Source organism: Klebsiella sp. RC2 (assembly GCF_014192815.1).
Taxonomy (GTDB): Bacteria; Pseudomonadota; Gammaproteobacteria; order Enterobacterales; family Enterobacteriaceae; genus Klebsiella; species Klebsiella variicola.
Genome location: NZ_JACHYL010000003.1, coordinates 1 through 56,871, shown reverse-complemented (window position 1 = coordinate 56,871; position 56,871 = coordinate 1). Strand labels below are relative to the sequence as shown.

54 protein-coding genes, 1 pseudogene and 1 riboswitch (1 of these 56 only partly in view) are annotated in these 56,871 nt (G+C 57.1%); of the genes and pseudogenes, 24 read left to right on the top strand and 31 right to left on the bottom strand.

The genetic code is table 11. The features are described 5' to 3' along the window. On the bottom strand, positions 1-270 hold the 5' portion of the coding sequence (locus FHW76_RS09840) for a LysR family transcriptional regulator (protein WP_082228231.1). The gene continues 651 nt to the left of window position 1, outside the view; 270 of the gene's 921 nt are visible here — the first part of the coding sequence; the start codon lies at positions 268-270; its stop codon lies off the left edge, out of view. A gap of 104 nt (positions 271-374) precedes the next feature. On the opposite strand from FHW76_RS09840, the gene FHW76_RS09835 reads away from it, so the two are divergent. Both FHW76_RS09835 and FHW76_RS09830 read left to right on the top strand, forming a co-directional pair. After that, positions 375-1,040, top strand: coding sequence for an SDR family oxidoreductase (locus FHW76_RS09835; protein WP_183476617.1), 666 nt, complete (start codon positions 375-377; stop codon positions 1,038-1,040). A 124-nt stretch (positions 1,041-1,164) separates the two neighbouring features. Beyond that, entirely contained in the window at positions 1,165-1,803 is a 639-nt protein-coding gene (locus FHW76_RS09830; protein ID WP_042947720.1) for a hypothetical protein, read from the top strand. Between the two features lie 42 nt (positions 1,804-1,845). Here FHW76_RS09830 and atzF read toward each other — a convergent pair whose 3' ends face one another. The 7 genes from atzF to FHW76_RS09795 form a co-directional block, all read right to left on the bottom strand. Next, positions 1,846-3,642, bottom strand: coding sequence for an allophanate hydrolase (gene atzF, locus FHW76_RS09825; RefSeq protein WP_183476615.1), 1,797 nt, complete (start codon positions 3,640-3,642; stop codon positions 1,846-1,848). Then, positions 3,639-7,244 (bottom strand): urea carboxylase, encoded by a 3,606-nt coding sequence (gene uca, locus FHW76_RS09820; RefSeq protein ID WP_183476613.1) that lies wholly within the window; start codon positions 7,242-7,244, stop codon positions 3,639-3,641. The genes atzF and uca overlap by 4 nt, the downstream gene beginning before the upstream one ends. 166 nt (positions 7,245-7,410) lie before the next feature. Continuing rightward, positions 7,411-8,046: an urea amidolyase associated protein UAAP2 gene (locus tag FHW76_RS09815; RefSeq protein ID WP_008804848.1), complete on the bottom strand. Its 636-nt coding sequence runs from the start codon at positions 8,044-8,046 to the stop codon at positions 7,411-7,413. Positions 8,047-8,056: 10 nt separating this feature from the next. Further along, on the bottom strand, positions 8,057-8,785 hold the full coding sequence (locus FHW76_RS09810) for an urea amidolyase associated protein UAAP1 (protein WP_008804847.1): 729 nt from the start codon (positions 8,783-8,785) through the stop codon (positions 8,057-8,059). Between the two features lie 4 nt (positions 8,786-8,789). Further along, on the bottom strand, positions 8,790-9,566 hold the full coding sequence (locus FHW76_RS09805; protein WP_183476611.1) for an ABC transporter ATP-binding protein: 777 nt from the start codon (positions 9,564-9,566) through the stop codon (positions 8,790-8,792). Continuing rightward, positions 9,563-10,378: an ABC transporter permease gene (locus FHW76_RS09800; protein WP_023297641.1), complete on the bottom strand. Its 816-nt coding sequence runs from the start codon at positions 10,376-10,378 to the stop codon at positions 9,563-9,565. Before FHW76_RS09800 ends, FHW76_RS09805 begins: the two co-directional genes overlap by 4 nt. A 24-nt stretch (positions 10,379-10,402) precedes the next feature. Beyond that, complete coding sequence (locus FHW76_RS09795) at positions 10,403-11,461, bottom strand: putative urea ABC transporter substrate-binding protein (RefSeq protein WP_044649752.1); 1,059 nt, start codon at positions 11,459-11,461, stop codon at positions 10,403-10,405. A 56-nt stretch (positions 11,462-11,517) separates the two neighbouring features. Next, positions 11,518-11,616: riboswitch (guanidine-I (ykkC/yxkD leader) on the bottom strand. Positions 11,617-12,062: 446 nt separating this feature from the next. Between FHW76_RS09795 and oxlT the strand changes: the two genes are divergently transcribed. Continuing rightward, the gene (gene oxlT / locus FHW76_RS09790; RefSeq protein WP_023297642.1) at positions 12,063-13,361 is read left to right on the top strand and encodes an oxalate/formate MFS antiporter; all 1,299 of its coding nucleotides are present in this window, start codon (positions 12,063-12,065) and stop codon (positions 13,359-13,361) included. Between the two features lie 37 nt (positions 13,362-13,398). On the opposite strand, the gene FHW76_RS09785 is transcribed toward oxlT, so the two are convergent. Beyond that, on the bottom strand, positions 13,399-13,977 hold the full coding sequence (locus tag FHW76_RS09785; RefSeq protein WP_183476609.1) for a GNAT family N-acetyltransferase: 579 nt from the start codon (positions 13,975-13,977) through the stop codon (positions 13,399-13,401). A 69-nt stretch (positions 13,978-14,046) separates the two neighbouring features. Further along, complete coding sequence (locus tag FHW76_RS09780) at positions 14,047-14,235, bottom strand: hypothetical protein (protein ID WP_004891873.1); 189 nt, start codon at positions 14,233-14,235, stop codon at positions 14,047-14,049. A gap of 337 nt (positions 14,236-14,572) precedes the next feature. Between FHW76_RS09780 and FHW76_RS09775 the strand changes: the two genes are divergently transcribed. Further along, a complete protein-coding gene (locus FHW76_RS09775) occupies positions 14,573-15,151 on the top strand; it encodes a TetR/AcrR family transcriptional regulator (RefSeq protein ID WP_032754419.1) in 579 nt (192 codons plus the stop codon). On the opposite strand, the gene FHW76_RS09770 is transcribed toward FHW76_RS09775, so the two are convergent. Next, positions 15,127-16,227, bottom strand: coding sequence for an iron-containing redox enzyme family protein (locus FHW76_RS09770; protein WP_012541692.1), 1,101 nt, complete (start codon positions 16,225-16,227; stop codon positions 15,127-15,129). The two genes, FHW76_RS09775 and FHW76_RS09770, sit on opposite strands and share 25 nt — an antisense overlap. Positions 16,228-16,430: 203 nt before the next feature. Here FHW76_RS09770 and FHW76_RS09765 point away from each other — a divergent pair, with 203 nt between their 5' ends. After that, positions 16,431-17,345 carry a DMT family transporter gene (locus FHW76_RS09765; protein WP_012968187.1) on the top strand — a complete coding sequence of 305 codons (915 nt, stop codon included), beginning with the start codon at positions 16,431-16,433 and terminating at the stop codon, positions 17,343-17,345. A gap of 40 nt (positions 17,346-17,385) precedes the next feature. On the opposite strand, the gene FHW76_RS09760 is transcribed toward FHW76_RS09765, so the two are convergent. Further along, a complete protein-coding gene (locus FHW76_RS09760; protein WP_022065587.1) occupies positions 17,386-18,618 on the bottom strand; it encodes an MFS transporter in 1,233 nt (410 codons plus the stop codon). Positions 18,619-18,894: 276 nt separating this feature from the next. On the opposite strand from FHW76_RS09760, the gene FHW76_RS09755 reads away from it, so the two are divergent. Together FHW76_RS09755 and FHW76_RS09750 are read left to right on the top strand one after the other, a co-directional pair. After that, entirely contained in the window at positions 18,895-20,502 is a 1,608-nt protein-coding gene (locus tag FHW76_RS09755; RefSeq protein WP_012968186.1) for an FAD-NAD(P)-binding protein, read from the top strand. Between the two features lie 107 nt (positions 20,503-20,609). Continuing rightward, the gene (locus FHW76_RS09750; protein ID WP_012541688.1) at positions 20,610-21,710 is read left to right on the top strand and encodes an NADH:flavin oxidoreductase/NADH oxidase; all 1,101 of its coding nucleotides are present in this window, start codon (positions 20,610-20,612) and stop codon (positions 21,708-21,710) included. 232 nt (positions 21,711-21,942) lie between these two features. On the opposite strand, the gene FHW76_RS09745 is transcribed toward FHW76_RS09750, so the two are convergent. Next, positions 21,943-22,431, bottom strand: coding sequence for a hypothetical protein (locus tag FHW76_RS09745; protein ID WP_064166513.1), 489 nt, complete (start codon positions 22,429-22,431; stop codon positions 21,943-21,945). Positions 22,432-22,518: 87 nt separating this feature from the next. Further along, complete coding sequence (locus tag FHW76_RS09740; protein WP_162493318.1) at positions 22,519-23,424, bottom strand: LysR family transcriptional regulator; 906 nt, start codon at positions 23,422-23,424, stop codon at positions 22,519-22,521. 174 nt (positions 23,425-23,598) lie between these two features. On the opposite strand from FHW76_RS09740, the gene FHW76_RS09735 reads away from it, so the two are divergent. Beyond that, entirely contained in the window at positions 23,599-24,576 is a 978-nt protein-coding gene (locus tag FHW76_RS09735) for a nitronate monooxygenase family protein (RefSeq protein ID WP_008804833.1), read from the top strand. Between the two features lie 32 nt (positions 24,577-24,608). Here the strand turns inward: FHW76_RS09735 and hpxK are convergent, their stop codons facing one another. From hpxK to hpxU, 7 genes are all read right to left on the bottom strand, one after another. Then, on the bottom strand, positions 24,609-25,868 hold the full coding sequence (gene hpxK, locus FHW76_RS09730; RefSeq protein ID WP_023297648.1) for an allantoate amidohydrolase: 1,260 nt from the start codon (positions 25,866-25,868) through the stop codon (positions 24,609-24,611). Next, complete coding sequence (locus FHW76_RS09725) at positions 25,865-27,106, bottom strand: alanine--glyoxylate aminotransferase family protein (protein ID WP_032740606.1); 1,242 nt, start codon at positions 27,104-27,106, stop codon at positions 25,865-25,867. Before FHW76_RS09725 ends, hpxK begins: the two co-directional genes overlap by 4 nt. 15 nt (positions 27,107-27,121) lie before the next feature. After that, complete coding sequence (locus FHW76_RS09720) at positions 27,122-27,859, bottom strand: amino acid ABC transporter ATP-binding protein (protein WP_004179947.1); 738 nt, start codon at positions 27,857-27,859, stop codon at positions 27,122-27,124. Then, positions 27,840-28,496: an amino acid ABC transporter permease gene (locus FHW76_RS09715; RefSeq protein ID WP_004179948.1), complete on the bottom strand. Its 657-nt coding sequence runs from the start codon at positions 28,494-28,496 to the stop codon at positions 27,840-27,842. The genes FHW76_RS09720 and FHW76_RS09715 overlap by 20 nt, the downstream gene beginning before the upstream one ends. Next, a complete protein-coding gene (locus FHW76_RS09710; protein ID WP_004176117.1) occupies positions 28,496-29,161 on the bottom strand; it encodes an amino acid ABC transporter permease in 666 nt (221 codons plus the stop codon). The genes FHW76_RS09715 and FHW76_RS09710 overlap by 1 nt, the downstream gene beginning before the upstream one ends. A 9-nt stretch (positions 29,162-29,170) precedes the next feature. Beyond that, a complete protein-coding gene (locus tag FHW76_RS09705; protein ID WP_183476607.1) occupies positions 29,171-29,956 on the bottom strand; it encodes a transporter substrate-binding domain-containing protein in 786 nt (261 codons plus the stop codon). Between the two features lie 214 nt (positions 29,957-30,170). Further along, entirely contained in the window at positions 30,171-31,010 is an 840-nt protein-coding gene (hpxU, locus tag FHW76_RS09700; RefSeq protein ID WP_012968180.1) for a MurR/RpiR family transcriptional regulator HpxU, read from the bottom strand. A gap of 179 nt (positions 31,011-31,189) precedes the next feature. Here hpxU and hpxW point away from each other — a divergent pair, with 179 nt between their 5' ends. The 5 genes from hpxW (at position 31,190) to FHW76_RS09675 (ending at position 35,257) form a co-directional block, all read left to right on the top strand. Then, positions 31,190-32,776: an oxamate amidohydrolase gene (gene hpxW, locus FHW76_RS09695; RefSeq protein ID WP_183476605.1), complete on the top strand. Its 1,587-nt coding sequence runs from the start codon at positions 31,190-31,192 to the stop codon at positions 32,774-32,776. 10 nt (positions 32,777-32,786) lie between these two features. Further along, complete coding sequence (gene hpxX, locus FHW76_RS09690; protein ID WP_012541681.1) at positions 32,787-32,972, top strand: oxalurate catabolism protein HpxX; 186 nt, start codon at positions 32,787-32,789, stop codon at positions 32,970-32,972. Next, entirely contained in the window at positions 32,969-34,366 is a 1,398-nt protein-coding gene (locus FHW76_RS09685) for an AtzE family amidohydrolase (RefSeq protein WP_183476603.1), read from the top strand. Before hpxX ends, FHW76_RS09685 begins: the two co-directional genes overlap by 4 nt. Beyond that, complete coding sequence (gene hpxZ, locus FHW76_RS09680; protein WP_002905421.1) at positions 34,363-34,749, top strand: oxalurate catabolism protein HpxZ; 387 nt, start codon at positions 34,363-34,365, stop codon at positions 34,747-34,749. The genes FHW76_RS09685 and hpxZ overlap by 4 nt, the downstream gene beginning before the upstream one ends. 85 nt (positions 34,750-34,834) lie before the next feature. Then, entirely contained in the window at positions 34,835-35,257 is a 423-nt protein-coding gene (locus FHW76_RS09675; protein ID WP_008804826.1) for a GNAT family N-acetyltransferase, read from the top strand. Positions 35,258-35,294: 37 nt separating this feature from the next. Here FHW76_RS09675 and asd read toward each other — a convergent pair whose 3' ends face one another. Continuing rightward, positions 35,295-36,413 (bottom strand): aspartate-semialdehyde dehydrogenase, encoded by a 1,119-nt coding sequence (gene asd, locus FHW76_RS09670; protein ID WP_046619881.1) that lies wholly within the window; start codon positions 36,411-36,413, stop codon positions 35,295-35,297. A gap of 205 nt (positions 36,414-36,618) precedes the next feature. On the opposite strand from asd, the pseudogene FHW76_RS09665 reads away from it, so the two are divergent. The 6 genes and pseudogenes from FHW76_RS09665 to FHW76_RS09640 form a co-directional block, all read left to right on the top strand. Then, positions 36,619-36,738: pseudogene (locus tag FHW76_RS09665) on the top strand (hypothetical protein); the annotation flags it as partial. Next, positions 36,735-37,292, top strand: coding sequence for a helix-turn-helix domain-containing protein (locus FHW76_RS09660; RefSeq protein ID WP_012541677.1), 558 nt, complete (start codon positions 36,735-36,737; stop codon positions 37,290-37,292). The pseudogene FHW76_RS09665 and the gene FHW76_RS09660, both read left to right, overlap by 4 nt. Beyond that, positions 37,276-38,319 carry an HlyD family secretion protein gene (locus FHW76_RS09655; RefSeq protein ID WP_012541676.1) on the top strand — a complete coding sequence of 348 codons (1,044 nt, stop codon included), beginning with the start codon at positions 37,276-37,278 and terminating at the stop codon, positions 38,317-38,319. The genes FHW76_RS09660 and FHW76_RS09655 overlap by 17 nt, the downstream gene beginning before the upstream one ends. Beyond that, complete coding sequence (locus FHW76_RS09650) at positions 38,316-39,878, top strand: DHA2 family efflux MFS transporter permease subunit (protein WP_183476601.1); 1,563 nt, start codon at positions 38,316-38,318, stop codon at positions 39,876-39,878. The genes FHW76_RS09655 and FHW76_RS09650 overlap by 4 nt, the downstream gene beginning before the upstream one ends. 19 nt (positions 39,879-39,897) lie before the next feature. After that, the gene (gene fabF / locus FHW76_RS09645) at positions 39,898-41,172 is read left to right on the top strand and encodes a beta-ketoacyl-ACP synthase II (RefSeq protein WP_183476599.1); all 1,275 of its coding nucleotides are present in this window, start codon (positions 39,898-39,900) and stop codon (positions 41,170-41,172) included. Between the two features lie 265 nt (positions 41,173-41,437). Next, positions 41,438-41,752: a PTS sugar transporter subunit IIB gene (locus FHW76_RS09640; protein WP_012968173.1), complete on the top strand. Its 315-nt coding sequence runs from the start codon at positions 41,438-41,440 to the stop codon at positions 41,750-41,752. Positions 41,753-41,800: 48 nt separating this feature from the next. Here the strand turns inward: FHW76_RS09640 and gstA are convergent, their stop codons facing one another. Next, positions 41,801-42,415, bottom strand: a complete 615-nt coding sequence (gene gstA / locus FHW76_RS09635) for a glutathione transferase GstA (RefSeq protein ID WP_155869226.1) — start codon at positions 42,413-42,415, stop codon at positions 41,801-41,803. A gap of 129 nt (positions 42,416-42,544) precedes the next feature. On the opposite strand from gstA, the gene FHW76_RS09630 reads away from it, so the two are divergent. Then, complete coding sequence (locus tag FHW76_RS09630; RefSeq protein ID WP_183476597.1) at positions 42,545-43,420, top strand: LysR family transcriptional regulator; 876 nt, start codon at positions 42,545-42,547, stop codon at positions 43,418-43,420. Positions 43,421-43,492: 72 nt separating this feature from the next. On the opposite strand, the gene FHW76_RS09625 is transcribed toward FHW76_RS09630, so the two are convergent. From FHW76_RS09625 to FHW76_RS09600, 6 genes are all read right to left on the bottom strand, one after another. Further along, entirely contained in the window at positions 43,493-44,326 is an 834-nt protein-coding gene (locus tag FHW76_RS09625) for a PRD domain-containing protein (RefSeq protein ID WP_183476595.1), read from the bottom strand. Between the two features lie 23 nt (positions 44,327-44,349). Then, a complete protein-coding gene (locus FHW76_RS09620) occupies positions 44,350-45,810 on the bottom strand; it encodes a glycoside hydrolase family 1 protein (RefSeq protein ID WP_012541669.1) in 1,461 nt (486 codons plus the stop codon). Positions 45,811-45,814: 4 nt separating this feature from the next. After that, on the bottom strand, positions 45,815-47,683 hold the full coding sequence (locus FHW76_RS09615; protein ID WP_183476593.1) for a beta-glucoside-specific PTS transporter subunit IIABC: 1,869 nt from the start codon (positions 47,681-47,683) through the stop codon (positions 45,815-45,817). A gap of 270 nt (positions 47,684-47,953) precedes the next feature. Beyond that, on the bottom strand, positions 47,954-49,549 hold the full coding sequence (locus tag FHW76_RS09610; protein ID WP_183476591.1) for a carbohydrate porin: 1,596 nt from the start codon (positions 49,547-49,549) through the stop codon (positions 47,954-47,956). 843 nt (positions 49,550-50,392) lie between these two features. Next, positions 50,393-50,884, bottom strand: a complete 492-nt coding sequence (locus FHW76_RS09605; protein WP_183476589.1) for a DMT family transporter — start codon at positions 50,882-50,884, stop codon at positions 50,393-50,395. A 9-nt stretch (positions 50,885-50,893) separates the two neighbouring features. Next, positions 50,894-51,328, bottom strand: coding sequence for a DMT family transporter (locus tag FHW76_RS09600; protein ID WP_004151877.1), 435 nt, complete (start codon positions 51,326-51,328; stop codon positions 50,894-50,896). A 99-nt stretch (positions 51,329-51,427) separates the two neighbouring features. Here FHW76_RS09600 and FHW76_RS09595 point away from each other — a divergent pair, with 99 nt between their 5' ends. The 3 genes from FHW76_RS09595 (at position 51,428) to FHW76_RS09585 (ending at position 54,073) form a co-directional block, all read left to right on the top strand. Next, a complete protein-coding gene (locus FHW76_RS09595; protein WP_038422584.1) occupies positions 51,428-52,363 on the top strand; it encodes a LysR family transcriptional regulator in 936 nt (311 codons plus the stop codon). 252 nt (positions 52,364-52,615) lie between these two features. Further along, complete coding sequence (locus FHW76_RS09590; protein WP_165787458.1) at positions 52,616-52,972, top strand: ASCH domain-containing protein; 357 nt, start codon at positions 52,616-52,618, stop codon at positions 52,970-52,972. A gap of 201 nt (positions 52,973-53,173) precedes the next feature. Next, on the top strand, positions 53,174-54,073 hold the full coding sequence (locus FHW76_RS09585) for a hypothetical protein (RefSeq protein WP_077270165.1): 900 nt from the start codon (positions 53,174-53,176) through the stop codon (positions 54,071-54,073). Between the two features lie 461 nt (positions 54,074-54,534). Here the strand turns inward: FHW76_RS09585 and FHW76_RS09580 are convergent, their stop codons facing one another. Continuing rightward, positions 54,535-55,335: a helix-turn-helix domain-containing protein gene (locus tag FHW76_RS09580; RefSeq protein ID WP_171831340.1), complete on the bottom strand. Its 801-nt coding sequence runs from the start codon at positions 55,333-55,335 to the stop codon at positions 54,535-54,537. A 92-nt stretch (positions 55,336-55,427) separates the two neighbouring features. On the opposite strand from FHW76_RS09580, the gene FHW76_RS09575 reads away from it, so the two are divergent. Then, positions 55,428-56,153 carry a type 1 glutamine amidotransferase gene (locus FHW76_RS09575; RefSeq protein WP_038422586.1) on the top strand — a complete coding sequence of 242 codons (726 nt, stop codon included), beginning with the start codon at positions 55,428-55,430 and terminating at the stop codon, positions 56,151-56,153. Between the two features lie 232 nt (positions 56,154-56,385). Here the strand turns inward: FHW76_RS09575 and FHW76_RS09570 are convergent. Further along, positions 56,386-56,871: NAD(P)-dependent alcohol dehydrogenase (locus tag FHW76_RS09570; RefSeq protein ID WP_183476587.1), on the bottom strand; the 486-nt coding region annotated here is incomplete at its 5' end.

Here is a 56,871-nt window from a genome sequence, read left to right as displayed (position 1 = left end):
GGTGGCAGCAAAGTCGCCTACTTCCCGGCTGGCGGCGCTGAGCTCATCCAGCGCCGTGCTGGCGCGCTGCAAAAACCAGGTTCCGGCTTCAGTCAGCGTTACGCTACGGGTGGTACGCACCAGCAACCGGACACCCAGTTTTTTCTCAAGGTGGCTGACCCGGCGGGAAATCACCGATGCATCCCGCTCCAGCCTGAGGCTGGCCCCGATAAAACTCCCTGCCTCAGCCACACAGACAAACGCCATCAGCTCATCAAAATCATCGAACATGATTCCTGCACCCTGCACATTAATCATTTGCAAATAAGGCTGATTATCAGCGATCTGTTGGTCTATTAACATAGCGGCTCTTCAACCTACAGTGAGAGCAGCCTATGAAAACGTTTTTGAGTATTGGGTCCGGTCCTGGGATGGGAATGGCGACGGCCTCACGATTTGCCGGTGAGGGATTCCGGGTAATACTGTCTTCTCGCAATAAAAGCAATGTGGCGGCGCAGGCCGACCAGTTGAGAGCGGCTGGAATTGCCGCGGAAGGCCGCGTGGCGGACGCCAGCGATATCACCAGTATCGCGGAACTCATTCGTGAGGTAGAGGTGGAAACCGGCGGTGTGGATGTGCTGCATTTCAACGCCGCGGCCATGCATGACGGTAATCTTGATACCCAGTCGGTGGCAGGCTTCATTCAGGATCTCAGCACCAATATTGGCGCGGTATATGCCGCCATCAAAGCGGTCACTCCGCGGATGGCCGCGCGTGGAGAAGGTGCGATCCTGCTGACTGGCGGGATGTTTGCCACTCAGCCCCACCCGGAGTATCTGACGCTGAGCGTCGGCAAAGCCGGGCTGCTTAACCTGACGCATGGCCTTTTCCCGGTATTGAAAGCGCAAAATATTCATCTTTCCATCGTGACGGTGGGGGCCTACGTCACGCCGGGTTCCGCCGAAGCCCGGGAGATTGCCGATCTGTTCTGGCAGCAATACCGCCAGCCATCCGCGCAATGGACAGCGGAAGCGTTTTATCCCGTCCCACACCATCAGTAACCTTCCCCGGCCGTCGCCTGGCGTCCGGGAGCCATCGCCCGGACGTGCGGAAGAAACGTCATCCATCGCTTGCTTTCCCTGTCACCTCGGATCAGGATACGACGATATTCATGGAGGCTATGTGATGAAATATTCTATCGGTATGGCGGTGACGTTATTGTTGAGCACGCCGGTGCTGGCGGCGGGCGAGCTTGAGATTAACCAGTCTCCCCTGACGCTGGTGTTGAGCGATCAGAATCAGGCACGGGTCTCTTCCTGTGCCGATTTCATTGCGCTGCGTAAAGCGGGAGAGACCGTCGATGCGCTGCCCGGGCTTTCCGACCCGGATGGCCGTGCGGCGGAAGCGGCGTTATTCTCCTGCTGGCTACAGGCCTACACCATCGATCATACGTTATTCCCCTCTGCCGCGCCGAAACCAACCCTGGCTGAGGTGGTTCAGCACTTTCCTGCCAGCGCGGCGTTTATCGTCAGCGATGACGAAAAGCAGGACGTCGCCAAAAACTATGTGGGGAAAACCATCGCCGACTATACCCCGGACCTGAAAGCCAGGGACGATCGTCTGGAATCAGCGGCCAGCGCCAGCGGTTATGTGCTGGATGAGTATTATGCGTTTACCGATAAGCAAGGGCATCAGCTCAACATTGTCGCTCTGGTGGGCTACGCCATCGGCGGCACGGCAAGCGTGAAAAGCTACTATCGCATCGATGACACGCACGCCCGCGTCTGGAGCATCACCCTGCTCGATGAGAACAGCCCGCTATAAGCGAGGGTTCCCTCTGCGGCGCTACCGCAGAGGATGTTCCGTTTACCTGGTAAGCCACTGACGCCAGCCGCCCCAGGCAGTGATTTCCGTGGCCTCCCCCAGCCCGGCGGCTTCGCAAATAAAGCCCGTCACCCATCGGCCGTCGGCCAGCTCAACCTGTCCCAGCCCCAGCGGCGCGGGAATAGCGGCCAGCAGCGACCCCACCTCGGCGCTGGGTATCTCCCAGACTTCCACCGCTATCGCCGCGCCGTCGCGCTCGTCACGCACCATCGCCGGGCGCTTGCCATCCGCGAGCGCGTACAAACGATAGCGTGGCGCGCTGTGGGTCGCCTGCAGCAACCGACCGCCCCGCGCCAGCAATTGACCGTTTAAGGGCAGACCGGCCAGATGCGCACCGCATACCGCCAGTGCCATCCGGTCATGGCCTGCGGAATGCGCAGGCGGCGGGCTCTCCAGCCGCGCGCCGCCTGCCAGCGGCAGCCGCTCCGCGCGCTGGAAGGCGTCGGCCAGGCTCAGCAAATACTGATCGGTAAACGCCCGGCCAAACAGCGTGACGCCGGAGGGCAATCCGTCAGGCATAAACCCGCACGGCACACTCACCGCCGCATAGTCCAGCAGGTTCATAAAGTTGGTGTAGTAGCCCAGATCGGCGTTGCGGGCGATCGGCTCCGCCGCCAGCTCGTCGAGCGTCACCGGGCGCGGAAAGGTTGGCGTCAGCACGCAGTCCAGCGTATCAAGGATGGCATCGCACTGCGCTTTATACCCCTGCAGCTGATACATCGCCTTAAAGGTCGCCGTCGCGTCGATAGCAGGCGCTTTCGCCAGCACGTCGCGAATCACCGGCAGCACGGCATCCGGCTGCTGCTCAATCAGCGGCCCGGCCACCGCATAGCGTTCAGCAACCCACGGTCCGTCATACAGCAGGCGGGCGGCGGCCAGAAATGGCGCGAAATCGATCGCTACCGGCACGCCGCCGAGCGCCGTCAGCCGCTGCACGGCCTGGGCGAACAGCGCTTCGCTGGCGCGGCAACCGAGGAAGTTCAGCGTCTGCGGAACGCCAAAGCGAAACCCGGCGGACGGCCTGCCAAAGGCCTGCCGGCTGTTCCACTGGGGATTGCGGCGGCTGTAGCTATCCTGCGGATCGGTCCGGGCAACCAGCGCCAGCAGTTGGCTGGCCTCGTCGGCGGTAGCGCTGAAAAAGGTCACACAGTCCAGCGTGCGACAGGCAGGGACGACCCCGGCGGTGGAGATCACCCCTTTCGTCGCTTTCAGCCCCACCAGGTTATTCAGCCCGGCCGGAACGCGACCGCTGCCGGCGGTGTCGGTCCCCAGCGCGAAGCTGGCGACACCCAGGGCTACCGCCAGCGCGGAGCCGGCGCTGGAGCCACCGGAGGGGTAAGCCGGGTGGTACGCGTTGCGGCAACGTCCGTACGGCGAACGGGTTCCGTTCAGGCCGGTGGCAAACTGGTCGAGATTGGTTTTGCCCACCGGCACGGCTCCCAGCGCAATCAGCTGCGCGACAATGGTCGCGTTTTGCGTCGGCCGGTATGCAAACGCCGGGCAGGCAGCGGTCGTGACGATCTCCGCAAGGTCAATATTGTCTTTGATCGCGAACGGCACGCCGTACAGCGGAAGCGTCTCTGGCGAATGGCCTTCCAGCGCCGCGAGAAACGGCGCCTGCTCCGCTTCGCTCAGGAGATGGATAAACAGATTAAATTCGGGATTCAGCGTTTCCGCCCGCTGGCGGATCGCCGCCAACAGCGCCCGCGGGGTGGTGTTGCCGTTACGATAGTTCGCCGCCAGGGTCGCCAGGCGTAAATCAAACGTCTGCTGCATCATGCCTTCTCCTCAATAATCACTGCCACCCGTTGCCCGGCACGCACCGCGCTGCCTGGCTGCACATTGACCTGCTGAACCCTGCCATCGCACGGCGCCAGCAGCGGGATCTCCATTTTCATCGACTCAAGCACCACCAGCACATCACCGGCGCGCACCAGACGACCGGCCTCGGTCTGTACCTGCCACAAATTACCGGATACCGGGCTTTCCACCCCCTGCTCGCCCGGTTGCAGCGGCGCATCGCCCGCTTCTTCTGCGGCGCTCTCCTGACTGTCGAAATGGGCCTGGCCGCTGGCGATCCAGCGATCGCGTTCGGCGTTAAACGCCCGCTGCTGATGGTCGCGAAACGCGTCAATGCTCTGCGCCTCGCGAGCGAGAAATTGCTGGTATTCCGCCAGCCGCAGCGTGCTGTGTTCGATGCGCAGCGGATAGCGACCGAGCGGGAAATCGCGGCGAATCTCCAGCAGTTCATCGGCCGAAACCGGATAGAAACGCAGCTGATCGAAAAAGCGCAGCAGCCACGGCTTGCCGGCAAAATCGGCCACCTCGTGATAGCGATTCCACATCTGCAGAGTGCGGCCGACAAACTGATAGCCGCCCGGGCCTTCCATACCGTAGACGCACAGATACGCCCCGCCGATGCCCACCGAGTTTTCCGCCGTCCAGGTTCGCGCCGGGTTGTACTTGGTGGTGACCAGCCGATGGCGCGGATCAAGGGGCGTGGCCACCGGCGCGCCGAGATAGACATCGCCGAGGCCCATCACCAGATAGCTGGCGTCAAACACCGTGTTCCATACGGCCTGCTCATCCGGCAGATCGTTTATCCGGCGAATAAACTCGAGGTTGCTTGGGCACCACGGGGCGTCCGGGCGGACGGTGGTCATATATTTGTCGATCGCCTTGCGGCAGGCCGGATCGTCCCAGGAGAGCGGGAGATGCACGACCCGCGTTGGAACCTGCAGATCATCGCTCATGCAGACCGTGGCCCACTCCCCGCTGACCCACGCCAGCAGGGTCTCCAGCGCCAGCGTTTCCGGCTGGAAATGCAGCTGCAGCGAGCGGATCCCCGGCGTGATATCGATGATCCCTTCCCGGGCTTGCCCTTCAAGGGCCTGCATCAGGGCATGGATGCGAAAGCGCAGCACCAGATCCAGCTCCGCCTCACCGGCCTCCAGCAGCAGATGGGTATCACCGGAGAGGCGCGCCACCAGGCGTTTGTCGGCGTCACCGCAGGTCATCACCACCGGCGAGGTGAGCGGCGCAGGCTGCCAGGCAACGTCCTGCGCCTGCAGGGTCGCCAGCTCCGCGCGACGACCTGCCGCCAGCCGCCGGGCGGTGGGGACGTCCACCGCCACAAAGCGCACTTTATCCCCCGCCTTAAGCTGGCCCAGTTGCCAGAGATCGGCTTCGATAACCGTGACCGGGCAGACGAAGCCTCCGAGGCTTGGGCCGTCCGGCCCGAGGATCACCGGCATATCGCCGGTAAAATCCACGGCCCCCACGGCATAGGGGTTGTCATGAATATTCGACGGATGCAGCCCGGCTTCGCCGCCGCTGTCACGGGTCCAGACCGGCTTAGGCCCGATCAGGCGCACGCCGGTGCGGCTGGAGTTAAAATGCACTTCCCAGTCGGTGGCAAAAAAGGTCGCCATATACGCCGGGGCAAAGAACTCCGGCGCGCCGTGGGGACCATAAATCACCCGCAGCGTACGGACGTCCGTCAGCGCGGTGCGCAGCCCTGCGGGAAGCGCCGCGCCTTCCCCTGTCTCAGCCAAAGGCGCAAGATGCAGCACGTCGCCAGCGCGTAGCGCCCGTCCGCCGTGGCCGCCAAACTGGCCGAGGGTAAAGGTGCTTTTACTGCCCAAATAATCCGGTACCTGAATACCGCCGCGCAGGCAGAGATAGCTTCTGACGCCTGGTCCGTTTATTGCCCCCAGCCTGAGGGTCGCCCCCGCCGGAATAGTGAATACGCAGTTCATGTCCTGCCCGGCGCCATCGAGCGTGACGGCGAGCGGCGCGCCGCAGACCACCGCCTGTACGGCGGTATTAAATTTCAGGGTGGGTCCGCTAAGGGTGATCTCCAGCGCGGCGTCACCCTCGGCATTGCCCAGCAGACGGTTGCCCAGGCGCAGCGCCCGGTCATCCATCGGGCCCGAAGGCGGTACGCCCACCGCCCAGTACCCCAGACGTCCCGGATAGTCCTGGACGCTGGTCTGGGTGCCAGCGCTCAGAACCTCCACGGTATCGGCCCGGTAGCGCAACTGATCCAGGCAGCGGGTCCAGGGTTCTCCGGCGGTAAACGGCGCAAAGCCGAGGATCTGCTGCAGGTATAAGCGGTTGGTTTCGACGCCATACAGGCGGGTCTCCGCCAGGGCCTGCGCCAGGCCGGCGATTGCCTCATCGCGGCTGGGGCGCCAGACGATAGCTTTCGCCAGCAGTGGGTCGAAAAACGGCGGCACCTCACACCCGGCCTCCACCCAGCGGTCGATGCGCAGCGTGGCGCCGTCCGCCGGTGGAAACCAGACGTCGGTTAACAGTCCAGGCGAAGGCTGAAACTGGCGGCCAGGATCTTCGGCGTAAATTCGCGCCTGAATGGCATGGCCCCGGGGCTGTAGCCCGGCGGCCAGCTCGCTCAGCGGCGGTAAATCCCCTGCGGCCAGGGCGATCATCCAGCGTACCAGATCCACGCCCCACACCTGCTCCGTCACGCCGTGCTCCACCTGCAGGCGGGTATTGACCTCAAGGAAATAGAAGCGCTGCGCCGCACTGTCGTAGACAAACTCCACCGTCCCGGCGCTGCGGTAGTTCACCGCTTTCCCGAGAGCAATGGCCGCGCTACACAGCGCCTGCGCCATCCCATCCGGCAGATTCGGCGCCGGGGTCTCTTCAATCACTTTCTGGTTACGCCGCTGCAGCGAGCAGTCGCGCACGCCGAGGGCGATAACCTCCCCCTCACCGTCGCCGAAGATCTGCACCTCCAGGTGACGGGCGCGTTCGATATATTTTTCGAGAAACACCCCGGCGTCGCTGAAGTTGTTTTGCCCCAGCCGCTGCACCGTGGCAAAGGCCTCGCTCAGTTCGCGGGCGTCGCGGCAGACGCGCATGCCAATCCCCCCGCCGCCAGCCGTGCTCTTGAGCATCACCGGGTAGCCCACCGCCTCGGCCGCCCGGCAGGCTTCCTCGCTGTCGGCCAGCAGTTCACTGCCTTCCAGCAGCGGCACGCCCTCCGCTTTCGCCAGCGCGCGAGCGGTATGTTTCAGGCCAAAGGTACGCAGCTGTTGCGGGGTCGGGCCAACAAACGCCAGTCCCGCCGCCTCACAGGCTTCGGCGAAGGTGGCGTTTTCCGACAGAAAGCCGTAGCCGGGATGGATGGCGCGGGCGCCGCTCTGCAGCGCGGCGGCAATGATCTTCTCTACCACCAGATAAGTTTGCGCTGCCGGGCCCTCGCCAAGGCTGAGCGCTTCATCCGCTTCGCGGACGTGCAGACTGCTCAGGTCGGCTTCGGCGTAAACGGCAACCCCCTTCACCTGCATGGCGCGCAGGGTACGTAAAATGCGGCAGGCTATCGCCCCACGGTTGGCAATCAGTAAGGTATCAAACATAAGCGGAACTCACAGCGTAGCGGGTCGTCCCGCAACAATTCGTCTTTCCCTGAGGTCGTCCCCGGGGGAACCGGCGCTTAAACGTGGCGCGTCGGCGTGTGATTCAGGCGGTCGGCGCGAACGGCGAACAGCCGAAAGGCCAGCAAACGCCAGCGCTGCCAGCGGGTCAGTTCCATACCAGCACCTCGGCGGGGGTCGGGTTCCAGCCATTGCAGGGATTGTTGAGCTGCGGACAGTTGGAGATCAGCACCATGGCGTTACACTCCGCGCGCAGTTCAACGTATTTTCCTGCCGCCGAGATGCCGTCCGCAAAGGTCAGACCGCCCTCCGGCGTCACCGGCACGTTCATAAAGAAGTTAATGTTGGCGCCGATATCGCGCTTATGCAGGCGGCCATCGTGCAGACAGGCGCAGAGAAAATTGTCCCGGCAGCTGTGCATATAGCGCTTGTCGAGGGCGTAGCGCACGGTGTTGCTCTCCTGGGCGCAAGCGCCGCCGAGGGTATCGTGCCGCCCGCAGGTATCGGCCACGATGGTCATCAGCGGATGGCCGAGGTTGGAATAGAGCACGCTGCCGGCGGTCAGGTAGGCGTTCCCCTGGCGACGCAGCGTGCGCTGCGCATCGTAGCGCTCGCGCGGGTTGTCGGCGTTGTAAAACAGGGTATCAATCGCCTGATTGCCTTCGAGATCAAGCAGGCGCAGGGTTTGCCCTTTTTTAACCTCAAACAGCCAGGGTTCCCCGGCCGGGATCACATGGCGATAGACGGCCTCTTCCGGGCGTCGGTTACTGGTGATAACGGTCATGAACGCCTCCTTACAGGGCAAAAAGTTGGGTATTACGGAACGCGCGCTGATTCTCATCGCGAGTCAGGAGCGCCTGGATGGCCGCGTCCTCATCGTCGGCCTGATACCAGCTCAACTGCACCGGACGGGGCGCATATTCTGTGGCCGGATCCTGGGGATGCGGCAGCGCGGTGAGCACCAGCAGGACGTCCATCGGGGCAAACAGCTCAACGTAATCCCCGGCGCGACTGTTGCCGGCAACAAACTGGAAACGGCCCTCGTCATCGACGGTGACTTTGCTGAAGAAGTTGACCACCATCAGCAGATCTTCCAGGCCGAGATCCCATTTGCCCATCTCCACCAGCAGGTTATCGACGCCGTTGCGGTAGAAGCCATTACGTAATTCCTGGTAGCGTCCGGCGCCATATTTGTCGTGTGTCTCTTCGGCGTTAAGGACCCCGCCGAACGGATCGTGCCAGCCGCAGCTGTCGGCGACGATCCCGGCCAGCACCCGGCCCATGTCGGAGTAGAAACAGTGTCCGGCGGTCAGGCGCGCGGTATGCTGGCCCTTGAGGGTATCCGGCAGGTTCAGGCGCTCACTTTTCTCATGGGGGTTGAGCATCATCATGCTGACGTTCGCCCCGCCGTCGATATCAGTCAGGCGCAGGATCTGCCCTTTGCGCAAAATCAGCGAGGTATGCGCCCCGCCGGGAAGCCGCTCTTCGCGCAGGCTGGGAGTGGCGTGAAAAAGTACGGTCATCAATTTATCTCCTTAATGCGTAAACGTTGGTCTCACTACCGGTGGCCAGCTGCGCCATCCGCGCCTCATTGAGCGGGATATCGTAGGTAATGCGCGCTCCCCAGGCGTTAGGCGCCTGCGGATCGATGCGCACTTTGTCGAACACCAGCAGCCGGGTGCCCAGGTTGAAGCCTTCGGCCAGATCGTGGGTGACCATAAACACCGTCATGCGCGTTTCGCTCCACAGCTGGAGCAGCAGCGCATGCATATCTTTGCGAATGCCGGGATCCAGCGCGCCGAAGGGCTCATCGAGCAGCAGCACCCGCGGCTGCATCACGAACGCCTGGGCGATGGCCAGCCGCTGTTGCATCCCCCCGGACAACTGCGCCGGATATTTATCCAGAGCGTGCCCCAGCCCCACTTTCTCCAGCATGTGCTGGGCCTGTTGCCGGGCCTCGCGTTTTCTGCCGCCAAACAGGCGCCCCAGCAGCGGAGACGCCGGCAGCTCCAGGCCGATGGCGACGTTATCCAGCACGTTGAGATGCGGAAACACCGAATAGCGCTGGAAGACCACGCCGCGGCTGCGATCCGGCTCCGCCGCCAGCGGCTGGCCATCAAGCAGGATCTCGCCACGGGTCGGTTTTTCCTGACCGAGCAGCAGGCGTAAAAAGGTCGATTTACCACAACCGGACGCGCCGACCATCGAGCAAAACTCGCCCTCTTTCACCTGCAGATTGATGCGCTCCAGCACCACGTGATCGCCGTACTCCTGCCAGATGTTTTTGATGTCGATAAAACTCATCCCCGGCCTCCTTCCGCCCACGGGAAACAGGCTTTGTGCAGCTGGCGCAGCGCCAGATCCATCAGCCATGCCAGCAAGGTGATCCAGATGACATAGGGAATAATCACGTCCATCGCCATATAGCGCCGCACCAGGAAAATGCGGTACCCCAGTCCGGCGGTAGCGGAGATGGCCTCGGCGGAGATCAAGAACAGCCATGCTGAGCCCAGCAGCAGGCGCAGAGAGGTGATCAGCCGCGACAGCAGCTGGGGAAGCACCACCCGCAGCACCAGGGTCCAGCTATTGGCGCCGAGGGTCTGCGCCTTAATAAACAGCTCCGCCGGGATCTCCTTCGCCCGCTGCTCCAGGTCGCGCGCCAGCATTGGCGTAATGCCGATGACGATCAGCATCACTTTCGACAGCTCATCGAGGCCGAAGACGATAAACAGCACCGGCAGGATCGCCAGCGGCGGGATCATTGACACCACCGTCAACAGCGGCGACAGCGCCGCGCGGTACATCGGGAAGACGCCGGCGGCGATGCCGATACCGAGGCCGATCAGCGACGAGACGGCCAGGCCCGTCAACAGACGGCTCAGGCTGATCAGCGTATCGGCCCACAGCAGATACTCACCGCTGCGTTTGTCCGGGGTGAACGCCATCCGGTCAATGGCTGCCACCATCTGCGACAGGCCTGGTAACAATTTGTCCTGCGGATTGGCTTCCAGCCGCACCGCTGAACCAATAAACCAGGCGGCGATCAGCACGACAAAAGGCAGCAGCATCAGCGTCAGGCGCATCCCCTTTTGGGGATAACGGTTAATGTGGCGCATGGCGTGGTCTCCCGGCGATAATCATTACAGCTGGCCCGCGGCGGCCAGCTTCAGGTAGCTGTCGTCAAAGCGCAGTTTGCGGTTGGCGGCATCGCCGAGTGTGACATTTCCCGGGAAGGTCATACCGATAAAGTCCGCGCTCTGCGCCCCTTCACCCAGCAGGCCTTTATCGAACGAGAACTGCGCCACTCGCTGCATCGTTTTCGCCAGTTCCGGCGAGGAGATAAACGCCAGGGTGTCGGCAGGCGTCCAGAACAGATGGGTTGTTTTAAGCTGTGCCTGGTAGCCGGCAAGATCGGTGCCGGAGTCGGCGGCCATGGCGCTCAACGCCTGGCTATCCCCGGCCTTCATTTTGGCCATCATTTCAAACCAGGCGCCGGTCAGGGCTTTGCCCAGCGCGGGGTTATCTTTCAGGGTCTGGGTGTTCACCACCATCATGTCGATAAGCTCGCCCGGCACCTGCGAGGAGCTAAACACTTCGCTGGTTTGTGGGGTCTTTTTGATAACCGACAGCTGTGGATTCCAGGCCACCGCCGCCCGCACGCCGCTGGTGCCGAAGGCCGAGACGATATCGGCATCGGAGGTATTCACCACCTTGACGTCTTTTTCCTGCAGCCCGGCTTTTTCCAGGCCGCGCACCAGCAGATAGTGGGATACCGACAGCTCCGGGAGATACACCGACATCCCTTTCAGGTCGCTGAGCTTTTTATCCGCCCCTTTCAGGACCACCCCGTCGTTACCGTCGGAGTAGCTGCCGGTGATCAGCGCTGTGCTGTCGACACCGCCCGCCGCCGGGATCGTCAACGCGTCCATGTTGGTCATCGTGCAGCCGTCAAACTGCCCGGCGGTGTACTGGTTGATGGATTCGATGTAATCGTTGAGCTGGACGATATTGATCTTGATGCCGTATTTGCTGGCCCATTTATCAATGATCTTTTCGTTACTGATGGTTCCCCAGGGCATCCAGCCGGCGTAAATGGTCCAGCAGACGTTGAACTCTTTTTTGACGGCGGCAAACGACGGGACGCTGGTCAGCAGCGTCAGCGACAGGACAAGTGAGCGGAGGAGCGGCGATGTTTTCATGGTGGACCTCTGGTTAGCACGAGAAACGGAGCAGCGCGACACCCAACGGTGCTGCTGTCTCCCGGGCTTTTATCCCGCCGTGTAACCTCGCCGAGGTCGCCAGCTCTCGGACCAGACGTTCACCGCGGTGAACCGGAACCCTAGCCAGCTATTGTGTGATCTGAATTGTCTGTTGCGCTGCTTTCTGCCGATGTTCTTGCAAGCGCCATGCCAGGAGCCAGAGGCCGCTCACAGCCGCGTTTCGCCGCCAGCGGACGCATCGATTCCCAAAAATGGGGAGTGATGTTGGGGCATTGCATGGCTTTGGTGCAGGAAAACGCAGAGCGCATGCGCCGACATTCTGTGGATTTGCCACGAACGTTTCCCACGCACTGCGATGACCCATTTGCACCGCCTCAGTGCCGCTCCTTCACCATGTCGCATCCCGTCAGTTACCACCTGATTACATTAACCTGCTGAATATAAATGATTATTTTATATGGCACGTTTAATGCTGTGCGCTTGTATACCGCGATGTGGACAAGATCGTATGCCGTATGGCCACAACACGTCGTCACTCTGCGGTCGCCACCTTCCCCTTTCCGTGAGGCATCCAAGGTGGATGCGTTTCACGGAAGCCTGCTTACTGAAAACGGAGAACAACATGACGACACTCAGTGAACCGTTGGTTACCCCGAAATATGGCAAATGGCGCCAGCTGGTGCTGGGTTTGATCTGTATGGCCGCCATTTCCAGTCCGCAATATGTCTGGACGCTGCTGACAAAACCTCTGGCCGCCAAGCTGGGCGTGGGTTTGCCAGAGTTGCAGGTCACCTTCTCCCTGCTGATCATCCTGCAGACCTTCTTTTCCCCTTTTCAGGGGCGATTAGTGGAAAAATTTGGCCCACGGCGGCTGATCGCTATTGGCACGGTGATGGCGGGAATGAGCTGGGTGCTTTCCGCGCAGGTGAATGGCCTGGCAACGCTCTGGCTGGTTTATGGCTGCATGGGCGGCCTCGGGACCGGGATCGTCTACATCGGCGTTGTCGGCCTGATGGTCAAATGGTTCCCACAGCAGCGGGGATTTGCCGCCGGCTCGGTGGCGGCGGGCTACGGGATGGGGGCCATCATAACTACCTTCCCCATCTCCCTGTCGCTGACCACTAACGGCCTTGAACACACGATGACGACTTTCGGGATCCTTTTCGCCCTCGTCGGCTTCCTCGCCAGTCAGGGGCTGAAGCTGCCGCCGCCCGCTGTCTCCCAGCCCGTCAGTCAGACGGTGGCGCAGAGCAGCAGATCGTTTACTTCCCGGGAAATGCTGCGCCAGCCGCTGTTCTGGCTGATGTTCGCCATGATGGCGATGATGTCGACTTCCGGGCTGATGGTCACTTCGCAGATGGCGGTGTTCGCCGAGGATTTCGGCATTAGCCAGGCGGTGGTGTTTGGCATGGCGGCGCTGCCGCTGGCGTTAACGATAGACCGCTTTACTAACGGCTTAACCCGGCCGCTGTTTGGCTTTATTTCCGACCGCTTCGGCCGCGAGCAAACCATGTTTATCGCCTTTGCGCTGGAAGGCGTGGCGATGATGCTCTGGCTGGCGTGCCGGGAAGATCCGCTGCTGTTTGTCCTGCTCTCCGGGGTGGTGTTCTTTGGCTGGGGGGAGATCTTCTCTCTCTTCCCGTCGACACTCACCGATACGTTCGGCAGCGAGCATGCCGCCACCAACTATGGCTGGCTGTATATTTCTCAGGGCATCGGGTCAATCTTCGGCGGCCCGCTGGCGGCACTGCTCTATCAGTACACCCACGGCTGGCATGTGGTCTTCAGCTGCGCTATTGGTCTTGATTTTGTCACCGCCGCCCTCGCGCTGTGGGTGTTAAAACCGTGGCGCGCGCGCTTTATCCGCCAGCACAGCTAACTGCAGCGCTGACAGAAGTGACGGCTCGCCCGTCACTTCACGGATATTCGCTGCGCAGCAGCGCGTACAGGTACTCATCGCCCCACTCGCCTTTAAAAAAGATATTCTGCCGGTAATGCGCCTCGCGACGAAAGCCCAGCCCTTCAAGGAGTTTGATCGCGCCGGAATTGCGGGTATCAACCACCGCCATCAGCCGATGATGGGCTAACTGTTTAAAGAGTAAGGCCATCACCGCCTGAATGGCTTCTCTGGCATAACCCTGGTGCTGATATGCCGGGGAAAAGGTCATCCCCAGCTCGGCCTGTCTGCCTTGATCGAAAAAATGGATCCCCACATCTCCCGCCAGCGCACCGTTGGCCTGGATCTCTACGGCAAGCTGGAACCAGCTCTCATCCTCAGCAAAGGCCAGCGAACGCTGTTGTTCATAGAAGGCTCTCGCCTCTGTCATACCATATTGGGTCCAGCTCTGAAAACGGGCCACCTCCGGCAGGTTGCGATAATGGCTGAAAGACGGCAGATCTTCCGTTCTGAACCGGCGCAGCAGCAGCCGGGGCGTGGTCAGGGGTAACATCATCTCTTCTCTTCTTCTTAATGAGACAGGCAATCGCGGGGCCATCTTAACCTGCTAGCCTCAACCCAGCCATCGCACTTCCTTGTCAATTTAATATAAAGTTAAATTTCGATATTAAAATTTCACAAACCGATAAAACATTACAATAACAAATACGAAAAACAGGGGAACAAGCCAGAGAGGCGTCTTTGGAAAAAAGAGCCCTTGCGCCACGGCGAAGAGGATGGTCAATACAGCTGGGCCATAATATGAAATTAACGACCTGAATATTCTTCGCAGCAATCTTTTAATAAAATTCATCATAGTTATCGGATCATCCTAGTAATGATGTCTGTAATACCCTCATTCGATGCCTGTCCTGCTGTAACCGTCTCAGACTTCAGAAATAATGGCTATCAGAAAGTACATCATTCACAGCTTATGTGTATAAAGGTCCGAATAATACGCCGGTTCGGAAACATTAGGACATGACTTGTGCAAGTCTACGCAATCTTGTTTTTATTGAGGAAACCGACGCCGCATAAACCGCGGCTGATTTACTTTTTGCCCGTCTGGCGGCAAGATCCGGCATAATGCACCGCTGTCGCAGGACGGCCGTGTCACCGGCAGTCGTGACAGCGAACATTCGACAGGAAAACGCATGAAGCCAAAACAAGCGGACATTCTCCGCCACGCCAGCGCACTGTTTAATCGCGAAGGATATCAGTCGCCCAGCATCGAGCGGATTGCTGAACATGCCGGCATCTCCAAAATGACCTTTTACCGCTATTACGCCGATAAAGAGGCGCTCATTCTGGCTATCCTCAAGCAGAAAGAGAGCGAATTTATGCAGGATTTGGCGCAGATCACGGCGGATAAAGCCAGCGCGCGGGAAAAGCTGTTTGCCGTGTTCGACTACTACCATCGCTGGTTTATCTGCGACACGTTCCACGGCTGCATGTTTACCCGCGCGCTGTTTGAATATGGCGCGTCATCGCCGGCGATCCGGGAGCAGTGCTCCCGATTCAAGTCGCTTCTCTGGCAGTTCTTCCGCGATATCCTCCTGCAGGTGTTAAAACCGGAACCTGCCGAGCGGGTCGCCATGATGATGGTGATGCTCATCGATGGCGCTATCGCCGCTCAGCAGGCCGAGTCCGTCGAATGCCGGGAGATCCCACCGGGGATCACCGCCTGGAGCGCAGCCAAAGCGCTTATTTACTCAGAAGGCGGAACGCTGTGAGATAATGCGCTGCCGTCCAGCGACTGCAGGGCCGCCAGCAGGCAATCATAGTAATCGTTGCAGGTTTGCAGGCGCAGCGCGGCGCCAAAGTAGACCTCCTCCATCGCCGCCGGATGTTTTTTGCCAATCGGCACAATTACATTGTTCAGCCAGCCGTCCGCATGACCGATATCGACGGTGATATGTTCGGCATAGTAATGCACGTCGCGATCGGAAAGCCCAATCCGCCGACAGCCCGCCACCAGTTTTTCATACTGCGGTGGGTCGAGCAGCTCGGTCATCGCCATGACCCCCAGCGATTTGTAATAATGCTGACGGTTTACGCCGCCCAGCATAAAGGCGTTATACCCGGCCAGACCCTGCCAGTCGTACAAATGGGCAAAATGATTGTCCGGCAACGCGATATTCCGCCGCTTCAGTAAATCCTTATACAGATTGACGTGGGTGATCTCAGTGCTGCCCTGACCTATCTCATCCCACAGATTTTGCGCAATCTCGGCGCGGGTTTCCGGCAGCGAACCGACCAGCCCCATCGCCACAAGATCGAAGAACAGCAGATTCAGCGCGCTGTCGCTTTTGAAGAAATAGTCGATCTGCGCCGCGGAGGCCTCGCTGGCAAGGAAATCGAACAGCGGATGATGAGACGCCGGGTGCTGCTGGCATAAGGCGCGCAGTTCGTCGACGATATTGCCGGCGTTAAGCACCGGTCTCTGGCGGTGGAAACGTTTGCTTTCCGCCCGCAGCCACTCAGACTCAATGTAGTTTCTGATCCCGGAGAGCAGCGGATGAAACTGATTAGCTGCCGCTGGCGAGAGCGGGTCGGCAAGCCAGGACTGATAGAGGATGAACAGCGCATGGTGAGCCCGCTTTTTGGCCTGTGGATCGTCAGCGGAGAAGGCGCGGATGCAGGTATTCTCAGTCAGATGCCAGGCTCTGTCGGCCACCAGCGGGTTGGCCGTCAGCTTCAGCGACAGCGCGTTGCTGTGCAGAAGCTGGTCAATTAACTCATCCAGTGCCAGCCTGGCCATCACCGCGGTCTGGTCACTACCAATGACCCCATTTTCTGTGTTACGCATGGATTTGTCCCTGTTAAATGCATGGCAAATATACGGTATAGTACCGTTCGCAACGCGGCAACGAAAATTTAGGAATAACAAATATCATATTGTAAAATAACTACTTTTAATAAATAAAACAAAAGACCACTATAAAAATATTGATATTATAAAATTATTAAAGTTACCATCTGGTACAGTGATAAGCGACGCAAGGAATCAGCATGCCCTATCTGTTACTGACGCTGGCCGCCCTGTTCTGGGGGGGAAATTACGTGGTCGGTCACGTGCTGGTCCAGGGCGTGGATCCGATCCTGATGACCGAAGCGCGATGGGCGTTGACGGCGCTGCTGCTGGGCCTGCTCTACCGCCGGCAGATCGCCGCCAGCCGCCACCTGCTGCGGGAAAATGCGCCGGCGGTGCTGGTGCTAACGCTCTGTGGCCAGGTCAGCTTCCCGCTCACGCTCTATATTGGCCTGCAAACCACCTCCGCCCTCAACGCCGCCATCTATATGTCCGCCACGCCAAGCATGGTGCTGCTGATTAACCGGCTGATTTTTCGTGACCCGGTATCGGCCCGCAACTGGCTGGGGGTCATCTTCAGCACCCTTGGCGTGATGATCCTGTTATTCCAGGGGAACCCACTGCATGCCACCTCGCTGCATACCTTTTCCGTCGGCGATCTGTGGGCCATGGGGTCGGCGCTGAGCTGGGCGCTCTACTGCTCGCTATTACGTCTGAAGGACCGCCGGATCCCGGCGAATGGCTTTGTCGCCGTCAGCTCGCTGCTCGGCGCCCTGATCCTGCTGCCCATCGTCATCTTCTGGCTGATGCGCCACCCGGCGCAGGACTGGGCCGCCTGGCGCGAGCCGTTTTTCCTCAGCGGCCTGGCGTATCTGGTGATTTTCCCGTCGTGGCTGGCCTATCTGTTCTGGAACAAAGGTATCGCCGCGATTGGCGCCACCCGGGGAGAAATTTACACCCATATCATCCCGCTCTCCGGCGGAGTGTTGAGCATCCTCTTCCTGCATACCCAGCCGCATGCCTGGCATCTGTTCAGCGCCCTGTTTATCATGGTGGGGATTGGGATCTGCTCGCTGGAGAAACGCCAGGCGGCGGCAATTCGTCTGCGCGGCTAACGTACGCTGCCGGGCGCCTGACGACGCCCGGTAGCAGAAGTTAACGGCTGGTGGAGAGCGGCTGGCGATGTCCCGCTTCTGCGGGCTGGATCACCCGTCCCTCGCGACCAAAGAAGGTCAGGACGGTAATGACAATCGCCACCGTACCGGCCACCAGGGCCATCGCCAGACCGTAGTTATGCCCATGATGCTGGGCGATTGACGCCTGGAGAGTGGCATTCACCGAAGCCAGCAGATTACCCAGCTGATAGACGAAGCCAGGCAGCACCGCCCGGGTGTTGGCCGGGACCAGTTCATTGAGCCAGGTGGGGATCACTCCCCAGGCCCCCTGCACCATAAACTGCATCAGAAACGCCCCCGCCCCCAGCGCCAGCGAGCCGCTGGCGAAAGCCCACAGTGGAATGACCGGCAGCGCCAGCAGGGCGGCGATCATAATCGCTTTGCGTCGGCCAATCTTCTCCGACAGCGAACCGAAGAACACTCCACCCATAATCGAGGCGATGTTGTAGCAGACCGCGATGATGCTGACCGTTTTAGGCTCGAAGCCGTGCTGGACTTTCAAAAAGACCGGGTAGAGATCCTGCGTCCCGTGGGAGAAAAAGTTGAAGGCCGCCATCAGCACCACCAGGTACAGGCATAGCTTCCAGTGACTACGCAGTACCGGCAGCAGCGCCGTGCTCGCTTTACTTTGCCGGGCCGCCAGCCAAACCGGGGACTCCTCGACGCAGAAATAGATAAACGGCAGCAGCAGCACCGGCGCGGCGCCAATCACAAACATCCCGCGCCAGCCGAGTTGTTCAAACAGCAGGCCGTAGGCGACGGCCGCCAGCAAATAGCCGAAGGGATATCCCGCCTGGAACAGGCCGGACATCAGGCCACGCGAGCGGTCGGGGATCGTCTCCATCGCCAGCGACGAGGCCACGCCCCAGATCCCGCCCATCGCCACGCCATACAGCACCCGCAGCAGAAAAAACAGCAGCAACGACGGCGCGGCGGCGGAGAGCAGCTCAAAGGCGGAGAAGAAGACGATATTCAGCATCAGAATGGGTTTGCGGCCATACTTTTCCGCTGCCCTGCCGAAAATCAGCGCGCCTATCGGCCGCACGGCCAGGGTAAGCAGAATCGCCAGGGTGACCTCTTCAAGGTCGACGTGAAACGAGTGGGCGATATCGCTCAGTAAAAAGACCAACAGAAAGAAATCGAAAGCATCGAGCGTCCAGCTTAAAAAACTGGCAATCGCCGCGTTGCGCTGTCGTGAAGTCCAGCCATGCATCTTGTCATCCCTATCCCGACGGGGTTGCCGGGAGCTTGCGCGGCGTCCGGCAGAGCAAGCTGGTGTCACCGCTTATGTAAATTGTTTGTATAGAAAGTTGCTCTTTTGTTAATTACACCCTTTTTCCGGCCGCCGGCAAGTTTATTAGCCTGCTAATTTGTTTCAAATTGCGTGTAACGGCCCACCGGATCGGCAATTTTCGACCAGAATTAAGGACAGGCTGGCGACAGTGAACCGCTGTCCATGCCGCATCCGCCCACAGGAAGGGAGAGAATCATGAAGAGAGTTGCCATCGTCGGCGTGGGGCCGACGGGGATTTACACGTTCTATGAACTGGTGAAGCGTGGCGAGCCGCTGGCGATCACCCTGTTTGAAAAAGAGGCGCAGGCCGGGGTGGGTATGCCCTACAGTGACGATAATACGGCGGCGCAAATGCTGGCTAACATCGCCAGCATTGAGATCCCCCCTATCGACCTGACCTATCTGCAATGGCTGCAGCAGCACAGCGACGCCTGGCTGGCGGCGCGCGGCCTCGAGCGGCACACGCTGCATGAGCGCCAGTTCCTGCCGCGAGTGATCCTCGGCGAGTACTATCGCGACCGTTTTCTGTATCTCACTGAGCGGGCCCGGGACGCCGGCTTCATCGTTAGCGTTTGTGAATCCTGTGAAGTGACGGATATTGCCGTCCAGCCCACCGGGATCGCTATCCACACTGATAGCGCGGCAGCGCCGGTTATCGTCGACCTGGTGGCGATTGCCACCGGCCATCTGTGGCCTGAGGAAGAGCGCGCCAGTCGACAGTATTTCCCCAGTCCGTGGACCGGACTGATGGACGCCCGGATCGCGCCCTGTCGGGTCGGGATCCTCGGGACCTCTTTAAGCGCCATTGATGCCGCCATCGCCGTGGTGGCCCAGCATGGTGTTTTCCATACTGAGAACGACAAAACGACCCATTTTACCCTCCATCCTGGCAGCGAGGCGCTGGAGATCACCCTGCTGTCGCGCAATGGGGTGCTCCCGGAAGCCGATTTTTACTGTCCGATCCCATGGGAGCCGCTGGAGATCGCCACCCCTGCCGCCCTTGAGGCTGCCGTCGCGCAGGGCAGTGACGGGCTACTGGATCGGGTATTCGAGCTGATCGTGCAGGAGCTGGAATATGCCGCCCCGGCCTGGTGCGAGGCGACGGGGCTGCGCCAGCTAACGCCTGACAGCATCGCCGAGGCCTGGTTTGCCGACCGTCTCACCCATGACCCGTTCCAGTGGGCGCAACGCAATCTGCAGGAGGTGGAGCGCAATAAGCGCGAACACCACACGGTGCCCTGGCGCTATGCCATTCTCCGCCTGCACGAGGCGATTGAAAGCGTGGTGCCGGAACTCAACGACGAGGACAGCCGCCGCTTCCGGCGCGGGCTCGCCCGGGTGTTTATCGATAACTATGCCGCCATCCCGCCGGAATCCATTCGCCGGCTGCTGGCCCTGCACCAGGCCGGTATTCTGCGTATTGTGGCGCTCGGCGAGGATTATGACCTGCAGCGCGAGTCTCACCGAACGCTGATTGTCCATCATCAGCAGCGCTGTGAATTCGATGTGTTTATCGATGCCCGCGGGCAACAAGCATTGAAAACCCGGGACCTGCCCTTCCCATCGCTGCGCCAGCAGCTGCTGGCCTGCGGCGACGACATTCCGGACGTCGGCGATGACTACACGCTGCAGGCGCCCGAGACGCTGCGCGGCCGGGTCGCTTTCGGCGCCCTTCCCTGGCTGATGCACGATCGTCCCTTTGTGCAGGGGCTGACGGCCAGCGCCGAAATTGGCAGCGCGATGGCCCGTGCCGTGTCGCAGCAGGCAACGGGCCGCCGGCGCCGCCTGTGGTTTATCGAATAGCGGGCTGCTTAAACGCAATATCCGAATAAAGGAGGGCAAACAGGCGTGCTATAAACAGTGACTGTTCGCCCCCATGCAAGACCCTGTCTAACTTTTACGAGGTACTCATGAGCCATCTTTTTAGCGCGACGCGTATTGGTCAGCTGGCGCTGGATAACCGCATCGTTATTGCCCCCATGTGTCAGTACTCCGCCGACGAGGGTAAAGCCACCTCCTGGCACCGGATCCATCTTGGTCAGCTGGCTTTCTCCGGCGCTGGCCTGTTAATTCTGGAAGCCACGGCGGTAGAACCAGCGGGACGTATCTCGCCGGGGGATCTGGGTTTGTGGGATGATGAAACCGAAAACGCGCTGCGCGCGGTGGTAGAGGATATTCGGGCCTGGTCGCCGATCCGCCTGGGGATCCAGCTGGGGCACGCCGGACGCAAAGCCTCCTGCGCGGCCCCGTGGCAGGGTGGTCATCAGCTGGCTCTTAATGAGGGTGGCTGGCAAACCGTTGCCCCCTCCGCCGTGGCGTTTCACGATGGCGACCGCGCCCCCGCCGAGCTGAGCCTTGCCGATATGGCGCGCATCAAAGCGGCGTTTGTCGCCAGCGCGTTGCGCGCCCAGCGTCTGGGCTTTGAGCTGATTGAACTGCACGCCGCCCACGGCTATCTGCTGCACCAGTTTCTCTCGCCGCTCAGCAATCAGCGCCGTGATGAGTACGGCGGTTCTCTGGAAAACCGTCTGCGCTATCCGCTGGAAGTGTTTAACGCGATCCGCGAGGCGGTGGGCAACACCATGGCGGTGGGCGTCAGGCTGTCGGCTACCGACTGGGTCGAAGGCGGCTGGGACTGCGAGCAGTCCATTCAGTTTAGCCAGCAGCTGGAAGCGCTGGGCAGCGACTATATTCACGTCTCCAGCGGCGGATTGTCGCCGCAGCAGTCGATCACCGTCGGACCGGGTTATCAGTTGCCATTCGCCCACGACATTCGCCAGCAGGTTGCCATCCCGGTGATTGGCGTGGGGCTGATCACCGATCCGCAGCAGGCGGAAGCGGCGCTGGAGGATGGCGATGCCGACCTGATCGCCCTCGCCCGCGCGGTACTCTACGATCCGCACTGGCCGTGGCACGCCGCCGCCAGCCTTGGCGCCCAGGTTCGCGTCCCTTCGCAGTACCTGCGCTCCGAGCCGCACGGCCTGAAAGGCACCCTGCTGCCAAACCGTTGAACCCGCAGCGCGCAAAAAAAAGGGGTATCGTAAGATACCCCTGAGCAGGATGTTATTGCGGTCCACGTGCCGGACGACGACGACGCCTTGCCCGGCCTACACAAGGGTGATGCCCGGTCATTGCGCAGCCAACCCACCCCCTGCGTAGGCCCGCGCAAGCGCAGCGCCGCCGGGCAATCTATCAGGCTCCGCTCCCTATATTTCCTGGCGCGGGTCAGGCAAACAGCGCAGGTTACTGCTGGGCGGGCGGTGGCGTGGTGTGCTGTTTGTCCGCCGCGATACTGTCCTGGATGGCCTTGGTTTTGCTCGCCGCCTCCGCCGAGAGCTGATTGGCGTCGCCGATGGCATTGTCTTTGATTTGACCCGCCTCTTTGACTATGCGGTCACTTTCCTGCTTTGCGTTCTGCTTCACGGCATCGGCCTGGGCTTTCGCCTGCTGGGCGATGGCATCCGCTTTCTTGTCCGCCTCCGCCTTGATGGCGCTGGCCTGATCCTTCAGGCGGTCGGCCTCGGCGTCGGCCTGGCTTTTCAGCGTATCGATTTGCTTATCCGCATCCTGTTTAATCGCCTGCGCTTTGTCCGCCGCGGCATCCTTCATCTGCTCCGCATTATCTTTGGCCTTATCCAGTTTGTTATCCACTTTCGACGCATCGTCGCAGCCAAACAGGGTCAGACACAGGGCGGAAGCAAGTAGTGTTTTATTCCAGAGTTTCATCAGCATTCCCTTACAGGTTAAGTCGTTATCCAGCTTTGTGATTCATTGCTTAATAGCATTCACATTTTATATATAATCGCTCAGTCGGCAGAGTCAAGCCGACACCGATCGATCCAGCGTCGCTACCAGCCCCTGCAACCAGTCGGCAAAGACCCGCACCTTATGCGACAGATGCCGGTGCGGATAGAGCAGCGACAACGGTCGACGCGGCGCCGGAAAGTCCGGCAAAATTTCCACCAGTTGCCCGCTGTCGATATAAGGTTGCAAAAAGAAACGCATCCCCTGCAGCATCCCCAGCCCCGCCAGCCCGGCGGCAGTAAAGACTTCAGAGTTGTCCAGCACCAGTTTACCGGGGATGGCGATCTGCCTGATGCCCTCCGGGGTCTGGAATCGCCAGGGCATAATCTGCCGGCTGCTGCTGTTCACCCAGTTCACCGCCAGATGCGACTGCAGGTCCTCCAGCGTCGCGGGCGCCCCATAGCGCGCCAGATAGCCCGGACTGGCGCAGGTGGTTAACGCCACCTCCCCCAGCGAACGCGCCACATAGTCGCCATCCTCAAGATCCCCCACCCGCAGCAGGCAATCCAGACCATCGCGCAGCATATCCCGGCGTACGTCGGAGCTGCTGAGGACAATCTCCACCTCCGGATGGGCCTGATAAAAATCCGGCAGATGCGGGATCACCAGCAGCCGGGCAAAGGCGATCGGCATATCAACGCGCAGCTGACCGCGGATCGGCCGGTCCGGCGCGAACGACTCCAGCAGATCGTCGGCCTGGGAGAGCAACGGTTTGCTGCGACGATAAAACTCTTCCCCCTCCGGCGTAAGATACAGACGCCGGGTGGTGCGCTGCAGCAGCCGGACCCCGCTCTCCTGCTCCAGCTGCTGCAGCGCTTTGGTCACCGCCGGTCGGTGGATCTGCAAATTTTCCGCCGCCTGGGCAAAGCTGCCGGCATCGACGATTTCAATAAAAATTTTAATATTTTCAAACAGATTCATTTGCATGATGGCCCGCCTCCCACCTCTTCATCAGTTCACATTATTACTAATTTAATAATAGTGATGAAAGTTTTTGCTCATTTTTTAAAACAATAAAGACGCCTACACTGCCCTCATTGCCGCATCGCTGGGGCGAAGAAATTTATAACTTATTAACATACAAGGAAAAATATCATGCAATCCAACCGCGTCGCCCGCATTCTGGGTATTGAAAAACCGGTGGTCCAGGGGCCCCTCTCCTGGCTAACCGATGCTCGTCTGGTGGCGGCCGTCGGCAACGCCGGTGGGCTTGGCGTGCTGGGCCCGAACGCCGGACTGACGGCGGCAACCGCCGTTTCCACCCCGGAGGCCACCGCCGAGAAAATGCGCGAAGAGATCCGCAAAACCAAACAGCTGACGGAGAAACCCTTTGGCGTCAACCTGATCCCGACGGCGGAAAATGACATCTGGACGCCGGCGATCCTGCCGGTGATCAAAGAGGAAGGCGTTAAGGTGGTGGTCTACACCGGCTACGGCGATGGTTCGTTAAAACCGGCGCTGTTCGACGAACTGAAAGCCGCCGGGATCACCATTATCTATCGTGACATCAACCCGACGCCGGAGAACAGCCGCCGCGCGGAGCAGGCCGGCGCGGATATTATTGTCGCCACCGGCTTTGACGAAGGCGGCACGCTGCCGGGTACCGCCCTCGGGACCTTCACCATCGTCCCGCTGATCGTTGACGCGGTACAGCGGGTTCCGGTGATGGCCGCCGGGGGGATCACCGACGCTCGGGGCGCGCGCGCCGTCCACGCCCTCGGTGCGGAAGGGGTTTTCGCCGGCTCGGTATTTATCAGCACCATCGAAAGCCGGGTTCCCGACTCGGTGAAAGCGAAAATTGTGGCCGCCAACGGTCTGGATCTGCGCCTGTTCCGTACCCTGCCGGACTACTATCGCGCGCTGCCCGGCAAACTGAGCGACACACTGGTGGCCATGGATCGTGCCGGCGCCTCAAAAGCCGAGCTGGCCCAGGCGATGGGCGGTCTGCGCGGGATGCGGCTGGGCATGCTGGAGGGGAATACTGATGAGGGGTATATCTCGGTGGGCGCGGGGATCGGCAACATCCATGCCATCACCTCTGTCGCCGAGGTGGTCAACCAGCTGGCGGTGTGAAGCCGCCAGCCGGGGCTCGGCAACCGGCGCGATCAGGCGTCGGCCACCTTCTCTACCGCCCGGGAGAAAGCGTCGATAGCCAGTCCGACGTCGGCGGCGGTGACCGACTCCGCCGGGTGATGGCTGACGCCCCCCAGGCAACGCACAAACAGCATGGCCGATGGCCAGCGCTCGGCGATGGCGATGGCGTCATGCCCTGCGCCGCTCGGCAGCGTCAGCGAACGCCCCTGCACCGCCGCTACCGCCTCGCCCAGCACCGCCTGCAGGTGACTGTCGCAGGCGGTGGCGGCGATGCGATAATACTCCTCGGCGGCGAAACGCAGCTGGCGACGCCCGGCAATGGCCTGCGCCTCGCCCAGCAGCTCATCCAGCAGCGCCGTCAGCGGCGCATCCTGCGGGCCGCGAATATCCAGCGTCAACTGCACCTCGCCCGGTATCACGTTCACCGCGCCCGGCGCACAGCGCAGGGTGCCGACCGTCGCCACCAGGTTACCGCCGCGCTGCCGGGTCAGGTTTTCCACCTGCACCATCCATTCCGCCGCCGCGGCGAGGGCGTCCTTGCGATGGAGCATCGGCACCGTGCCGGCATGGCCAGCTTCGCCGGTAAAGCGGCAGTTCAGCCGTCGGGCGCCGTTAATCGCCTCCACCACGCCGAGCGCCAGCCCCGCCTGCTCCAGGCACGGCCCCTGCTCGATATGCAGTTCCAGATAGGCGGCGATATCCCGCGGGAGACGGGCCGCATCGCCGATCCGCGCCGGATCGAGTCCGGCATTCACCAGCGCCTGGGCGACGCTCACGCCGTCGGTATCGCACTGTGACAGCCAGCTTTCAGGCCAGGTGCCGGTGACGCCGCGGCTGCCGAGCAGGGTGATGCCAAAGCGGGTGCCCTCTTCATCGCCAAAGCCGACGATCTCGATTGCCTTTGCCAGCCGTCGCCCCTGCTGGTGCAGACGCTGGACCACCTCAATCGCCGCCAGCACGCCGAGCATGCCGTCGTAGCGTCCGGCGTTGCGCACGGTGTCAAGATGAGAGCCCAGCAGCACCGCCGGCGCCCCCTCCTGTTGTCCTTCATAGCGTCCGCAGATGTTGCCGACGCTGTCCTGCCACACCATCATGCCGGCAGCCTGCATCCACTGGCCCACCAACTGGTTGGCCTGCAGATGCTCGGGCGACAGATAGACCCGGGTCAGGGCATCGGCGGTTTCGCTAAGGGTGGCCAGCCGATCGGCACGCGCCATCACCCGGCTGGCAGCCGCTTCTCTCTCCGCCTGCTGGCGGGCGGTATCACTCATAGGGTGGCCTCGGTGCGGTAGTGATCCCAGGCCGCCTGCATCGCCGCGCCCTGAGTGGTGGTGAACTTGAGGTAGTTCAGGACCGCTTCCAGCGCGCTGAGCGTCTGCATCACGCAGTCTTTACGCGCGTTATAGCCCATGGTGCCAATGCGCCAGACTTTACCGTGCAGCGGACCAAACGAGGTGCCAATTTCAATGCCGAAATCTTCCAGCATCAGTTTGCGTACCTGATCGCCGTTGACCCCGTTGGGGATCACCACCCCTAGCACGTTATTCATTTTGTGCCGCAGGTCGCCAAAGGTCTCGAGCCCCATCGCCTGGATGCCCTTCAGCAGCGCATCGCCGTGCAGTTTGTGGCGGGCGATGCCGTTGTCGAGTCCCTCCTGGAGGATCAGGCGCGCGCACTCCCGGGCGGCAAACAACGCCGAGGTCGCTTCGGTATGGTGGTTAAGGCGCTCCGGCCCCCAGTAATCCATCACCATGCCGAGATCGAAATAGTTGGAGTAGATCATCTCGTCGACGCCGTCGTGATGCGCATCGGTGCGGATCCCCTGCTCAATGCAGCGGCGGCGGCGGATGACCTCTTCCATCCGCGGGCTGAGGGTGATTGGCGAGGTGCCGGAAGGACCGCCCAGGCACTTCTGCATCCCGGCGGACACCGCGTCCAGCTGCCAGGCGTCGGTTTCCAGCGGGTTACCGCCGAGCGACGCGGTGGCGTCGGTATAGAACAGCACATCGTGACGACGGCAAATCTCCCCCAGCTCCGCCAGCGGCTGCAGCATGGTGGTGGATGTATCGCCCTGCACGGTGAGCAGCAGGCGCGGGCGCACGCGCTTGATCGCGTCCTCAACCTGATCCGGCGTAAAGACCTCGCCCCACGGCACCTCGATGGTGTGCACCTCTGCCCGGCAACGACGCGCGATCTCGCACAGCAGATGTCCAAACCGGCCGAACACCGGCACCAGCACTTTGTCACCCGGACGGATCGCCGACACCAGAATCGCTTCGATCCCGGCGCGCGAGGTGCCGTCGACCAGCATCGTCCAGCGATTTTCGGTGCGAAACACACCGCGGTAGAGCGCCATGACTTCATTCATGTAGTGGGTCATCGCCGGATCGTACTGGCCAACCAGCTGGCTCGACATGGCGCGCAGCACGCGCGGGTCGGCATTGATCGGCCCCGGCCCCATCAGCAGGCGCTGCGGCGGGTTAATTTGCGAAAACTGAGTGATATCCATCTGCCATTCCTTACGTTAGTTAAGACCGCGCACCGAGGAGATAAACTGTTTCAGTTCGCTGGTCTGCGGGCTGGCGAACAGCGTTTTGCTGTCGCCCTGCTCCCAGACGCGTCCCTGATGCATAAACACCACGCGGTCGCCCACTTCGCGGGCAAAGTTCATTTCATGGGTGACGAGGATCAGCGTCATACCTTCCGCCGCCAGTTGCTCCAGCACCTTCAGCACTTCACCCACCAGTTCCGGGTCGAGTGCCGAGGTGATTTCGTCACAGAGTAAAACTTTCGGCGACATGGCCAGCGCCCGGGCAATGGCCACGCGCTGCTGCTGGCCGCCGGAGAGATTGGCCGGATAGTAATCCAGACGGTCGCCAAGACCGACCTTCTCCAGCATCCGCTGCGCCAGCTCCCGGCATTCGGCCTGGGACTTCTTCAGTACCCGCCGCGGAGCCAGCATGACGTTCTCCAGCGCCGTCATGTGCGGGAACAGGTTAAAGTTCTGGAACACCATGCCGATGGAGCGGCTGATCTCCCGGGCCTGTGAATCGCGGTCGGTGATGGTCATGCCCCCGAGCTTGATACTGCCCTCCTGGTAGCCCTCCAGACCATTGATACAGCGCAGCAGGGTGCTTTTACCCGAGCCGCTGCGGCCGATGATCGAGATCACTTCCCCCATGTCGATATCCAGATCGACGCCCTTCAACACATGGTTGTCGCCGTAGTACTTCTGCATCTGATTAATGGTGATGAGAGGCATTGAATTTGTTCTCCAGATAGCGGCTGTAGCGGGACAGCGGATAGCACAGAATGAAATAGCCCAGCGCCACCAGGGCAAACACTTTAAACGGCTGGTAAGTGACGTTGGTCAGCATCGTCCCGGCCTTGGTCAGCTCCACAAAGCCGATAATCGATGCCAGCGCCGTGCCTTTGATCACCTGTACGGCAAAGCCCACCGTCGGCGCGATGGCAATGCGCAGCGCCTGCGGCGCCACCACGCGGTACAAGGTCTGGCCGAAGCTCAGCCCGAGACACCGCGAGGCCTCCCACTGGCCTTTGGGCAGCGCGCGAATGCTGCCGAACCAGATATCCAGCAAAAAGGCGCTGGTGTAGAGCGTCAGAGCGACCGAGGCGGCGGTCCACGCCGAGACGTCAATGCCGAACAGCGCCACGCCAAAGAATGCCAGAAACAGCTGCATCAGCAGCGGCGTCCCCTGAAACAGCTCGATGTAGCCGCGGATCAGCCGTTTCACCTGGCGTCCGCCGGTGAGGCGCAGCAGCAGTAACGGTAAGGTGACCAGCGCCCCGCCGGTGAACGCGACCAGCGACAGCAGCACCGTCCAGCGACCGGCCAGCAGCAGGTTGCGGATAATGTCCCAGTCAGTAAAAGTGGTCATCAGGCCTGTACCCCCAGCCATTTACGCCCCGCCGCCATCAGCAGCTGGCGCATCGCTATCGATAACGCTAAGTAGATCCCGGTGGTCACCAGATAGACCTCAAAGCTCAAAAATGTCCGCGACTGGATCAGGTTGGCTGCGAAGGTCAGCTCCTCATAGGAGACCTGCGACACCACTGACGAGCCGAGCATCACGATGATGCACTGGCTGACCAGCGCCGGGTAAATCCGCTGCAGCGCCGGGGGCAATACGACGCGAACGAAGGTTTGCGTCCGGCTAAGCCCGAGCACGCGACCGGCTTCCCACTGGCCCTTCGGCGTCACCTGAATACCGGCGCGGACGATCTCGGTGCTATAGGCGCCGAGGTTAACCACCATCGCCAGCAGCGCCGCTTCACCGGCGGTCATCTTCAGTCCAAGGTTCGGTAAACCAAAGACGATAAAAAAGAGCTGCACCACAAACGGCGTGTTGCGGATGATTTCCACATATCCGCCCCATACCCGGCTGAGCATTCCCGGGCGCCCGCTGCGGATCGCCGCCCCGAGGATGCCGATCGCCAGTCCGCCGATCGTCGCCAGCACCGTCAACTGCACCGTCACCCACAGGCCGGCCAGCAGCTCCGGCCAGTGCGGCCAGAGCTCAGAGAAATGAAGTTGCTCCGTCATCCCCAGACCTTACGCGCCGAGGCTGGCAGGCAGTGGCGCTTTCAGCCACTTCTCAGACAGACCGTTGAGGGTGCCGTCCTTAATGCCCTGCTCGATGAGGGTATCCACTTTCGCCTTCAGCGCCGGTTCGTTCTTTTTCAGACCGATAAAGCACGGCGAGTCCTTCAGCATAAAGCCCGGCACCGGCGCTTTGTCGGCGTTCTGCCGGGAGATGGCCGCCACCACCAGATTGCCGGTCGCGACATACTGCACCTGACCGGACAGGTAAGCCGACAGCGTAGTGTTATTATCCTCGTAGCGCTTAATCTGCGCTGCCTGCGGCGCCACGCTGGTCAGTACCATATCTTCCACTGCCCCGCGGGTCACACCGATGCTTTTGCCGCTCAGCGCGGCCGCGTCCTTCAGTTCCGCCCCTTTCGGGCCAAACACGCCGAGGAAGAACGGCGCGTAGGCGCGGCTGAAGTCGATCACCTTCTCGCGCTCGGCGTTCTTGCCGAGGCTGGAGATCACCAGGTCCACCTTATCGGTCTGCAGATACGGCACGCGGTTGGCGCTGGTCACCGGGACCAGCTGCAGCTTGAGCTTCATCGATTTCGCCAGATAGCGCGCCATATCGATGTCATACCCCTGCGGCTGCAGGTCGGTGCCCACCGAGCCGAACGGCGGAAAATCCTGAGGCACGGCAATACGAATGACGCCGCGTTTTTCAATATCCTGGAGCTGGTCAGCCTGCGCGGCAGAAACAGACGAAAGGAGACAAGCGGCCCCGGCCAGTGCGATCAACAGTTTCTTCATGATGTTTACCCGTTACGTTAGCATGAAACAAAAGATTCTTTGAATCTGTTTTTGCAACTAATGTGCCAGATACAGACGAGGCGAGAGTTGGCGAGGAATTAAAACAAAAAGTGAGAAAGGACAAGCGTTAACGGGAAAGTGTTCAGCGAGCGGCGGCGCCATCACGTGGTTTTTCTTGCACCATAATAATGCAAAGCACCACGCTGGCGCCCCATTAGCGTTGTTCCAGCTCGTCCAGTTGCTGATAAAGCGTGGCGATATCGTGGATGCGCGGACGACCGCTGTCGAGCGTTTCATGGAGAAAGGCATTGGCCAGCAGATTAATCAGGCTGTTGACCGAGGCATAGCTGTCGTAGGCGGAGACGCTGTCCAGCGGCGCGCAGAGCTGCCAGCGGGAGAGCGGAAACAGGCTGTGGGCCTGCGGCTCGCACATTAACAGGACCGGCACCCCGTCGCGCTGCAGCTGCTGCAGCAGCGGGCGTACTATTCGCGGCCGGCGGCGAAACGCCATCATTACCACCAGATCATCGGCGGTCAGATCGACCAGCTCTTCGCTGAGACTCTGACCCGGCTGGGGCAGCACCAGCACCTGGCCGCGGGCCTGCAGCAGCTGCTGGCGCAAGTGCAGCGCCGCCGGATAGGCGTTACGCATCCCCACCACCACAATGCGGCGCGCGCCCACCATCGCCGTCAGCGCCTCGGCGAACTGGCGGGCGTCGAGGGCGTTGACCCACTGGGTGAGATTCGCCATCTCCTGCTTATAATGGCGCGCCAGCAGCGTGTTACCCTGCACCGCGTCGCGCTGGTCGGTGAGCGGCATCCCGCTCTGGCGCAGGGTGCGCAGTTCATCGCGCATATCCTTATATTTGTCGTAACCGAGGCGCTTGAACAGCCGGCTGACGGTGGCTTTCGACACGCCGCTCAGCTGCGCCAGCTCGGCGCTGTTGTAGCTTATCAGGTCATCAAAGTGGTCAAAGATGAAATCCGCCACCCGCTGCTCCTGCGGCGACAGCGAGGCGTATTGCCCTTTCAGTCGTTCATCGAGTTGTTGCATAGCGCCCCTGTAACTTTCGTTTCATCATCCATCCCTCATCATACTGTATCTGCTATGCCTTACACATAGCGTGCCAGTGGGAAAATTCTGGTCATTGTTTTTATCAATGAAACGAAACGTTCAGAGATGGAACAGCTTTTGCAGTGTTCTGCGGGTGATTCGTTCAGAAAGGATAATTTATGCACAGTAGCAACGTTTCGACCCAAGGCATGGCGGTGGCCCCCCATCACCTCGCCAGTCAGAGCGCGCTGGCGATCCTGCGCGAGGGCGGCAGCGCCATTGAAGCGATGGTGGCTGCCGCGGCGGCCATCGCCGTCGTCTATCCCCATATGAATGGCCTCGGCGGCGATGGCTTCTGGCTGATCGTACCGCCTGAGGGAGACCCCATCGCCATTGACGCCAGCGGGGCGGCCGGATCGCTGGCGACCCTCGAGGCCTACGCCGGACAGCAGCATATTCCCCACCGGGGACCGCAGGCCGCGCTGACCGTCGCCGGCACCGTCAGCGGCTGGGACGAGGCGCTGCGTATTTCACGGGACTTAACCGGCCGCGCGCTGCCGGTGGCCCGCCTGCTGGCCGATGCGATCGGCTATGCCGAAGACGGTATTCCGGTCACCGCCTCGCAAGCCCACGCCACCGCCAGCAAACTGGAAGAGTTGCGCCATCAGCCGGGCTTCAGCGAAACCTGGCTGGTATCGGGCGAGGCCCCGCGGCCCGGCAGCCGCTTTCGCCAGCCCGCCCTCGCCGGTACCCTGCGCATGCTGGCCAGCGACGGTCTCGACAGTTTCTATCGCGGGCCGCTGGCCGAGCGTCTCGCGCAGGGTATGGCCGCGCTGGGGATGCCGATCACCCTCGGCGACCTGCAGGCCCACCGCGCCCGGCGTCCGGCGCCGCTGACGCTCCAGCACCAGCAGGGCACGCTGTGGAATCTTGCGCCGCCGACGCAGGGACTGGTGTCGCTGGCGATCCTTGGCATCACCGACCGCCTGAACATGGCCGATGCCGACGACGCGCAAACGGTGCACCGTATTGTCGAAGCCACCAAGCGGGCATTTGCCCTGCGCGATGCGCATATCACCGATCCACGCCATCTGGATGTGGATGTACAGCAGTTGCTCACCCCGGAAGCCCTGCAGCCGCTGGCCGACAGCATCGACGACGCCAGCGCTTCCCCCTGGGGCCGCGGCAAAGGCCCGGGCGATACCGTCTGGATGGGCGTCGTGGATAACAGCGGACTGGCAGTGTCATTTATTCAGAGTATCTATCACGAGTTCGGCAGCGGCGTGGTGCTCCCGGACACCGGGATCGTCTGGCAAAACCGCGGGGCGGCCTTCAGCCTCGATCCGCAGCATCTCCTGGCGCTGGCCCCTGGCAAACAGCCATTCCATACCCTCAACCCTGCCGCCGCCCGCCTGAACGATGGCCGGGTGATGGTCTATGGCTCGATGGGCGGCGACGGTCAGCCGCAAACTCAGGCGGCGCTGTTTACTCGCTATATCCTGCAGGGGGTGCCGTTGCAGGAGAGCATCTCCCGTCCGCGCTGGCTGCTGGGCCGCACCTGGGGCCAGTCCTCCGATTCACTGAAGCTGGAGGGACGCTTTGCCCCCGCCTGTATCGCGCGACTGCGCGAGCTGGGGCACGAAGTGGAAGTGCTGGCTGATTTCAGCGAAGCGATGGGCCACGCCGGCGCCATTGTCCGCCATCCCAACGGCCTGCTTGAAGGGGCGACCGATCCACGCAGCAACGGCGCCGCCGCCGGATACTAAGGAGCAGACCATGACCACACAGCCAGACTGGAGCGAGTATCTGACGCAGATGACTCACCTGTTGCACCTGGAGCTGGATGCACCCCGTCGTGAAGAGCTGGAGCGCCAGTTTGCCCGCATCGCCGCCATGGCGCAGCCGCTGATGGACTATCCCCTCGGGCCGCGCGAGGAGATTGCGGGGGTGTATAAAGCATGACTCTTCATCACTTCACCATCGCCGAGATCCAGCGTGCGCTGCACGAGGGCGAACTCAGCGCCCGGGAGATCGCCCGCCAGACGCTGGACGACATCGCCCGCGTGAATCCGCAGATCAACGCCTGGACCGAGGTCACCGCCCAGCGCATGCTGGCGGAGGCCGACAGCATTGACGCCCTGCGCCGGGAAAAGCGCCCCCTGCCGCCGCTGGCAGGGATTCCTTACGCAGTGAAAAATCTGTTTGATGTCGCCGGGCATACCACCCTCGCCGGGGCGGTACTGCTGAGCGACCGGCCGCCGGCGACCAGCGACAGCTGGGCGGTGCGCCAGCTGCACAGCGCCGGCGCCCTGCTCAGCGGGATGCTCAATATGGACGCCTACGCCTACGGCTTTACCACTGAAAACAGCCACTATGGCGCGACGCGCAATCCGCACGATCTGTCGCGGATCGCCGGCGGATCGTCCGGCGGTTCGGCCGCGGCGGTGGCGGCCGGGCTGGTCCATTTCAGCCTCGGCAGCGACACCAACGGCTCGATCCGCGTCCCCGCGTCGCTGTGCGGGATCTTTGGCCTGAAACCCACTTTCGGTCGCCTTTCGCGCTCTGGCAGCCATCCGTTTGTCGCCAGTCTGGATCATATTGGTCCTTTTGCCCGCCGGGTGGCCGACCTCGCCGCGGTGTATGACGCCCTGCAGGGGCGCGACCCGGCCGATGACTTTCAGGCTGATAAAGCCAGCGAGCGCACCGGTAATCTGCTGGAGCGCGGACTGGAGGGGCTGCGCTGCGCGCGGCTGGGCGGCTATTTCACCACCTGGTGCGATGACGACGCCCGGGCGGCCGTGGATCGGGTCGCCCACGCGCTGGGCGCCGACAGCGAGCTGCAGTTCGCGGATGCCGCGCTGGCCCGCTCGGCGGCCTTTATCATCAGCGCCAGCGAAGGCGGCAATCAGTACCTGACGGATCTTCGCCACTCGCCAGAGCGTTTTGAACCTCACTCCCGCGAGCGGCTGCTTGCCGGAGCGATGATCCCCTCCGCATGGTATCTGCAGGCTCAGCGTTTTCGCCGTCATGCTCGCCAGGCAATGAAATCCCTGTTCAGCCAGGCCGACGTGCTGATCGCCCCCGCCACCCCATGCAGCGCCACGCCGATAGGCGCGGAGGAGATGGTAATTAACGGCCAGCCGCTGCCGGTGCGCGCCAGCATGGGAATGCTAACGCAGCCGATCTCCTTCCTCGGTCTGCCGGTGGTGACCGTGCCCCTGCGTACCGCCAGCGGTAAGCCGATTGGCCTGCAGCTGATTGCCGCGCCGTTTAACGAACAAGCCTGTCTTCGCGCCGCGCGGGCGCTGGAAGCGATGGGCATTACCGATGCCCGAGTGGCGGAGAGTGCAGCATGATCAATCTGGATAATGTAGACCGCCCGGCGATCCTCGCCGAGGTGACGGCGGCGTTTTATCAGTATGAAGAGGCGCTGGTCAGCAATAACATCGAGGCGCTGGATGCGCTGTTCTGGCACGACCCGCGCACCGTACGGCTGGGAGCCGGCGAAAATCTGTATGGCATCGAGGCGATCCGCGCCTTTCGCGCCGCCCGCCCCGCCGCCGGTCTGGCCCGCGATCTGCGCCATACCACCATTACCACCTTTGGCGCGGATATGGCGGTGTGCAGCACCGAGTTCACCCGCGAAGGCAGCGCCCGCCTGGGCCGCCAGCAGCAGACCTGGGTACGCTTCCCCTACGGCTGGCGCATTGTCGCCGCCCAGGTCAGTCTGATGGACTGAGTGGCGTATACGGGAGCGGACCGGAGAATAAGGTATCCACCGGCCCGCTTCCGGTCCGGTAACACGCTATTTGGAGTCGAAGATCATGGTGTTCATCAGAGCGGCTGAATCAAAAGATATCCCCTCGCTGAAAACGCTATTTCTGCAGCTGGGCTATCAGACGGAGACGGCGATCTTAGAACAACGCATCACTGCCCCGCAGAGTATGATGAGTGCGCTGGTGGCGGAAACAGAAAACGCCGTGTGTGGCGTAATCGTTATCAATTTTATTTTACCGGTACATGAGAACCGTTTATGGGCATTAATTTCCGCGCTGGTCATCGAGGAATCGTCACGTGGATCAGGGATAGGCCAGCAACTTCTCCATGCCGCAGAGCGCCTCGCCCGCGATAAACAATGCGCTCAGATCGAACTTTCAAGCAGTGAAAAAAGAATCAGAGCGCATCAATTTTATGAAAATAACGGCTACAAGGAGGTCCGCAAACGCTTCGTTAAACATTTGTCTTAACCGCCTGCGCGCGAGGGCTTTCCCCGGATGACCGTAACTATATTTTGCCCAGCAGGATATTTAACATGCGGCGCAGGGGTTCCGCCGCACCCCACAGTAGCTGATCGCCAACCGTTAACACCGAGTAGACGGGTTCATTATTTAACGACATTTTCTTGTAGCGGCCAATTCCTACCTGCAGCGAACCACTAATAGCAGCCGGGGTCAATTGACTGACACTCTCTTGCTTATTATTGCGGACATAGTTTACCCATGGATGGGAATGGGTGACTAACTCAGCGAATTCCGCTTCGCTGACCTCACGTTTAAGTTTAAGGGTAATGGCAGCGCTGTGGCAGCGGATCACGCCGACCCGAATGCATAAGCCATTGACCGGAATGGTGCCGGGCGCAAGGCCAAGAATTTTATTGGTTTCCGCCTCGCCCTTCCATTCTTCGCGGCTATTTCCATCGCCTAAATCGCTGTCGATCCAGGGAATGATGCTGCCCATCAACGGGACGCCAAAATTCTCCACCGGCATACCCGCGCTATTAATCAACTCACTCACTTTATTGACTAAAGGCAGCACGGAACCTGATGCCGTCAGTTCATCTGCAGATAAATGCTGACTGATATAAGCGCTTTGCGCGATTAATTCCCGCACCTGTTTGGCGCCCGCTCCGGAGGCAGACTGATAGGTCATCACGCTCATCCATTCGATCAGGTCAGCCTTGATCAGCCCGGCCAGCCCCATCAGGCTCAGCGTAATGGAGCAGTTGCCGCCAACAAACAGTTTCACTCCTGCTTTCACGGCACGATCGATATTATCGCGGTTGACCGGGTCGAGAATAATGCAGGCTTTTTCATCCATCCGCAGCGCCGAAGCGGCGTCAATCCAGTAACCTTGCCAGCCATGGTTAATTAACGCTGGATAGATGGCTTTGGTATACTCCCCGCCCTGACAGGTGATGATGATATCCATTTCGGCGAGGGCGCTAAGGGAATTCGCATCTTTAAGGATGTCGCTTTTACCATTAATAACCGGGCCCACACCGCCCGCACTTGAGGTACTAAAAAAATGCGCTGAAATATCGTCGAAATCATTTTCTTCGATCATTCTTTGCAGTAATACAGAGCCTACCATTCCCCGCCAGCCAACAATACCCACCTGCTTCATTTATTTAACCTTTATAAGTTATGAGAATGTTAATTTGCATTTCGCCGTACTTTATATCGCATCCCTTAATAAAGGTCATTACCCACCACATCGATTTCTATCATTATTAAAATGTTTCATCCGCCATCAGCGATTTTTATCTCTTATTACGGCAAAGCAGGAATAAGGTGGCGGCGACTGTCCCTCTTTTCGGCATTCAAAGGAGAAACGACGTAGCGAAACGGGAGCGGCTTCTCCCTTGGGTACCGTGAAGAGTAACTTGCATTTTGATAGTGACTATGTCAATTTGCTGGCAAAAGCCACCTGGTTACTGGACAGCCCATGAAAAATGAACCGCTTTGCCACGCTCCCTGCCCCATCGCCCGCAGCCTTGGCCGCATCGGCGACAGCTGGAGCATCATGATCCTGCGTGACGCCTTCGCGGGCTTTACCCGCTTTGACGAGTTCCAGAAAAGCAGCAACGTCGCGCCCAATATTCTGTCGCGCCGCCTGAAGGCGCTGGTCGACGACGGGCTGCTGGAGAAGGTGTGCTACAGCAGCACCCCGCCGCGCTACGAATACCACCTTACGCAACGCGGCCGCGATTTTCGCATGGTGCTGCTGGCGCTGGCGGAATGGGGTAACCGCCACTTCGCCCCCGAAGGCCGTCAGATGCAGCTGGTGGAAACCGCCACCCAGCGACGGGTGGAGCCAGTCATGGTGGATAAAGCGACCGGGGAAGAGATTATTCCGGGTAAATACGCCATGGTGCCGGGCCCCGCCGCCTCGCCGCTGATGAAATATCGTCATGAATATCTGCTGCGCAAACGCGAAGGCGATAGCGGGCAAAAATTCCAGCCTGAACCTTACAGAGATGCCAGCAATGAATCCGACCAGTAAGAAAAATATTCTTGTCCTGGCGGCCCTGGGCGCTGCCGCCCTGGCGGCAGCGAGCTACGGCGCTTACTGGTGGCATACCGGGCGCTTTATGCAGACCACCGATGATGCCTATGTCGGCGGCGACATTAGCGCCATCTCCAGCAAAGTCTCCGGCTATATCCAGCAGCTGGCGGTGCAGGACAATATGGCGGTGAAAAAAGGCGACCTGTTGATCCGCATTGACGACCGCGATTATCGCGCCGCCCTCGCGAAAGCCGCCGGAGAAGTGGCGGCGCAGCAGGCCGCGCTGGCCGATATCCTGGCCACCCGCCAGCTACAGCAGGCAACGATTGCCGGCTCTGCGGCCTCGTTACTCGCCGCCACGGCGGCAACCGAAAAACTGGCTAACGACAACCGACGCTATAACGCCCTGGCCGCGTCGAGCGCGATTTCCGCACAGATCCGCGATAACGCCTCCGCCGATTATCGCCGGGCGCATGCCGAGCAGGAGAAGGCCAAAGCGGATAAAACCGTGGCCGAACGTCAGCTGGCGGTGCTGGATGCTCGCCAGCAGCAAACCCTGGCTGCCCTGGCGCAGGCCCAGGCTAACCTCGAGATGGCGAGGCTGAACCTCAGCTATACCGACATTCGCGCGCCGTTCGATGGGGTGATTGGCAACCGCCGCGCGTGGTCCGGCTCCTTCGTCAGCAGCGGCACGCAGCTGCTCTCCCTGGTGCCCGCGCACGGCCTGTGGATTGACGCCAACTTCAAGGAAAACCAGCTGGCGCATATGCGTGCCGGCCAGCCGGTGACCATCGTCGCCGATGTGCTGCCGAACCATACCTTTAAGGGTCATGTCGCCAGCCTGGCGCCGGCGACCGGCTCACGCTTCAGCATTCTGCCGGCGGAGAACGCGACCGGGAATTTCACTAAAATCGTGCAGCGGGTGCCGGTCCGCATTGCGCTGGAAGGTGACGGGGCAAAGCTTGACGTGCTGCGCCCGGGACTGTCGGTGATCGTCACCGTGAACGAAAAGAGCCCTCGATGAGCACCGTTCAGGCGCTGTCCGCCCCGCAGGGTCTGTCGATGCCGACGGCGAAGAAGATCTTCGCCTTCGCCAGCATGTGCGTGGGGATGTTTATTGCCCTTATCGACATCCAGATCGTCTCCGCCTCGCTGCGGGATATTGGCGGCGGCCTGTCGGCGGGCGACGATGAAACCGTCTGGGTACAAACCAGCTACCTGATCGCCGAGATCATTATTATTCCGCTTTCCGGCTGGCTGGCCCGGGTCATGTCGACCCGCTGGCTGTTTGCCGCTTCCGCGGCGGGCTTCACGCTGATGAGCCTGCTGTGCGGCTGGGCGTGGAACATCCAGAGTATGATCGCCTTCCGCGCCCTGCAGGGACTGGCGGGCGGGTCGATGATCCCCCTGGTGTTCACCACCGCTTTCGCCTTTTTCCAGGGCAAACAGCGGGTTATTGCCGCAGCGACGATCGGCGGCCTGGCCTCCCTCGCCCCTACGCTGGGTCCAACGGTGGGCGGCTGGATCACCGAAAACTACAACTGGCACTGGCTGTTCTTTATCAACGTGGTTCCGGGGATTTACATCGCGGTGGCAGTGCCGCTGCTGGTAAAAGTAGACAGCGCCGACCCCACTCTGCTGCGCGGCGCCGACTATCTCAGTATTCTGCTGCTGGCCTTGTCCCTCGGCTGCCTGGAATATACCCTCGAAGAAGGTCCGCGCTGGGGCTGGTTTGATGACGCGACCCTGACGACCACCGCCTGGGTCGCCCTGCTCTGCGGCGTGGCCTTTGTTATCCGCACCCTGCGCCATCCGCAGCCGGTGATGGATCTCCGCGCCCTGCAGGATCGAACCTTCAGCCTCGGCTGCTATTTCTCGTTTATGGCCGGCGTCGGCATCTTCGCCACCATCTATTTAACCCCGCTGTATCTGGGGAGCGTGCGCGGTTTCAGTGCGCTGGAGATCGGCCTGGCGGTATTTTCCACCGGTCTGTTCCAGGTCATGTCTATTCCGTTTTATTCGTGGCTCGCCAACCGCGTCGATCTGCGCTGGCTACTGATGGCCGGGCTGATCGGCTTTGCGGTGTCGATGTACAGCTTTGTTCCGATCACCCACGACTGGGGGGCGGACCAGCTGCTGCTCCCGCAGGCCTTTCGCGGACTGGCGCAGCAGTTTGCCGTCGCGCCAACGGTGACCCTGACGCTGGGCAGCCTGCCGCCCACGCGCCTGAAGCTGGCCTCCGGGCTGTTTAATCTGATGCGCAACCTCGGGGGCGCCATCGGCATCGCCCTGTGCGGCACGGTGCTTAACGACAGAACCAATCTGCACTATAGCCGCCTGGCAGACCATCTGAATAACGCCAACCTGGCAATGAGCGATTTTGTTCAGCGCAGCGCGGCAAACTTCACCGTCCAGGGGATCTCGCCGGATGCCGCGCAGACGGCGGCGCTGAAACATCTTTCCGCGCTGGCACTACGGGAGGCGCGAACCCAGGCATTTTCCGATGCTTTCTACCTCATCATGATGGGTTTTTTACTTGCCGCGCTGCTGGTTCCCTTGATGAAAAAGCCGCCGGCACACTGATACTACAGGAGAGTTAACTATGGGCGTTTCCATTAAACGCATTGTCGTCACCGGGATGGGGATTGTCAGCCCGCTGGGCTGCGGTGTACAGCACGTCTGGCAGTCGCTGCTGGCAGGAAAGTCAGGGATCACCCGACTCAGCGAGCAGCTGGTCGCGGATATTCCCTGCAAAGTGGCCGGACAGGTGCCGTCCATTGACAGCGATCCGCTGCACGGCTTCGACCCGCTGGCGACCATCCCGGCGAAAGAGCGCAAAAAGATGGATCGCTTTATTGAGTTTGCGCTGGTCGCCGCCCGCGAAGCGCTGGCCCAGGCCGGTTGGTCGCCAGCATCCGCAGCCGAACAGGAACGCACCGCCACGGTGATCGCCACCGGGATCGGCGGATTCAGCGAGATCGCCAATGCGGTACATACCACCGATGAACGCGGGCCGCGTCGCCTCTCGCCGTTCACCATCCCCTCTTTTCTGGCCAACCTGGCCGCCGGGCATGTGTCTATCGCCCACGGTTTCCGGGGGCCCATCGGCGCGCCGGTCACCGCCTGTGCGGCTGGCGCCCAGGCCATTGGCGATGCGGCGCGGATGATCCGCAGCGGCGAGGCGGATATCGCCCTCTGCGGCGGCGCGGAAGCGGCGATTCATCGCGTTAGCCTGGCCGGGTTTGCTGCAGCAAGGGCGCTGTCCAGCGCCTCCAGCGACCAGCCGGAAGCCGCTTCCCGCCCCTTTGACCGTGACCGCGATGGTTTTGTGATGGGAGAAGGCGCGGGGCTAATCGTGATCGAATCTCTGGAGCACGCGCTGGCGCGCGGCGCCACGCCGCTGGCCGAGCTGGTGGGCTACGGCACCAGCGCAGATGCTTATCACCTGACCGCGGGCCCGGAAGACGGGAACGGCGCACGTCGGGCCATGGAGACCGCTATTCGCCAGGCCGGGGTGACCGTCGACGAGATTGACCATATCAACGCCCACGCCACCTCAACGCAGGTCGGTGACAAGGGTGAGCTGGCGGCGATTAAAACGCTGTTTGGCGCCCATCCGGTCGCCATTACCTCGACGAAATCCGCCACCGGCCATCTGTTAGGCGCGGCCGGCGGGATCGAGGCCATCTTCACCATTCAGGCCCTGCGCGATCAGGTGGTGCCGCCGACGCTGAACCTGCATCACCCCGATGAAGAGGCGGCAGGTCTCAATCTGGTGGCGCTGCAGGCCCGCCCGCAGAAAATGCGTTATGCGCTGTCGAACGGTTTTGGCTTTGGCGGCGTTAACGCCAGCCTGCTGCTGAAACGCTGGGAATAATCGTCAGCTCCCCCCGCCGGCACTGGCCGGCGGGGAATTTCCACCCGGACACCCTACTCAGTCACTGATCTCCCTCTTCTGCCACAGCAGACGACGAAGCGCCGCCACGGCGTGGCAGTGACCTTTATCAAGATCTTCGCTATCGGTCATCTTTGCCAGAAAGGTCAGCATCATCATGATGAATTCTTCACGCAATTATGAGGTGGCGCTCATTTTATGCGCATGGCGAGTCATATCCTGTGACTAATTCTCAGGAGGTAAAACCATGAAAAAGCTTCTGATATGTTGTTTGTTTGGCAACACTGCCAATTCTCTCGCTAAAAAGATACAGTTACTGGCGGAAAAAAAGGGCCATCCTCTCATTGTCAGCGCAGTGGGCCTGGAAAATTTTGCCAGCGTAGCGCCCGCTTTCGACGGATTTCTCGTTGCGCCGCATATTCAGTATAAGGTCGCGGAGATAAGAGGGATTGTTGGCGACGCTCGTTCTATTGCGGTGATTGAAAGTCTGCCCTATGCCTCACTCGACGCGGAAAAAGTTTTCGCGTTTGTGATGGCGCAGATGCCTGAACTGGCAGTCTGACACCGAAGGCCGCCTCTCTTGTGCGGCCTTCTCTACGCATGTCGCCTTCTACCTGCCCTGTTGAGACGCTTCAGCCCGTAATGCCGCCTGTACAGCAGGACGGGCATTTATTATTTCCATGTACGACGATAGCGCTGGCCAGCGATCCAGAGGGATCGCGAAGAATTTGCACCATCCCAGCACCGTGAAGAGGTAGGCATCCGCCACGCTAAAGGACGGCCCAGTCAGATAGGTTTTTTCGCTGAGCGTCGTCTGCAGAAAATCGAAGCGTCGGAATAGCTTGTCTCGAAAAATCGTTTTGACATCTTCCACCAGCGCGGAGTTAAACAGCGGCGCCGAACCCGCGTGTATTTCACTGGTGATAAAGTTAAGCCATTCCTGCAGGCGCACCCTTTCCCAACTGCCCGCGTGTGGCGCCAGGCCGTATTCGGGTTTACGATCGGCGAGGTACTGCACCATCGCCGGCCCCTCTGTGAGGATCTGCCCATCATCCAGCTCAAGCGCAGCAACATACCCTTTCGGGTTAATGGTGAGGAAGTCGCGACCATCAGCGGTGATCTTGCTTCTGTTGTTGACTCTCACCAGTTCAAATTCAAGGTTCAGCTCGCGCAGCACGATGTGCGGTGATAATGAACAGGTATCTGGCGCGTAATAAAGTTTCATCTCGTCTCCGTTAATGTGTAAAGCCGTCGGACAACGTCCTGCACGATCCTCAGCACACTGTATTTAACGCCGATCGCACTGTAAAATTAATGATATAGAAAAGAACTATTAGCTGAGCTACTGATAATCATGATGAATCTTTTACACTGGCGCCTGCTGGTAGCCGTAGCGGATGCTGGCAATATCTCACGCGCTGCCGAGGAGATAGGCATGACCCAGTCCGGCGCCAGCCAGGCCATTGCCCAGCTGGAGGCTTCTCTGGGCTTTCCGGTATTTACCCGTGAGCGACGATACATCGGGATTACCGCCCTGGGTGAGCAGGTGGTTGAACATGCCAGAAACATGCTTTCGCAGCTGAACGCCATCCGCGAACTGGCTGATCAGGGCCGGAACGTCACCCGCGGGCGCATTCGGCTGGCCAGTTTTCCCTCCGTGACGTCTACCTTGTTGCCCGGCCTGCTGCGCGACGTTAAGCGCCTGCATCCGGGTATTGACGTTGTTGTGCTGGAAGGCTCTGACGAAGAAGTCGAAGCGTGGCTTGCCGCAGACACCGTTGAACTTGGTGTGGTCATGAATCCCGTTCCCGGACGTGCAGAGGTGGTACTAGGACAGGATGCATGGGTCGCGGTCCTGCCCGCCAGCCATCGGTTGGCACAGCATGCGAGAGCTGATGGCATAACGTTAAAGGCGCTGGCGGACCAGCCCTTTGTTCTGGCGACGGGCGGCTGTGTCGTGAATGGCAAAAGCCTGATGGAAAAGGCCGGGTTGCAACTCTCTGATATCCGCGTGACGGTTCGCGACTGGATAAGCGCCTGTAAACTGGTCGGCGAAGAGATGGGCGTCGCGCTGGTACCGGAATCCGCCCTGCCGGAGATCTTACGCAACCTGTGCGTGGTGCCAGTGACGCCGGCTATTCATCGTGAGTTTGGACTGGTTTGTTCGCCATCCGGAACGTCTTCTGATGCCACACAGGCGCTGCTTAATGCGCTACGTAAACGAAGATGAGTGCTCCAGAGTGAATCATCTTATCGCCATGGCATCAACCTCTGACCTATCTCCTGTTCCCAAACTAAAATTTCACTTTGAATATTTACTGAGTTTACTGATATGTATACCTAACCAGGTAAGTTCATCATTAGGAATAGCAATGGCGTAATTGCTTTTTATAAAGTCACGAATCACCTCAGCAACCACCATCGCTTTTGGATGGAAACGAATTAACTCATTATAGAAGTCGTCAGTTTCTTCTGTTGCAAGGCTATTATTTAATACCCTTTCAGCGAAATATCTTAAATGCGTAATAAATCTGGCATAGTGAATTGAATTCACATCAATATTTTGATTGAGTTTATAACGAACAATTTCAGCAATTCTGTTAACTAACTCTACTTGCTTATGTGCGTTAGTCTCATCAAATTGAAAAGTTGCATTGATAATATGAAAAGCAATGTGTACAGCCTCGTCATCAGGAAGACTCACCGCAAACTTAGCTGATACCAAATCTCTTGCCAGCTCGCCAATGCTATACTCTTTCTGATAGTAACGCTTTATTTCCCAGGTCAGTTTATTCGCAACGTTCGTATTTGTCTTACAGCGTTCAACAGCAAAATGCAAGTGTTCCGCGAGGGTGAATAGTAAAACTGAATTAAGCTTTTCGCTGTAATGAGCTTGAGCCATCTTAACAATTTCATGAGTGATCTCAAAGAAATCCGCGGGAATTGTGTCCGTTAGTGACAGATAATGTCGCGACTTGAGGGTATCCAAAGGCATAAAGACCTGTTCGACACTTTGCAAGTCGATAATTGTCCCTGGCTTGGTGTTAAAACCGATACCTTTGCCAAAGAGTATCATCTCTTTTCCGTCATTCTCAGCAAGCAGCATGCTGTTATTTAAGGACTTTTTAACTTTCATCTCAGTTCCCGCGGTAGCAATGATTAACTTAAATCAGTCCCGTTCGTCGCTATAACCTTGCGATACCAATAGAAGGAGTCTTTGCGTAACCGATTCAAAGAACCGTTCCCCTCGTCATCTTGATCTACATAAATAAAACCATAGCGTTTGGTCATTTGCGACGTGCCAGCACTAATAATATCAATTGTTCCCCAACTCGTATACCCTATTAAATCGACACCTTCTTTGACAGCTTCAATCATCTGCTCAAAATGCGCACGGAAATAATTAATACGGTAATCGTCATGAATCTTCCCATCAACCACTGTATCTTTTGCCCCAAACCCGTTTTCAACAATAAATAAAGGGATTTGATATCGATCGTAAAGCTCCAGTAGCGAAATTTTAAGCCCTACAGGATCTATTTGCCATCCCCATTCAGAAGCCGGTAGATGAGGGTTTTTTACACCCATGATAGTATTTCCTGCCGTGCGCTCTGCATCGGACTGAACAGATTCCGTGATGGACATATAATAACTGAATGAAAGGAAATCTACAGTATAGCGACGTAACGTTTCCAAATCATCCGGCTGCATTTTTATCTTGATATTCCGCAGCTCCAGGTCCCGCTTAATTAATGGTGGATATTCGCCTTTAATCTGAACATCTGAATAAAAATAGTTTTCGAGATTTTTTTTCAGAGTGGCTTCCACGTCAGCAGGATGACAGGTCAGTGGGTACGTTGTTAACTTAGTAAGCATACATCCGACCTGGCTGCCAGGTATCTTTTCGTGGCAGTCTCTTGTCGCTAAGGCCGAAGCAACAAACTGATGATGCAACGCCTGATAAATATCCTGCGTGCTTTCTCCCGGTAGACTTTTCTCTTCGCGGACACCCGCTGTCGTAAAAGGATGCCGATGAATGCTATCAATTTCGTTGAATGTCAACCAGTAACGTACCAAATTCTTGTAACGGTCAAAGCACACATTTGAATAGCGTACAAACGCATCAACAACATTTCGGTGGACCCAGCCATTATATTTCTCACTCAATGCTAATGGCATTTCATAATGTGAGAGCGTAACCAATGGTTCAATGCCAAGTCTGCGCATTTCAGTGAACATATTTTCATAGAACTGTAATCCTTTTTCATTCGGTTGCTCATCTTCACCTGTAGGGAAGATTCGTGACCATGCGATTGATACGCGCAGGACTTTTATACCCATTTCGGCAAAAAGCGCTAAGTCTTCTTTGTAACGATGATAAAAATCTATGCCTCTGCGTTTAGGGTAATTTTGATCATTCTTCCCCTCAAGCGCATCACTCACGTTTTGATCAGATACGGCCATATGGCCGGCATAATCGCTCGTGCTCAGATGCGCCTTATAGGCAACTGCATCTGCAACGGAAGGCCCTTTGCCGTCAACGTTCCATGCACCCTCTGCCTGATTGGCTGCAATGGCTGCACCCCATAAAAAATTCTTGGGAAGAATAGATTTCGACATAATATTAAGCCTCTTTTAATGAAAAAATATTAAACTGCTGGAGTGTATTGGTATGATCGTTCGACGGCTTCATCATAAAACGATCGCTATTGGTAATAACCATTATTACAACTGGGTCATAACCCGCTTTAGTTATTTCATCAATATCAAATTCGATTAATAGTTCACCCGCTTTAACGAGTTGGCCATCTGTAATTTTCGGGTGAAAGCCTTGACCGTTCATTTGTATCGTATCAATTCCTATATGAAAGATAACCTCTACTCCATGGGTAGTCATCATGCTGGCTGCATGGCCACTTTCGAACACATGCTCAATAACGCCATCGGCAGGTGCATAGAGTGCTCCCACCGTTGGAACGATAGCGATACCATCCCCCATGATTTTTGAAGAAAATACATCGTCGTTTACCTCTGTCAGGGGGATGACTTTCCCTTCAACCGGACTGGTAAAGGTAAAGTCATTCATTAAGACTGGATTAGCAGTGACTTCAGTCTTCTCAAATTTGGACATGTCCTCCTCTGCATGGGGCGTTGTCGTTTTTTCTTTCCAGAAGAATAATGTTGATAAAAATGCCAGGCAGAATGAAACAAGTGCGCCGATGATTGCATATATGAAACTGGTTGGATTATCCGGTGACGCAAAAATTGAGATACTGGCAAGGCTCGGCGCTACTATTGCATAAGCTGAGACCATCATAAATCCCATGAAGGAGCCACCGACCATTGCCCCCAGCATCACGGAGATCAGTACTGGCCTATGCAGTAAAGTAATACCGTAAAGTGCAGGTTCAGTAATGCCAAACAGCGCTGATATTCCAGAGGAAAGAGCAGTCCCTTTAAACATTTTATCTTTACTTTTTAGCGAAACGGCAAGGCAGGCTCCTGCTTCAGCGATATTGTGAGCTAAGGAAGCTGGGTTATACAAAGATTCTTTACCCGTTTGCCCCATTGACATTATGGCATAAGGGAGGAAAGGTTTATGCATACCGGCCGCTACAATAAATGGCAGTCCGCCCGCAAGTAAGCCTGTTGCGATGAATCCAAATTTGCCATGCATCCAAAGGATCAGATGCGTTAACAGAGAACCCATTTCAAAACCTAATGGTCCAAGGATAAGCAATGTGACGGGGACCGTCGTAACCAGCGATAACATGGGCGATAAGAAACCACGTAATGCATTAGGCGTATAACGATTAAAAAGAGATTCCGTTTGTGCATAAAAAAGAACACAAAGAATTGCGGGAAACACCTGCGCTGCATAAGAGACGTTCGTAATATCGAAAGTCATTAACGTTGCGCCTTGTTTTGCCAGGGTAGTAAATGTGGGCAACAACAAGACTGAGACAGCAGTCAATGCAACTAATGGATTAACTTTAAGCTTATTCGCAGTAGTGATGGCGATAAGTAAGGGTAAAAAATAAATAGGCGCGGTTCCGATGCAGTCCAAAATTTGATATGTCGAACTGTCTTTAGTCAGCCATCCAGCCATATTCAAAATAATTAAAATGGATTTCAGCACGCCGCCACCTGCAATTGCAGGTATGAGTGGTTGAAAGATACTGATAACAAAATCAATCAACCATGCATTCCATTTTTTCTTGGTTACGGGTTTCTGTTTCGCGTCAGCATCATTAGCCATTAACGATCTAATCGCATCAAACACTTTAACAACGTCTTTGCCAATGACTATCTGACACTGCACATTTGTCACGACACCCATTACCTCAGGTAATTTTTTGAGGTCAGACACTTCAACTTTAGCATTGTCATACAAGCTTAAGCGTAATCTGGTTGAGCAATGTTCAATGTGTTCGATGTTGCCTGCTCCGCCGACTAATTTGAGAATTGTACGCCCAGTATTTAGATGATCCATAAGTTGCCTCATGAGCAAAAAAAAAGACCTGAAATTCTCACCCCAAATGAGGGGGAGAATTTCAGGTCTTGCCTGCATTACCAGTTACACGCCTGTACTACATATTCGCCAACAATATACTATATACATAGTTACAGGCAATAAAATTAACCCATCTTTTGTCAAAATGTGATAGTTATCACATAATAATCCTCGTAAATGACCACGATATAAAAACCCTCCCAGGAGTATTTTCTTCCTGTATTATATTTCCTTTATATTAACCGATAGTTACCACCACACCTCAGCCTGAGCGCCAATAGATAATTGATCTTTTTTATTATCGTTGAATGTATAATTCGATATCTCGTTTTGGTTTGCCCGGATATACGTTGTATAGAACCGAATTTCTGGCCTTGAGGTTAGGATTGATGTATTAACTTTGAGCGCATGATACAATGTTGTTTTGTAACCGGATTCACTATATGTCTGCTCTTGAGTTTTGTTATCCTGTCTAAACCATCCGAGTTCTACCCCGGTCTGGTTGAATTTATCCCAGATATAAGCGGGACGGATGACACTTCGATAACTTTCAAAATCTGTATGAGCACCAGTATCATAGCTAAATATATCATTACCATTTGAATATGCTAGTGCGTGTGCAACAATAGTGTTTTCCGTGGGGTAAAATTCCCCTTGAGAAATTATTCTGAATGCCTTGCCATTTGTGTGATTTCCATAATAATTATCACCACTCCCAAATGTTGGGTTTGCTCCAGAAATTTTTGCAAAAGAACTGGCAATAGAATTATTGGCAGCTTGCAGGGTTAATTCGTCATAACCCCCTGCGTCAAACTTCTGCCTTAAAATCGCACCTACCAGCCAGGCATCTTTTACATGATAATACTGACCATCAGCCTCCCCTGACTTCACGACGTCTGATTTGTTTGCCATGTTATAGCGCCCATCTAGTTCTAATGATGCCTTATCCCATAAGGGAATTTCACGATAACGTATATCAAGCGCATTCGTATTGATCTGTAATGAATTTCCTGATGTATCATAATCAAGAGCGCGCGCGTTCAGGTCCTGCCGCACTACAGCAACGTTAAATTTGCCTGGACCCATTTTCCAGTTTTCTATACCGAGCCCTGCTCCGCTTTCTGTTCTGACGCTTTTCCAGTCAAGCATCTGTATCTCATACTTAGGCAGATAGTGCTTACCTACCCAAAAATCAGCTTCAGGGGCAAAATTAAGAAATCCCTTCGTCGTGAGATAGATATCAGAAAATTGTAAGTTACTCTCTGTATCCTTATCAAAGACTGCATTGTTGTATTGCTCACCCACATTACCATCCAGCATAACAACAGCATGTGCAGTTTTACCATCCTGGTCGTACACTTTCTGCTTGAGTTGAAGATCGAACCATGATGTATATTCATTGCCGAAACGGCCAAGAGATCCAATAGCATATTCTTTTGGCGATCCATGATTAGCCGTTCCCCAACCAGAACGGAAATAGCCATTGTACGAAAAACCAATATCGTTTTTAACAAAGTCACTAATTTCTTTCAACGTAAGATCATTATTAACTTTAGTTGTGGCACTATTACCTGTTTGGTTGCTATTACTGGATGCTACTGCAACAGTTGAAGAGGCAGAATTTGTTGTTGGTTGAATCTTTTCATCTGCTGAGCTGACCGGGTTTCTGTTTGTTTTATCAGCTTGCTTATACCTGGTTAATTCTGCTTTTGTACTTTTTAATTCTGCAGTGTTTTCCTGGAGTTGTTTTTCAAGCAAAGCCAGTCTCTCTTCCACTGTTAAACTCTGTCCATAAGCATTGCTGAACATGGCAGAGATAAGGCAAAATAGAATAGTCTTGTTCATATTTTAAAATTCTCATGTAGATTACAGGGGTAAAGCGTATATTAAAATAAAATCATACCTCACCTTCCCAGGGTAGAAATATATATAGTAAGCAAGCCTATTTAGCCTGATCATTTCATAGCTATTTGACTCCAGCGAAATGGATCGATGCTTAACATTAATATTGAGTTCTGAAATGAAAAATTGTTTTCAAAAAAATTATTTGCTTCTTGTCACTCCTTTAACTGTGCCGATTCGCAACGTGAACGGAGACTTCTCTTGTCTTATCTCGTCACAACAGTTCTGTTTTTACAAATGAACCCAAATGACTGCCCTGCCCGATAAAAGTAAGCTTGACGCTATTTGGATTATCCGGAGTAGTGTTTTTCTTCATTTAAGCTAAGCTGTCGTCGGGTAGAACCATGTTCAATATGTTCAAAATTGCTTGCCCCGCTGTTCAATTTACGTATTTTCTGCGCTGTTTTTTTGGAATCCATTTGCCACCCCAGAAGCAAAAAAAAAGACCTGAGATGAGCAATGAATAGGTCTAAATTCATCGCTCATCTCAGGTCTTGCCTGTTTTACCAGTTACACGCCTGTCGTTCTGCCCGTGTATTTAAATATTTTGTAGGAGGGTTTTACAATAGCTTACTTTGGATTTTTTTTAAAATGTGACATGTCTTACAAATTTCAACCGTTGCCGGATGCGAATTAAACGACGTTTCTCAACAGCAAAAGCGGGATAAACCCTACCCGCACCGGGTTTCTGTCCCTGTAATATGCCCAAGGCACCGCTGTGTAACACCTGAAGAGTGTCAGGATATTTCTGGCACTCTTCAGAGAGAACACCTGAACTGGCCGGGCTTATGTGTTAGCGTTCTCCTGCTGCCGGGGAGTTTTCGCCGTTGCGGCTTTTGACTTACTGCTGGAGTAAATGAAGAACAGCGCGATACCCAGGCAGACAATGGCGCCGAGACGGCTCATCGAGAATGGAATCGACGCATTGCCAAGCCAGCCGAAGTTATCGATCAGCATGCTCATGGTTAACTGGCCAAAAATGACAGCGACCGTAGCCACTGCCGCGCCAATACGCTGGACGGCCAGTACCATAATAACGATATACGGTACGCCAAACATTGCGCCCAGCAGCTGCCATTTAGGCACGTCCATCAACGTCAGGGTGTGTTTGGGTTCGAAGAAGAAGATCAGCAGCCCCGTCACCAGGGCGCCGATAGAAAATGTCAGGAACGCGCTTTTGAATACGCCGACCTTGCTGCCCAGCTGGCCATTGATAGCCGCCTGGATACTCAGCATGGCGCCACCGGCGTCGGCGAGCAGAATCATGATAATAGTCATAATGTTACTTTACCCCTGTGCAACCATAACCAGCGCTGCAATGATGAAAATCAGCGCAATGATACGCTTACTGTCAATTTTCCGGCGCGACGTACCGAGCAGACCGAAGTGATCAATAATCAGGCTCTTGAACACCTGGCCTGCCAGGATGCCGATCATAGTCATGGCGATGCCGATTGCCGGCGTTACCACGGTCAGGATGATGACGTAAATCGGCCCAAGCACGCCGCCAAGTAGCTGCCACGCTGGTTGCGCAAAGAATGACGGGCTGTTACGCGGGCTGAAAAAAAGCATCAGCAGGAAGGTCAGCGCCGCGCCCACGCCAAATATGCTGAAGGTAGCCCAGAGGTCACCGACCTCCCCACCCAGTGGCCCGAGCAATCCTGCCTCTATGGACAGTCCCATGCCTCCGGCAATGACGATAAAAATCAATATTAGTTGCATAGTAATCTGTCTCCCAAAGTCCAGGCGGAGAAGATTACGACTTAACATGGATGAGAAAAATGCCATAATGAGATAAACACCTGTGCAGGATATGCATTAATGAATGGCCTTGGGAACATCAGTATTCGCGCCCTGCTGATTTTTATAGACGTTTATGAAACGCAGAATTTCTCTGTGGTGGCCCGGCGGGAAGGGATATCGGCCTCTCAGGTATCACGCGTCATCCATCAGATGGAGGATGTGCTCGGGCAGCAGCTTTTTTACCGCAATACCCGGGCTATAATTCCGACGGAAAGCGGCCATCTTTTTATCCGCTATGCGCGTGCGATGACGGGCAGCATGGAGGAGGCGCGGCGGGAACTCAATGAGAGAACGCTTGAGCCTTCCGGAATGGTCCGCATAAACGCACCGGTGTTCTTTGGACAGCGCCATGTCGCACCCGCGTTACCCGGCCTGACGGAGCGATACCCGAAGCTTAGTATTGAGCTTACGCTGACGGATGATTACATCGATCCGCACCGGGAGCCGGCTGACGTGATTTTCCGGATTGGCGTGCTGACGGATTCCGCCTTTCATGCGCGCGTGTTTGGCCAGCAGTTCTATCATCTTGCCGCGTCACCGGATTACATCCGCCGGCACGGCATGCTGGGATCACCCGAAGAGCTCGCGCGACATCAATGCCTGGTCTATCGCGGTTCATCAGGACCAAACCAATGGCTGCTGCGCAGGCGCGGAGAGGAATGGGTGCACTATCCCGTCTCGCCCCTGATGTCATCGAATAATGCGGAAACCCTGCTGATTGCCGCACTCGGGGGGATGGGGATTGTGCTGTTTCCTGACTGGCTGATTGGAGACCGGCTGAAGAGCGGAGAGCTGGTCGGACTGCTGCCGGAACTGGATACATCCATAAAAACGGAGCCACAGCACATCGCGGCAATCTATCCGAATGCCCGCCACCCTCCACTGAACGTGCGGGCGATTATCGATTACTACCTGGACGCGTTCGGTTCACCGCTTTACTGGCAGTCTGAATAAGACAGGCGACTTTATGGCTCGTCTTGAAGTTAACTTACGTTTCTGGCACAGAGCAAACGCGTTAAATGCCCTTAAGGTCTGTTTTGAGCGAAGAACGGACCACACTATCTAAAGAAAGATATCGCTGATAATGTTGGGACCGCTCTTGTTAAAAAAGGTATGCCATTTCTTTTCATTGACGATAACGAAGGGATTTTCATGGTTGAGGTTGAGGAAATAAAAAAGAAGTATCCCAGCGCAGACGCCTGGCAAATGGGTGACAGTCCGGAGCTGGCTAACGAGCTTGCGGAACTGATCAAAAAAGGGATCAAAACGGCCTCTTGCGGATCTTTTGCCTCTTACCAGCAGGAAGAATCTGCTCCGAGGATAGGGAGTTATCACATTATTCTTGATGGCCAGAATGTTCCAGTTTGCGTGATCAGACTGATTTCGATGCAGCTGGTTCGTTTTTGTGATGTCACAGAAGCGTTCGCCCGCAAAGAAGGTGAAGGCGATTTAAGCCTTGAATACTGGAAGAGAGAGCATCAGAGATTTTTCAGCTCTGAAGGTCATTTTTCTGAAGATATGGAGTTGATCGCAGAAGAATTTGAAGTGGTTGAAGTGCTGTGAGACAAGGTCAACGGGTTGACGTTTTATCACTGACCACTGATAACACTGTTCGCTTCTGGCGCGGAGCGGACAAGCTGTCGAGCTAAAGGTCCGCATTGAGCAAGGAGCGGACGTGCCAGCTATAATTGGTAATAAAATGAGAGTAGAACTATTCTGATTTGTTTAAAAAAACATTTTTACATCCAAGGGTAAAATATTTTTATGCTATCTTACATGCTATCTCAATATGCCAGGCTACCTGTGCCTGAAGTTACTCTACGTTCATGGTTAAAACAATGGTTGTCAGAGCAGGAATCGAGGTGTACAGACAGAAGTTTCTCGGCGCGATTTCCCTGGAGAGAAACTGGATTATGTCAGGAATATTTTTTACAACGAAAACTCAAAATTGATGGAAAGCAATTTCTTACTGGCCCCCGTTATCAGGGCGGAAATATTAACAAACCTTTTATTGATATTGTAGGTATGGATTCTGACCTAAATCATACTGCATTAGAACTCATTAGTAAGGAATGGTCACAACTCAGAGCTCAGTATGTCCGCATTCTTGTGCCAGGCCAGTCCTTCCCGCAGGGTATTCCCGACCAGTATATATATGCCACGTCTTTTTCTGAACCCCCTGAATTCAATGATAAATCTCTTACTTTGCAAGTGGCGACATACGAAGATTTTGACTGGTGTTGTCAGGCTCTGGGCGATGCCTATAAGCATACATGGCAGACAGTTCGTGAACTGTCTGCAAGTAATTTGGTAGCAGTTGATGACGAAGAGTTGTGTGACCATATTTCTGAGAGAGAAGTATATATTATCTATGAAAACGATGTTCGCGCCGGGTTGCTAATATGCCAGAAAGGAAACCTCGCTTTTCTGAGAGGATATCGTATTACTGACAAAGTAATACTTCCTGCTTTTCGTGGTCGATCATTGTCGGCCCGAGCGCAACGCCTGCTGTACCGATTATTAAATCATTCCGATTCGGAACTATCTTTGTATATGGGCACAATTATTCCGGAGAATATCCCCTCGATGAAAACTGCAGAAAGAGCGGGACGAACTTGCATCCTAAGTTATCAATTTCTACCCATCTGCAGAACCCACGATTAGCATCAACGCTAATTTATCTTCAGCCTACTTCCGCTTTTGGCACACAGGGGATGTCCAGGGCCCGGGAGTACTCACCTGGACGCATTAATGGGCAGGATGTGATTGTTGCGCAGGCTATCATATGGCCTGAGGTACAGCAGAATCAGGCTTCGTAGCAATGAGTCGGCTCACAGCGTCCGGAATCCACCCGGTGCCGTAAATCACCGTAAGGTCTGTCATAAGGTAATTTCATCACGTATCGCGACACCTTTTTTCTTCACGCAGGCCTTCTCTTTCACGGTTTGTCAGAACTGTGGACCGCAGTAATCTCCACTCCGTGCTTTAATCAATGAGAGTGTATCGGGTGCAAATTAAACTACCTTTCTCAACAGCAAAGGCGGGATACCCCTACCCTCGCAGGGTTTCTGCGTCTGGTAATATGCCCATGACAGTCTCAAAGACCGCTTTGAGGGTTTCCCGGTTTAAGGCACAAAATCGCGTGGCGTTGACCCCAGAATGCAGCGAAAAGCAGCGGTAAATGCCGCCGGGCATGAGAAACCAAGCTGGTAAGCGACCTGTTTGATTGGAACGCCGTTCGCGAGAAGATCCAACGAAGCGCAAATTCTGGCTCTCTGCTTCCATGTTCTAAAACTAAAGCCTGTATCCTTCATAAACAATCGGGAAAAGGTCCGTTCCGACATGGCCGACATAAAAGCCAGCTCGCTCAGCGATGCCTCCCAGCGCTGATTGACCAGTAGCGATCTGGCCGCGCTAAATAATCGCTCATCATTCGGCATGGGAAGCGCCATCGTTAAAGGTGGAGCCTCGCTGAGAATTTCCAGAAGCAACAAAGCTATCTTCCGTTGACTCGGTCTGGCGTAGTCCTCACTGAACAGCCCAGCGATAAGCTCTTTGACTAACGGCGTAGCCGTGATCACATGTACCTGCTGACTCTTCGTAAAGCTCGTACATTCTGCGATAAGGCTACTGCTGAAATAGATCGCCCTGAGATCAGTTTGTGAAAGCAGATGGTAACTATGGATATGCAAAGGCGGTAGCCATAATGCCCGCTGAGGAGGGATCACCCAACGGTCGCTCTCTGTTTGCACCAGCATAACCCCTCTGGTGGCGAAGAGTAGCTGCCCCTCAACATGATGATGGGGAGGATCTGCCTCGCCGCGTTGATAGCTTATCGCAGTACTGGACCAGCCTGTGGCCTCATCATGTCTTGGCGCTTTATCTATACTACCTGGCATTTCAGATTTAGCCCCTGCCATTATCATATCGGAACTGGAACCACCCGGAGTAGAGCCTTAGGCAATGGGTGCGTGACTTATCATTCTGATCATCAAAGATATTACAGGAGCTTATCCTCATGCGCGTACACTTTATCGTACATGAAAGTTTTGAAGCCCCGGGCGCATATGAAACCTGGGCAATAAACCAGGGTCATGATGTAACTTACTCACGCGTCTATGCGGGCGATCGGCTACCTGATGACGCCGTAGGCATCGATTTTCTTATCGTTATGGGCGGTCCGCAAGATCCGGACACCACACTTGAAGCGTGCCCGCACTTTAATGCTAAAGCGGAACAGGCGCTGATTGCTTCCGCGGTTAAAACCGGTAAGGCGGTGATCGGTATCTGCCTGGGTTCACAGCTAATCGGTGAAGCGCTGGGCGCGCCGTTCTCTCATAGCCCGGAAAAAGAGATTGGTAAATTCCCGATCACATTGACCGAAGACGGCGGGAAGGATGAGATGTTCTCTCACTTTGGGAAAACACTGGAAGTGGGTCACTGGCATAACGATATGCCAGGTTTGACGCCGGGGGCTAAAATTATTGCTTACAGCGAAGGCTGTCCGCGGCAGATTGTTGCCTATTCAGACCGCGTCTTTGGTTTCCAGTGCCACATGGAGCTCACATTGGACGTTGTAGAACGGCTGATCGCTCATTCTGAGAAAGACCTGAGCCGTGCAGCAGAATATCGTTTCGTTGACACGCCGGAAGCGCTCCGGGCACACGATTACAGTGAAATGAATCAAGTACTTTTTGGCTTTTTGGATAAGCTGGAAGTACGTTACAAAGCAGCGCAAGCATAATGTCATGCTCGGTGAGCTTGCCATCGGTTTTGATTTTAATGTCCGCTCCTGGCACAGAGCGGACAAACTAACTGATTTGAAGGTCCGCTATGAGTGAAAAACGGAAGTTCGTAAAACGCAGACAATATCGAGGTGAGGCGTTTAACTGCAGGAAATCATCATCGACGAACAAACCTGTCTGCTCTTATGGCATAAGCCCCGGCCTTTAGTGGGCACCAGGGCTCTTTCTGCTTCAATTCATCGTGATGACCACTTTGCCAGTATGTTGCTGGCTTTCAAAATATCGCCATGCTTCAACAGCATGTTCAAACTCGAATACCCTGTCTATAATCGGCTGAAGCTGACTTTTTACCAGCGCCCGATTCATAGCGATAAAATCCTCGCGGCTACCAACACTGAAAGGTCTTACAGTTGCGCCACTTTTGAACAAAGTCATAAAATCGACTGATGCACTTCCCTGTGCAACAAAGCCCAGCAGAGCAATTTCCCCTCCCGGCGCTGCGGAGAGTAAAGACTGATTTAAGGTTCCCGGCCCGCCAATTTCCACAATACGGTCAACCCCCCTGCCTTGTGTCAGTTCCCGGACTTTTACTGACCATTCAGGATAATGTTGGTAATTGATCACATGATCGGCACCAAGCGCCGACAATAGCTGTGCTTTTACATCATTTGACGTTAACGCAATAACGCGTGCCCCCATGATTTTGGCGAACTGCAC

Coding starts and splice junctions, on each gene's coding strand:
- FHW76_RS09835 (WP_183476617.1), top strand. CDS start 375: ATGAAAACGTTTTTGAGTATTGGGTCCGGTCCTGGGATGGGAATGGCG.
- FHW76_RS09830 (WP_042947720.1), top strand. CDS start 1,165: ATGAAATATTCTATCGGTATGGCGGTGACGTTATTGTTGAGCACGCCG.
- atzF (WP_183476615.1), bottom strand. CDS start 3,642: ATGATGCAGCAGACGTTTGATTTACGCCTGGCGACCCTGGCGGCGAAC.
- uca (WP_183476613.1), bottom strand. CDS start 7,244: ATGTTTGATACCTTACTGATTGCCAACCGTGGGGCGATAGCCTGCCGC.
- FHW76_RS09815 (WP_008804848.1), bottom strand. CDS start 8,046: ATGACCGTTATCACCAGTAACCGACGCCCGGAAGAGGCCGTCTATCGC.
- FHW76_RS09810 (WP_008804847.1), bottom strand. CDS start 8,785: ATGACCGTACTTTTTCACGCCACTCCCAGCCTGCGCGAAGAGCGGCTT.
- FHW76_RS09805 (WP_183476611.1), bottom strand. CDS start 9,566: ATGAGTTTTATCGACATCAAAAACATCTGGCAGGAGTACGGCGATCAC.
- FHW76_RS09800 (WP_023297641.1), bottom strand. CDS start 10,378: ATGCGCCACATTAACCGTTATCCCCAAAAGGGGATGCGCCTGACGCTG.
- FHW76_RS09795 (WP_044649752.1), bottom strand. CDS start 11,461: ATGAAAACATCGCCGCTCCTCCGCTCACTTGTCCTGTCGCTGACGCTG.
- oxlT (WP_023297642.1), top strand. CDS start 12,063: ATGCGTTTCACGGAAGCCTGCTTACTGAAAACGGAGAACAACATGACG.
- FHW76_RS09785 (WP_183476609.1), bottom strand. CDS start 13,977: ATGGCCCCGCGATTGCCTGTCTCATTAAGAAGAAGAGAAGAGATGATG.
- FHW76_RS09780 (WP_004891873.1), bottom strand. CDS start 14,235: ATGATGAATTTTATTAAAAGATTGCTGCGAAGAATATTCAGGTCGTTA.
- FHW76_RS09775 (WP_032754419.1), top strand. CDS start 14,573: ATGAAGCCAAAACAAGCGGACATTCTCCGCCACGCCAGCGCACTGTTT.
- FHW76_RS09770 (WP_012541692.1), bottom strand. CDS start 16,227: ATGCGTAACACAGAAAATGGGGTCATTGGTAGTGACCAGACCGCGGTG.
- FHW76_RS09765 (WP_012968187.1), top strand. CDS start 16,431: ATGCCCTATCTGTTACTGACGCTGGCCGCCCTGTTCTGGGGGGGAAAT.
- FHW76_RS09760 (WP_022065587.1), bottom strand. CDS start 18,618: ATGCATGGCTGGACTTCACGACAGCGCAACGCGGCGATTGCCAGTTTT.
- FHW76_RS09755 (WP_012968186.1), top strand. CDS start 18,895: ATGAAGAGAGTTGCCATCGTCGGCGTGGGGCCGACGGGGATTTACACG.
- FHW76_RS09750 (WP_012541688.1), top strand. CDS start 20,610: ATGAGCCATCTTTTTAGCGCGACGCGTATTGGTCAGCTGGCGCTGGAT.
- FHW76_RS09745 (WP_064166513.1), bottom strand. CDS start 22,431: ATGCTGATGAAACTCTGGAATAAAACACTACTTGCTTCCGCCCTGTGT.
- FHW76_RS09740 (WP_162493318.1), bottom strand. CDS start 23,424: ATGAATCTGTTTGAAAATATTAAAATTTTTATTGAAATCGTCGATGCC.
- FHW76_RS09735 (WP_008804833.1), top strand. CDS start 23,599: ATGCAATCCAACCGCGTCGCCCGCATTCTGGGTATTGAAAAACCGGTG.
- hpxK (WP_023297648.1), bottom strand. CDS start 25,868: ATGAGTGATACCGCCCGCCAGCAGGCGGAGAGAGAAGCGGCTGCCAGC.
- FHW76_RS09725 (WP_032740606.1), bottom strand. CDS start 27,106: ATGGATATCACTCAGTTTTCGCAAATTAACCCGCCGCAGCGCCTGCTG.
- FHW76_RS09720 (WP_004179947.1), bottom strand. CDS start 27,859: ATGCCTCTCATCACCATTAATCAGATGCAGAAGTACTACGGCGACAAC.
- FHW76_RS09715 (WP_004179948.1), bottom strand. CDS start 28,496: ATGACCACTTTTACTGACTGGGACATTATCCGCAACCTGCTGCTGGCC.
- FHW76_RS09710 (WP_004176117.1), bottom strand. CDS start 29,161: ATGACGGAGCAACTTCATTTCTCTGAGCTCTGGCCGCACTGGCCGGAG.
- FHW76_RS09705 (WP_183476607.1), bottom strand. CDS start 29,956: ATGAAGAAACTGTTGATCGCACTGGCCGGGGCCGCTTGTCTCCTTTCG.
- hpxU (WP_012968180.1), bottom strand. CDS start 31,010: ATGCAACAACTCGATGAACGACTGAAAGGGCAATACGCCTCGCTGTCG.
- hpxW (WP_183476605.1), top strand. CDS start 31,190: ATGCACAGTAGCAACGTTTCGACCCAAGGCATGGCGGTGGCCCCCCAT.
- hpxX (WP_012541681.1), top strand. CDS start 32,787: ATGACCACACAGCCAGACTGGAGCGAGTATCTGACGCAGATGACTCAC.
- FHW76_RS09685 (WP_183476603.1), top strand. CDS start 32,969: ATGACTCTTCATCACTTCACCATCGCCGAGATCCAGCGTGCGCTGCAC.
- hpxZ (WP_002905421.1), top strand. CDS start 34,363: ATGATCAATCTGGATAATGTAGACCGCCCGGCGATCCTCGCCGAGGTG.
- FHW76_RS09675 (WP_008804826.1), top strand. CDS start 34,835: ATGGTGTTCATCAGAGCGGCTGAATCAAAAGATATCCCCTCGCTGAAA.
- asd (WP_046619881.1), bottom strand. CDS start 36,413: ATGAAGCAGGTGGGTATTGTTGGCTGGCGGGGAATGGTAGGCTCTGTA.
- FHW76_RS09660 (WP_012541677.1), top strand. CDS start 36,735: ATGAAAAATGAACCGCTTTGCCACGCTCCCTGCCCCATCGCCCGCAGC.
- FHW76_RS09655 (WP_012541676.1), top strand. CDS start 37,276: ATGAATCCGACCAGTAAGAAAAATATTCTTGTCCTGGCGGCCCTGGGC.
- FHW76_RS09650 (WP_183476601.1), top strand. CDS start 38,316: ATGAGCACCGTTCAGGCGCTGTCCGCCCCGCAGGGTCTGTCGATGCCG.
- fabF (WP_183476599.1), top strand. CDS start 39,898: ATGGGCGTTTCCATTAAACGCATTGTCGTCACCGGGATGGGGATTGTC.
- FHW76_RS09640 (WP_012968173.1), top strand. CDS start 41,438: ATGAAAAAGCTTCTGATATGTTGTTTGTTTGGCAACACTGCCAATTCT.
- gstA (WP_155869226.1), bottom strand. CDS start 42,415: ATGAAACTTTATTACGCGCCAGATACCTGTTCATTATCACCGCACATC.
- FHW76_RS09630 (WP_183476597.1), top strand. CDS start 42,545: ATGATGAATCTTTTACACTGGCGCCTGCTGGTAGCCGTAGCGGATGCT.
- FHW76_RS09625 (WP_183476595.1), bottom strand. CDS start 44,326: ATGAAAGTTAAAAAGTCCTTAAATAACAGCATGCTGCTTGCTGAGAAT.
- FHW76_RS09620 (WP_012541669.1), bottom strand. CDS start 45,810: ATGTCGAAATCTATTCTTCCCAAGAATTTTTTATGGGGTGCAGCCATT.
- FHW76_RS09615 (WP_183476593.1), bottom strand. CDS start 47,683: ATGGATCATCTAAATACTGGGCGTACAATTCTCAAATTAGTCGGCGGA.
- FHW76_RS09610 (WP_183476591.1), bottom strand. CDS start 49,549: ATGAACAAGACTATTCTATTTTGCCTTATCTCTGCCATGTTCAGCAAT.
- FHW76_RS09605 (WP_183476589.1), bottom strand. CDS start 50,884: ATGACTATTATCATGATTCTGCTCGCCGACGCCGGTGGCGCCATGCTG.
- FHW76_RS09600 (WP_004151877.1), bottom strand. CDS start 51,328: ATGCAACTAATATTGATTTTTATCGTCATTGCCGGAGGCATGGGACTG.
- FHW76_RS09595 (WP_038422584.1), top strand. CDS start 51,428: ATGAATGGCCTTGGGAACATCAGTATTCGCGCCCTGCTGATTTTTATA.
- FHW76_RS09590 (WP_165787458.1), top strand. CDS start 52,616: ATGGGTGACAGTCCGGAGCTGGCTAACGAGCTTGCGGAACTGATCAAA.
- FHW76_RS09585 (WP_077270165.1), top strand. CDS start 53,174: ATGCTATCTTACATGCTATCTCAATATGCCAGGCTACCTGTGCCTGAA.
- FHW76_RS09580 (WP_171831340.1), bottom strand. CDS start 55,335: ATGATAATGGCAGGGGCTAAATCTGAAATGCCAGGTAGTATAGATAAA.
- FHW76_RS09575 (WP_038422586.1), top strand. CDS start 55,428: ATGCGCGTACACTTTATCGTACATGAAAGTTTTGAAGCCCCGGGCGCA.